The sequence below is a fragment of the Alteromonas gracilis genome, assembly GCF_002993325.1.
GTDB lineage: Bacteria > Pseudomonadota > Gammaproteobacteria > Enterobacterales > Alteromonadaceae > Alteromonas > Alteromonas gracilis.
Genome location: NZ_PVNO01000029.1, coordinates 57672 through 115342 on the forward strand (window position 1 = coordinate 57672; position 57671 = coordinate 115342).

Sequence of the window (57671 nt, forward strand, 5' to 3'; positions counted from 1 at the left end):
AGATCTTATTGCGATTGGCTCTGGTGGTAACTACGCGCAAGCTGCGGCTACGGCACTACTTGAAAACACTGAACTGAGCGCCAAAGAAATTGCTGAAAAGGCGCTGACCATTGCTGGCGATATTTGCGTATTCACCAATCATAGCCAAACAGTTGATGTACTGGATTACTAAGTAATAGCGTAACGCTGTTATCAGCTCGCTGCCACAGCTTTGAAACTGGTAAAGCGAGTACTTGTTAGATAAGGGTTTATTCATGTCTGAAATGACACCAAGAGAAATTGTTCACGAGTTAGACCGTCATATTATCGGTCAACAGGATGCTAAGCGCGCTGTGTCTATTGCACTTCGAAACCGCTGGCGTCGTATGCAGCTTGAACCAGAGCTGCGCCAAGAAGTTACGCCAAAGAATATTTTAATGATTGGCCCTACGGGGGTAGGTAAGACTGAGATTGCTCGCCGTTTAGCAAAGCTTGCTAACGCGCCTTTTATCAAAGTTGAAGCAACAAAGTTCACCGAAGTGGGCTATGTAGGTAAAGAAGTCGAGACCATCATTCGTGATCTCGCCGATATTGCGGTGAAGATGACGAAAGAAAACGAAATGAAAAAAGTGAAATTCCGCGCGGAAGAAGCTGCGGAAGAGCGCATTTTAGACGTATTACTTCCACCACCAGAAGATGCATGGGGAAATAAAGAAAACGTTGAAGATCGCGGTACACGTCAGGCATTTCGCAAGAAGCTTCGCCAGGGCGACCTAGACGACAAAGAAATTGAAATCGATGTGGCACTTCCGCAGGTGGGCGTGGAAATCATGGCGCCTCCAGGCATGGAAGAAATGACCAACCAGCTTCAAGGCATGTTCCAAAACTTGTCCGGTTCGCAGAAGAAAAAGAAGAAGCTGAAAATTAAAGAAGCTTTCAAGCTGCTTATTGAGGAAGAGGCGGCACGCCTTGTTAACCAAGAAGACTTGAAAGAAAAGGCCATTGAGTCGGTAGAGCAGCACGGCATTGTGTTTATCGACGAAATTGACAAAATCTGTAAGCGCGAAGGCAACTCGTCTGCAGACGTGTCTCGCGAAGGTGTTCAGCGTGACTTGCTACCGCTTGTGGAAGGTTCAACGGTATCAACCAAGCACGGTATGGTGAAAACTGACCATATCTTGTTTATTACCTCGGGTGCTTTCCAAATGAGTAAGCCGTCGGACCTTATTCCAGAGCTTCAGGGTCGTCTCCCTATTCGCGTTGAGCTATCGGCGCTTAAAGTCGGCGACTTCAAGCGCATTCTTACTGAACCAAATGCGTCGTTAACGCACCAGTACATCGCGCTAATGAAAACCGAAGGTGTTGATATTACTTTTGATGATTCGGGTATACAGCGCATTGCGGAAGCGGCATGGCAGGTGAATGAGCGCACCGAAAATATTGGTGCCCGCCGACTTCACACTGTTCTTGAGCGTTTAATGGAAGATATCTCGTTTGATGCTTCAGAGAAAAGCGGTGAGTCGTTCGTGATTGATGCAGACTACGTTAACAGCCACTTAGAAACCTTGGTGGATAACGAAGACCTGTCACGTTTTATTTTGTAATTTAACGCTAAGTAGAGATTTCTCCGATCGTTGGATTATGGGCTAACACTCTACATAAATAGATTATAAAAAGCCGAACTTATAAGTGAGTTCGGCTTTTTTGTTCAAATAATGTAGGCCCTAATTTTCAACTTTTCTCAATGGTTTTCGACCTCTTCAAGACGACATCTGTTGTCATTGAAGCGTTTAGCTTCTAACCACCATGCTATAACGACTAATTTTTTAACAGTAATGCCACTAGCTTTTCTGTTATATCCAAACCAGTATCGTTTTCTACTTTTAAAAAATAGGGGCTCGGATTAGCTTCTAAAAAAAAGTATTTTTCCTTAGCACTTCTACGCCAATCGATTGCGCACCAATGCATGCCTAACGCTTGGCAAATTTTAACGGCCAGACGCTGCACCTCGTTTGGAATTATTGCCACTGATATGCTCGCGTTATCGTCGTTCCGGTAGTCCAGTTCTTCTGAGTCAATCTGAACGCTAAGTACATCACAGCCTAACACGTAACTTCTGATATTTGTGCCTTCAATATATTTCTGAAAAGTCACCGGTCGCTCACTGAGTAAGGTATTAAGTAAGGGCCGCATGTTCGGTTGTTTATTAACGAACTGTGCGGTTCTTCCGCCGCGCACGGGCTTATAAACGACGTCTCGCATGTTGTTACAAAACTGAGTGGCGACTTCCGGCGCATTGCCTACAAACGAATAAGGAATGTGGGCGCCGAGTTTGCCAGCAATACGAGATTGATAAGGCTTACACTGATGGCTACGAACAGCGTCGATAGAGTTTACCCATTTGATGTTGGCATAGCTAAACCAGCACAGCAAAGTGCTTGCGCGCTCCTGTTCGGTCCAGCCGTAATTTTCATACGCGCTACTGGGTTTATCCGGCATATTACTGTCCATGTTCGTACATTGAGTATCGGCGTCTGGTAAAGCTCCCGGTAGATATTCATGCCAGTAGGCAGCTTGGGTATTTGAAAAGGTGACCCTGGGTTTATCGCATAACAACGACGAGTCAAAATGAATTAATCCGTCATCAAAATCGGGGTCGTAACTGATAGTCCAAGTGGCGCCAAAATAACGTGTATTGGCAATATAAAATGGGATGTCACCTTGTTGTAAAGCCCGTGCAATGTGCTGAATTTGAGGGTCTTGTTCACTTCCTAATAATGCGACGTGCATTTGCGCTCCTTGCTCGAGGAAAACTTAAAACTACGGGTGATAAAAACAACACATGCATGCACATACCGCTAAAGGCATACATATGTTGTTAAAGCATATAGAGTGAGGATTAAGACAATATATCCGGAAGTTCGCCGCCGCCCTCTCCAATAGCCAAGGTAATGTAGACGGGCTCTTTAGGTTCAGGAACTATAGCGGGGGGACTTTCAATCAATCGAGCCCGCAAGCCTCCGGATACCTCAAAAAGTTGGGCTTCTGCAAGTTGCACAGGGTAACCGGCTGTAGGTTGTTTATGACTTAGTTGATGTTGATGGTTTTTCATAGTGTACGCTCCTTGTAGTGGCGTGTTGAGTAACAAGACAATGTCACCTAAAGTGAAGTTGCCTCTTGGTAAAGCGTTCTAAAGCACCCTGCAATGAGCGCAGAACGATTTGATATATTGAGCTTTTTGTAAATATTGGCGCAGTGAAACTTTACGGTCCTTTCACTGATGAATAACTCTGAGGCGATTACTTTGTTAGAGCAGCCTTCCATAATTTTGTGTGCAACTTGTAACTCCCGTTTAGATAAGCAATCAATTGGGATCACGCTGCCATAAGCGGTAATACCACTTGCATCTATCTGCAAACGTTCAGCGGCTGTCATCAACACCGCAGGTTCTCTTATTTCATGGTCTTTCATTAGATTTCTCCGTGTTTACCTGATATTGCGCTCCAGATACTTCTGCGGGAGAGCATGGATGTAAGATGCCGTCTGCCAGACGATAAACTTTGTCTGCCATGGCGATAGACTGTGGACGATGAGCCACAATGATTCGTGTCATATTTAAAGATTTGAGGTGATGATTGATTTGCGCTTCGTTAGCCATGTCCAAATGGCTACTAGCTTCATCTAAAAACAGTATGTCTGGGTTTTGATAAAGGGCTCTGGCAAGAAGCAGTCGCTGCTTTTGGCCGCCGCTTAAACTGCTGCCCATATCGCCCACGAGTGAGTGGTATTGCATGGGCATTTTCATGATTTCTTCGTGTATGCAGGCAAGATGTGCGGCATGAACCATTTTCTTAAAATCGGCCGCTTGCTCAAAACAGCAGATGTTTTGTGCGATTGTACCGCTTAAGCAAGTGTCTTCTTGTAACACCGAAGCGATGACTGGGCGTTTGACGTTATCATAATTCACGCTACCTTCTGATAAAGGGTACAGCCCCATTAAACACTTTAACAGTGTACTTTTTCCGCAGCCGCTATCGCCAATAATGGCAACGATGTCGCCACATTCAACTAAAAGGTTGATATGCCTGAATACCCATTCATTCGACGCGCTATAGCGATACCCTAAAGAATTAGCGTGAAGCGCTGTGGTATTAGACGGTGTGCTTGATGAGAGCGCATGGGTATAACTAAACGAACTAATAGTATTTGCTAAGAGAGTATTTGGCTTTGCCTGAGCAGGTGTAAACAAGATATCGCTGAGACGAGTCAAGTGAACGCCGAGCATATTTAACTCAATCAGTTTATTGACTACGCCGTCCAGCGCATTCACGAAGCGGGTTTTGTAAGCTATAAACGCGAGCAACATCCCGATTGAAAGCGTATTTTCCATTACCAGGCTTGCACCAACATACACAACCACCAGGTTCTCAGCGCCAAATAAAAGCTGATTTGAGAGGGTGCTGCCGATATTAATTTTGCCAAGGGTAATATCTTTATTTAACGTCGCTACTAGCTTGTTCTGCCAGTGTCCGTGGCGCTGCACTTCTTGTCCGTAGACCCGAATAGGCAGTATAGCCCTAACGCTTTCCATAAAATGACTTTGCTCTGATGCGGCCAGGGCAATACGTTCCGTGGTAAGTCGCTTGATTAGCGGCAATAGCCCTAGCCGAATACATAAATACACCAACATGATAGCGACGACGACAAGGGTAAGTTTTATCGAGTACAGCATCATTACGGCCAACGTGACCAGGGCCATGAGCCCATCCAGCAATGCGGTAACTACGCCAGTCGTTAAGAATTCTCTGATATTTGCTAGCGAGCCAAAACGTGAGACTACATCACCGATATGGCGCTTATCGAAATAATCTAGGGGAAGTGAAAGTAGGTGCTTAAATACCGACGCCGACATTTGAAGCTGAAGGCGAGAAGACACCGATAAAATAACCAGTTTTCGAACGCCGCATGTAAAAGTTTCAATAATTAGAAGAAGAGCAAACCCAATAGCAAGGGCCTTTAACAGCGCTTCGTTGTTGTAAATCAGTACATCATCGACCACTGTTTGCATGTAATAAGGTGCTGCCAATGCAAATAGTTGCAACACAATGGATAGGGCGAATAAGGTGATCAGGTTGCGCTTGAACCCTGTGGTGCGCGTAAAAAATTGAGAAAGTCCTAGGCGCGGCGAAGACGTTTTAGGTGAAAACGTGTCTGTAGGTGATACTTCAAGCGCAATACCTGTTATGCATTTGGATGCTTTATCGAATGTGAGCTTTCTCTCCCCGAGTGCTGGGTCATGAATAGTAATCACATCACCTTTTACTTTGGTGAGTACAACGAAGTGATTCATATTCCAATGCAATATGGCGGGACAGGCTAGCTGCGCAAGGTGTTCCATTTCAATTTTAATGGCACGGCTTTGAAACCCAAAGTCGCTGGCAACTCGCATAACATCCTTTAACGTACTGCCTCTAAGTGACACAGACATGGTGTGTCGCAGTGCATTGAGATCTCGCTTATCGCCGTAATATTGGGTAATCATGGCCATACAAGCTAGTCCACACTCAGCCGCCTCGCTCTGCAAAATAACGGGAACGCGCCGCTTTGTGTGAAGCGTGGTTGAGACGAGATTCATGGTAACGCTGGTCATACTTAAAGCTTCCCTTTAATGCTATAAATCGGTTCCATCAACCACTCCATTAAGGTGCGTTGACTGAGATGCACATCAGCAGAGAAGGTCATACCGGCTTTAAGCGAAATGTTGTTACCGTAAGCTAATATTTCGTTAGCGCTTATCTTTGCGGTGACCAGATACGCAGGTTCGTTTATGGATATCGGTACGTCGATAAGTTCGCCTGGCAGGATCAGGGAGGGAGAGATATTAGTAATTTCACCCGTCTGCACGCCAAACTTTTGATAGGGAAAAGCGTCGTAGCGAATGTGTAGGGCTTGCCCTTCACGCAAAAAGCCCGCTGAACGAACCGGTACAGCGATACGCGCCTGGATATCGGAATTGACAGGAAGTAAAGTCAGCAAAGGGCGCGCGTTGTCAACGGTGTAACCTTTCTTTACACGCAGACCAGACACTTGCCCACTGCGAGGCGCATAAATAGTTTCTTCTGCACTGCTTTTATGACTCACAATCTGCTGCTGAAGATCGCTCAGCGCGTTTTCCAAATTCGCTATCTCATTGTCCTGGCGCTTAGGTAGCGTTGCGATTTCATGTTGTAGCGTTGCAATATTTGTCTGCTCTATACGTCTGTCTTTTTTAGCCAGCGTCAGCTGTTGCTCTGCGGTCAACCGCTGAAGCGTATGGTTTTCAAAATCGGCACGGCTGATATGCCCTTTATTTAAGAGAGATTGTGCTGTTTCCCATTGATGAAACGCCATGTTCCAATGGGTCTCAGAAAGTGCAACGATAGCGTCTAAGTCATCTAATGTGCGCTTTGCCTGTGCTAACTGGTCGCTCAAAGTTTTGGCTTGAGCAAGATGAAGTGCCCGCAGGCGAGAAATATTTTCTAACGTTCGCTCACGTTTAGCTTCAAGTTCTCTAAGCAGTTGGATGCTCACGGGATTACCTGATGCATCACTATTACTGTAATCAACCGTGATTAACGGTGTGCCTGCCTCTACTTGCTCACCATCTTGAACTAGTACATCAATCACTTTACCTCGACGAGTATCAGAATAGAGCTTAAATACACCGTGGATAGGCTCCAGCCATCCATTTACCGAGGTCTTTCGGGCATAACTACCCATGTTCAGGTAAATGATCACCGCAACTATCCAGACAATGAGTAGAAGGGCAATAGCCGAAAAGACAGGTTTGGGTGTCATTAAAAAACTGCCGTCGAGTGTGTTTGATTGTTCATCCACGGCTTCCTTTCTAAATAGTCCTGTTCTCATCGTCTATCCTTGTACTGAGGGTCTGGTTGATTGTTATTGATGGTTAATAAGTTCTTTTTGTGTCCCGCATAGAAAGGTATCTGGCTGCCGCTTCCTTACTGGCTATTCATCCGTGGCATCGCAATCCGTGATGCCTCCTTTGTTGTGCTACCAGATACCTAGTGGTCATCGTTACTGCGGTGACGGTGTTCACTTTAGATGGGCGGCTAAGTTAATGAATTTTATGAGAGGTCTATATTTTTAGAGCGCAAGTTTTATTGAGATTTGGCCCATTTTTAAATGTACTTGGCTCGATTTTAAAGGTTGATATGACGCAAAGAATTAGCAAGCGAATAAAAAGAAGTCATAGATCTGTATAAAGAATGTGCTATAAAAAACAAAGGAATATGAAAATAACACGGTAAGAATAAATAGAAGGAAGTCTCATGTTTGTGCCAAGCATACTTTTGAAACAACTCTACACACGCGCAAGTCTGACCAAGACGGATAAAGGCCTCTCTTTTTCTCTAAAAAACAGATTAAAAGACGCAACCATCAAAGAGGTGAAATGGATATCCCTCGATGGCGAAAAAATTCCCGAAGAAAAAATTTCACTTCAACTTACTCCCGATTCCTGCATTTCAGTAGACGCATTGAATAAATCAGGCGGAGAACCCTTTGGTTTGCGTCAAACTATAACCGTGCATTTAGACATCGACGAGGCACCTTGTCCGGAAAAGCGAAAGCTAGGCATTTGTTTTTCTGCATCCCCTTTCGGAAAGCTCAAATTTGAGGTGGAAGATAATATAACGGCACCAGGACAACGCAGTGCGTTTATTCCTCGAGACGACATGGATGACTATGGTGAGAGCATTATAAAAACACGCCAAGAGTATTTCGAAAGTGCGACGGGCAAAAAAATTGACCATGTAGGTAAGTATTCCATCGACCCACAGGCACTTAAAGGAAATATTGAGCATTTCATTGGTGTGGCTCAAGTTCCTATTGGTATTGCAGGGCCTTTGAAAATAAACGGCGAACATGCTCAGGGGGAGTTTGTCGTGCCGCTGGCAACTACCGAGGGTACATTGGTAGCATCGTACAATCGCGGTATGAAATTGCTCAATATGAGCGGCGGCGTAACGGCTACGGTAGTGGATGATGCTATGCAGCGGGCGCCAGTATTCATTTTTGAAAATGCCCGAGGCGCCAGAGACTTTGTTAAGTGGGTCAAAAAGAATTTCGAGAAAATAAAGGAAGAAGCTGAAGCAACATCAAGTATTGCAAATCTTACCTATATCGATCACTTCCTCTCTAATAAATTCGCCTTTTTGCGCTTTAACTTTAAGACGGGTGATGCAGCAGGTCAGAACATGGTAGGCCGGGCCACTTTCGCTGCCTGCGGGTGGATCTTGGACCACTACGAAGGGATAGAGAATTTTTATCTTGAATCCAATTTCGCCACTGATAAGAAAGCATCACAGATCAATATCATGCGCACTCGCGGTAAGCGCGTTACTGCCGAAGCAACAATTAAGCGTGAACATTTGTTAGAGGTGATGCGTGTAGAGCCTAAACAGATTGACTATCACGGTCGAGTTGCCGGTGTTGGTTCATTCTTGTCTGGTGTGAATAATACGGGTCTTCATTCGCCAAACGGCATTACAGCTATGTTCATTGCCACAGGGCAGGACGTGGCAAACGTGTCTGAATCGTCGGCAGCAATAATGTATTCCGAGTTAACTGAAGACGGAGACTTGTATGTCTCCATCACAATACCTTCTCTTATTGTGGCCACCTATGGCGGCGGTACAGGTATCGGTACGCAGCGCGAGTGTTTAGAGCTCCTCGATTGTTACGGTCGAGATCGCGTGTATAAATTTGCGGAAATTGTAGCCTCGGTTGTGCTAGCTGGGGAGATATCGTTGGCATCAGCAATAAGCTCATCAGACTGGGTATCGTCTCACGAACAGTACGGGCGAAATAGATAGATTGATAGAAATAAATTCGTAGTAAAAAGGGCTTCAAATCATGAAGCCCTTATGCTGAGAGCTAGCGTTAATTAATGCTCCCAATGATAGTGGTGCGCTTTCGCTTCAACTTCATCTGCGGTTTGCTGCGGCATAAAGGTGGCATTGTCTTGCTCAAAAAAGAACGGTTTGCGTTTTTCTTTGCTCCCCACTTCGTTCATGGTCGCTGACTCATAAACGCGGCCATTGAGTACGGTGTATTCTACGAATTCACTCTTTCTGATATCGCTAAGTACATCGCCATCAATCACGACCAGATCAGCAAGTTTACCTTTTTCGATACTGCCAAGGTCTTTGCCCATTCCTAGGTGTTTAGCGCCATCAATCGTGCCACCGCGTAGCGCTTCCCAAGGGGTAAAGCCGCCTTGCTCCATGATCCACAGTTCCCAGTGAGCAGCTAAGCCTTCGCGTTGCCCGTGCGCACCAATATGTACACTGACCCCATTATCTCGAAGTTCTTTGGCGTAGCTAGCTACGTTTTGATGGTTATACTGATTTTCTGGCGCAGTAGGTCTGCGAATCGCGCGGCTATCTAAAATAGTTGACGGGGTATAGCGAAGAAGGCGCGGGTTCTTCCACACTTCGGTTTTGTCGTACCAGTACTCTTCACCCATCATGCCGCCGTAAGAAACAACAAAGGTCGGCGTGTAGCCAAATTCCGTGGCTTTCCATAGCTGAGTGACATCGCTGTAGCCTTTCTCCACAGGAATGCTGTGCTCAAGACCCGTGTGACCGTCTACCAGCATAGTCAGGTTTTGTTGAAGCTTACCGCCTCCTTCAGGCACTACCATCATCTCTTGATTTTTTGCTGCCCACAGCACTTGCTGACGCTGATCACGACGGGGCTGGTTGTAGCTTTTCACCGAGATAGCCCCGGCTTCTTTCAAGCGCTCTACATGGAAGTATGCATCTTCATAATTGTTGATAATCGCTTTATAACCTAGTCCTTCTGCACCGTATAAAATAGTGCCGGTGGAGTAGATACGCGGCGCAACAATATCGCCTTTACGCTGTAATTCAGCCGCAGCGAAAATTTCCGTTGTATCGTTTGAAGGGTCATGAATGGTGGTTACACCGAACGACACATTCGAGTACTGACTCCAGTTTTGCTGAGGAATAATCTCATTGCGGCCCTGTGAACCGTGCGCGTGAGCATCAACAAGCCCTGGAATAATCGTTTTACCTGAGGTGTCTATTTGCATAGCATCTTCAGGAATAGCGATGTCGCCACGTTTACCCACCGCTTCAATACGATTGTCTTTAATGAGCACCACGCCATCTTCAATTACCTCTTGGGTATTGTCGGCGTCGCGCATGGTGACCACTTTACCGCCAACCAACGCTTTGTAGCCAGAGGGCTTGTCAGCTTTAGTGGTGAACGACAAATCCATACCTTCAGCTACCGGCTCAGGCAACGTTTCTGCTGCGCCGTCAACAAAGGCAAAGGCTTCATCGAGTGAACGGCTAAATAGCGTAGGGCCGTTAAACCAGCTAAGGGTTTTGTTGTCAGGCGACCACGTTAGGTATTCACCTGCGCGACTTGAGAGCTGAGTTACCGGCAGTGACGTCATATTCGGACCAATGGTAATGCGCTTACCATTTTCTACAAACGGCGCCACATAGGTTTTAAATTGGTATACGAACGCGACCCATTTTTTATCGTGAGAAAGTTTGTACTCACTTACCTTATCCGCACCGTAAAGGTGAGTTTGCTTGTCGTTGCCTTTAAGGTTAACGCTTGAAAGTTGCGTTTCATAGTACGCTTCGCCGCCCGCTGACTCGGTGAAGTAAACCCTGTCGTCGTTACCCGCGAAATGCGCGTTATAGCCGCCATCAGAGACTTTCTCTACCGTGTCTTCTTTAAGGTCCGCGACATAAATACCTGGTTCAACCGAGTATTTAGGGTCGAGTAAATAGCCGCCAGTAAATTTGCGGAAAACCACCTTTTCGCCATCGGCAGAGAACGAAGGCTCAATGTAGTGACCAGGCTGTTGGGTAATGACTTTTCCTTTACCACCACGGGCAGATACCACGCGAACAGTGCCTAATTCTTGGTCATTCCATGTGGTATAAACAATCGACTTTCCATCGTTAGAAAAACGCGGATAGTATTCGTCGTGATCGTTTTGTTTAGTTAAACGCTTAATTTTGCCTGACTTCACGTCGCGCACATAAAGTTTACCTAACGCTTGGAAGAGTACGGTTTTACCGTTCGGCGACATTTGCGACCAGCGAATCATACGAACGTCAAATTCATCAGGGGCTACATCAACGTTAAAGCGCAGGGCATCTGCATATTTCACGGTGCCTTCAACGGTTACGTCCATGGTGCTGGTGGTTTTGTCTTTCACGTTGATAGTGTGGAACTTACCACCTGTCCAATATACAATTTTGCTGCTGTCTGGCATCCAGTCGAAGTAAGCAAAATAGCCTTCCGAGCCAAAGCCTTCTTGCATATCTCGCTCAAGTTCCAACGTAAGCGGAGTTTCTACCCCTGTCTTTATGTCTTTAATGAAAAGCGCTGTTCTGTCTTTAACACGGCGCACGAAAGCAATGTATTTTCCGTCTGGTGAAGGTGTGGGTACAACGGCACCGCCTGTACCGCTAATATAGCGGCTCTCTTCGCCGGTTTCGCGATCGTAGCGAGTGATAGCAAAAATGCCTTCTAGCGGGTCGCGATTATATTCGAAACGGGCGCCCGGAACGGTGTTTTCGGTGAAATATATATACTTACCGTCATGAGAAAATACAGGGTCGGCAATGTTTTGCTGGTCGCGTTTTCCGCTGTTACGGGCTTTAATTTGAAGTCCGTCGCCACCTGATTTGTGATACATCCAAATCTCGCCTGCTGGAATACTGCGGCTAGACATAATGCCTTTGGTTACCACTAAATATTCGCCGTCGGGGCTCCATTTAGGTGAGTGTATGAGATTGCTTTTTTCTTTGGTTATTTGGCGAAGGTTGCTGCCGTCAATATCCATAACCCACACGTTACTTAACCCATCTTGATCCGAGATAAACGCAATTTGCTTACCGTCAGGAGAAATGGAAGGGTGAATATTCCACGCGAAGTCTTGAGTAAGTGGCGTCGCATCACCACCTTTTGTGCTCACTTTGTAAAGATCGCCGAGCATGTCGAAAACCATAAACTCGCCATTTGGCGCCACGTCTAAGCTAGACCACGTGGTTTCATTGGTTTTGATAGTAACTTCGTTTAATGCATAAGGCGGGTTGTTAACGTCCCACTTTTCAGATTCATTTTCTGTCTTTTCTTCACCGTCGTTTTGGGCATATGCAATAGGTGCTGCACTTAAGCCCAACGCGCTTACCAGCGCTATGGCTAGCAAATTTTTCTTTGTTGTTATCATAATAATGTTTCCAAGTGCTTGTTATTTATTTTCTGTCGGCATCAGAGTACATGAACTCACTTACTGGTTTGTACCCTTCATTTGTAAATTTGAAGTTAATCTTACTGCAAAGCGGGCGAGATTAATTTAGCTGATGCGATTGTAGGTATAATTTTAACGTTCAGTTATCCTTTCATCACTGTCAATGATGCTTGTCTATTACAGCAATAGCCGCTAATTTCGTAACAAGCTATTAACAACGAATTGTGTGGATATAACCGTGAGCGACGCTGAACAACAAATTCATTATTCTACTTGTACGCTTTGTGAAGCAATGTGTGGCATTGAAGTAGCGACAAAAGGCCGTCAAATACTGTCAATAAAAGGGGATAAAGATAACCCATTTAGCCAGGGGCACATTTGCCCGAAAGCCAGTGCGCTCAAAGACTTATATGATGATCCTGACCGTTTAAAGCGCCCTGTAAAAAGAGTAAAACTCGAAGGACAAGAAGGCAAATGGGAGGACTGCACCTGGGAAGACAGTACCTGGGAAGAGATCGGGTGGGATGAAGCCTTCGACCTAGTTGCTAATAACCTGCACCGCATTCAACAGACTCACGGTAACAATGCGGTAGGTGTATATCTAGGAAATCCCAATGCGCACAACATGGGCTCTATTCTTTTTGGCCCCTATTTTTATCGCGCGCTGAAGACCCATAATCGTTACTCTGCCACATCAGTTGATCAACTGCCGCATCATATTATCAGCCGCAGGCTTTTCGGCCATATGTCGCAAATTCCTATTCCTGATATCGACCACACGCAGCACTTTATGATTATTGGGGGTAACCCGCTGGCATCAAACGGCAGCATTATGACTGTGCCTAACGTTAAAAAGCGCTTAAAAGGTATTCAAAACCGGGGCGGAAAAATTGTGGTTATTGACCCGAAAAGAAGCGAGACTGCAGACTTAAGTTGCGAGCATCATTTTATCCGCCCTGGCAGTGACGTATTACTCTTACTCGCTATGCTTAACGTATTGTTTGAAAGGGAGTTGTATAACTTAGATGCCTTAAAGCCTTACGCTGAAGATATCAGCGAAGTAGAAAAATACGTTAGGCCTTATTCGCCACTAAAAGTGAGTGAGCACACGGGAATCTCAGCGAGTGTGATTACTCAGCTTGTTACCGACTTCTGCGAGGCAGAATCGGCCGCTTGTTATGGGAGAATGGGGGCGAGCGTGCAAGCGTTTGGTACGCTAACGCAATATCTAATTATGCTATTTAACATGCTCACCGGAAACTTAGATAAGCGCGGTGGCATGATGTTTACTCAGCCAGCGGCTGATACCCTGCCAGTGTCAGGCAAAGGCAGTATGGGTGATTTTACATCACGGGTGCGCGGACTTCCTGCCTTCGCTGGAGAGTATCCTGTAGCCTGTTTGGCTGAGGAAATCCTCACCCCAGGCGAGGGGCAAATTAAAGCCATGGTAATTGGCGCAGGTAATCCAGTAGTTACAACGCCAAATGCCGAGCAACTCGACCGCGCTTTTTCCACTCTCGAATTTACCGTAGCGGTTGATTTTTACATTACTGAAACCTCTCGCCATGCAGACATTATTCTTCCTCCGGTAACTGCCCTTGAACGGGATCATTACGATGTCGTTTTCCATAATTTCGCAGTACGAAATTTTGCTAAATACTCAGAAGCAGTAGTGGAAATAGACGAAGATCAGTTAACCGACTGGCAAATTTATCTGTCTTTGGCGCAGCGACTAGATGCACTAAACGGAAAGAGCACGGACCACTACCCATCGCTATGGGAAAAGCAGCCTAAAGGCGTGGTTGACGACCTCTTAAAAAGAGGAATGTACGGGAAAAATGGAGAGGGTGAAAATGCTGGGTATAAGCTTTCTTTAGAGACGTTGAAAGCGCATCCTCATGGTATCGATTTAGGGCCGCTGCAAAGCGCGCTACCGCACGCAATTTTTCACGAAGATAAAAAAATACATTTAGACTTTGAATATTTTATGGCGGACTTGGAAAGGGTTGATGCTCACTTTTTTAACGAGCAGAACGAGCCTAACTCGCTGGTACTCATTGGTCGACGTCATATAAAAACCAACAACTCATGGCTTCACAATAGCCCGAGAATGGTCAAAGGCAACAATCGCTGCACTTTGCAGATAAATCCAGAGGACGCGGATAAACACGATGTTAAAGATGGAGATGTAGTAACCGTGCGGTCTCGCGTGGGGCAGCTACAAATAGAGACTGAAATTACAGATGCGATTATGCCCGGCGTAATTTCTATTCCGCATGGGTGGGGGCATGATAAGAAAGGTATTAAGCTATCGGTCGCAAGCCAGCACCCCGGCGTTAATACGAATATTCTTACCGATGATCTGCTGGTAGATGAGCTTTCCGGAAATGCGGTGTTAAATGGCGTGCCGGTGGAACTTGAAAAAGTAAGTTAGGAAAAAGGGGCACCTTAAATAAAACCGGCTTTTGTTGTGAATCAAAAGCCGGTTTTGAAATCAGAGCAATGTCGTTTGCAAAAATAGCGCTAGCAAAAAGCGCGCGACATGAGTTGATAGGTTGTGATCAGCTACCACGCCATGCGAATAAGAAATATTACGTCATCGTAACAAACTCTTCGCCACTGGTAGGATGAATAGCCACGCATGCATCAAAGTCAGCTTTCGTTGCGCCCATCTTAATTGCAACAGCAAAACCTTGCAGAATTTCGTCCATGCCATGACCAATACCGTGTAGGCCCACTACTTTTTCATCTTTACCTGCGCACACCAACTTCATCTTGGTCATCTGACGATGGCGAGTCACTGCAGTATACATAGACGCAAAGCTTGACGTATACACTTTAATATCGTCCTCACCATACTGCTCAATGGCCTCAGGTTCTGTTAAACCAATCGTACCGATAGGCGGGTGGCTAAAGACAACCGTAGGAATGAGCGAGTAATCCATGTGTGCATCTTTTTGGCCGTTAAACAGGCGTTCACTGAGCAGACGACCTGCTTTAATGGCCACCGGAGTAAGCTCGGCTTCACCGGTAATATCACCTACTGCGTAAACGTTTTTCGCTGTGGTATTTTGATATTTATCCACTTTTACTGTGCCGTCATCACTAAGCTCAACGTCAGTGTTTTCAATATCAATGTTGTCGGTAGATGGCTTACGGCCAATGGCCCAGATGAGGCAATCGGCTTTTATCACTTCGCCATTGGTCAAATGCACTGAAAGCTCACCATCGTCAGCTTTTTCTACTTTTTCCACGCTGGCATGGTCATGTAATTTGCAGCCTTCAGCGTGGATCATATCTACCAAGGTTTCATGAATAATGGGGTCGAAATTTCTAAGTGGTGCGTGTTTGCGAACGACCAAGTGTGATTCAGTACCTAGCGCATGAAGGACACCCGCTAACTCAACCCCTATGTAACCTGCACCCACAACGACGGCTCGCTTTGGCTGCTCTTTTAGGGCAAAGAAACCATCGGAATCAATACCGTACTCAGCACCTTCGATATCTGGAATAATTGGGCGCCCGCCAACGGCAATAGTGATATGGTCAGCGGTATACTTTTCCCCGTTTACCTCTACCGTATTGTTATCGATAAACTTGGCAAAACCGCGAATTAGCGTCACGTCATTTGCAGTGAGTACACGGTCGTAAGATGCGTGTATACGCTCAATGTAGGCTTGGCGACTAGCAATAAGACTGTCCCAACTAAAGTGATTTACCGACAAGTCAAAACCGTATTCTGGCGCATAACGGTGAATGGCTTCTGCAATTTGGGCCCCGTACCACATGGCTTTTTTGGGGACGCAACCAACATTCACACAGGTTCCGCCGATGTCTTTTGCTTCAATGATGGCGGCTTTTTTACCGTGTTTAGCCGCGCGATTGGCAGAGGCAATACCGCCACTACCACCACCAATGCAAATATAATCAAAATGTGTCATACAAAAAGCCTTTTTTGTGGGTTAGACGAGTACAAACCTCTAAAAATTTTCTATGCCTTGATGAGGTTCGCTCGCGAAGCAACGTTGACGCCAGTGCGTATCATATAGAATAGTATTCTAGAGACCGGAACTTGCTTCAAGGAATTTCAGATAAATAATCAATGGGGATGCGTTTAACTGAATAAAAGACAAAACGAGATAAACTTTATGTAAGTTACTATCTCGCTTTGCCTAATAGCCTTTTATTTACTTTAGCTATTTATAGGTGCAGAAAGGTTTTCTGGTTCAATTTGAATACTGAACGCTTTACCGCGTTCCTCTTCAAACTGAATCAGTTTTTGTATTGTTGCATCGCTAAGTACGTGACCTTCAGGGAGTATCAGTATATGGCTATCGTTATAAAGGTTTTGCGCCAAAATCATTCCAGACTTTAACTGTGACGCTTTCAACGAGGTGGACAGCAATTTAGACGTCGTTACGTCTTCCGCCTCTAAAAGAAGGTCAAGAAACTCACCATCGTAGCGGGTATTTCGGTGCTTTTTCATTTCTAGCTTTGCGTCACGGGGGCTCATCTCAATACCGCTCATGCGGCCAGTCACAAGGCGCCAATAGTCACGCGCTATGGCGAGTATGCGAGCTCCAGCTGGAATTTCTTTGGCGACTTTATTGTAAAGCCCTGAACCATTGTAGTGCTCAAATTGAAACTCAATGATATCTGAAACTTGGTTAAGTTCGTGAGCTGGCGCTAAGATCAGCGCCGCTTGCTTAGTTTGCGACAAGTAATTTTGTTGCTGCTGATACTTAAGTTTCGAAAATGGCGCCTTAAAGTCTTCAGCTGCTAGCCCTAAAAGCCCCAATTCACAAATCAGGCCCGCGTAGCGAACGTTCTTTATTTCATCTTTTTCAAAACGCGCGATGCGCGCAATTTTTGAGGCAAGTTCGCTTACTTCAATAGCGAACTTGCCATCAATGTTCGGATTAATACTAATTACATTAAAAAGCACCTGTTCCATCGCAATATTGTGTTTTTCAATCTTGTTAAGGGCGGCCTTTATTTGACGCGTGCGCTTTTGAACAACTTGTTCTAGGGATGCATTAACATCCCTTAACTTTTTATTCTGTAGTCGAGTCAGTTTCTGAAGGCGTAAATTTTCGGTTTTTAATTTTACCCTTTCTAGCCCTTCTTCAACGACTGCGATTAGCTCTTGATTATCCCAAGGCTTTTGCAAATAGCGATGAATCTTGCCTTGGTTTACTGCTTTGATAGTTGATTCTATGTCTGCGTAGCCGGTGAGTACAACACGAAACGTTTCAGGGTAATTAATGGCTACTTGCTCTAATAGCTCAGCACCGGACATCTGTGGCATCTTCATGTCAGAAATAACCACGTGAACTTCGGTTTGACTCATTAGCTCCAAGGCTTTTGCACCGCTGTCTGCAAGAAGCAATGTAATATCCATGGTAAATAGCGCGCGTTTTATCGCACGGAGTATGTTGGGCTCGTCGTCAACAAATAGTACCGTGTAGGTTGTTGCTTTTGCGTTAGGCTCTGTCATAAATAATAATCCTTTTGCACGACACTATAATTGTTGTTTAAAGCAGAGCATAAAATCACTGATAACTCGCCCATTATTCGTGTTCTCCCTCACTATTGTTGTTTGACGCATCAGAGTCAATAGGAAGCATAAGAGTAAACGTACTGCTTTCACCTTCAATGCTAGTTGCAGAAAGCGACCCTCCATGCTCCTGTGCAATACCAAATGAAATAGAGAGGCCTAGCCCTGTACCTTGACCTTCAGGTTTGGTGGTAAAGAACGGGTTAAAAAGTTTATCTAGATGGCTAGCTGGAATCCCGCATCCTGAATCTTCTACGCGAAGTTCAACGAAGTTGTTCACCGTACAAGTGGTAATAACAATTCTTCCATTTTTACCCGTTGCTTCAATCGCTTGTCCCGCATTGATTAATAGGTTCGTAATCACCTGTGAAATTTTGCCCACGTTCATTGTTACATCTGGCACTCTGCCCAAATGGGTCTCCACAGTGCAAATATATTTAAGTTGATTGTTAACCATGGCTAACGTGGTACGAACACAGTCGTTAATATTATGCTGTTGCATTTGGTCGCTATCAACGCGCGAAAACAACTTAAGTCCTTTAACAATTTCGGCAACCCGGTGAAGCCCTTCTTGCGAGTCAGCCAATAGTTCTGATATGTCTTCATTAATAAACGCCATATCCTGATTGGCTAGCATTTTTTCAAGCTCGCTAAGCGCAGTGTTTCTGGTTTTTTCATCCTTTGCTTCAAGCGCTGCATTTATCTGTGAAAAAATCATTTGATACGTAGCAACATACTCACTCAACGTGGCTATGTTGCTACCAACAAAGCCAACAGGGTTATTTATTTCGTGCGCCACGCCAGCTGCCAACTGACCCACTGAAGCCATTTTTTCCGCTTGTAGCAACTGAACTTGGGTCTCTTTTAAGTCTTTATTTGCTTCCTGTAATTGGAAGTTTTTCTGGTTTAAAAGAGAAGTTCTATCTTGGACCTTCTCTTCAAGTAACGTGTTAAGTTCTTTCAACTCGTCTTGCGCACGTTGTCTTTGCTCATTTTCTTCTTTTAAGCGCTCAACCAATTGGTTAAATGCCTCGGCCAATTCACTTAATTCGTCTCTACCACGAACAGGTACAAACACTTCTTTGTAATTATTGCTTTTGACCGCATCGCCTAAGTGTCTCGCCCCCTCGTGTAATTGACGAAGCTGCAACATGAGGAATGAGCCAAGTAAGTATGAACAGAGCCCAACTAAGATAAATTCAAGTAGCGCTAGCGTAACAGTCCAGCTCTTAACTCGCGACACTGACTCAGTAACTGAAGCTATGTTCAACCCAATTTCTACATACCCGTAAAGCGTGTTGCCTACCATAATTGGAGCGCGAGTATCATAAATACCATCGTCAGCTTCTGACACTGAATTATCGGCAATAAAATCACGGCTTAATGCTTCTTGATTGCCTTTTTCTACAAATACATTGCCATCCTTATCTTTAACTTTTACATAGGCGATATTGGGGTTGGTCAGTATTTCTGAGACATCGGCATCAAGCGATGCTAAGTCATAACTTAAAAATGCGTTCTTGGTTGTCGAAACAAAGAGTGACACTGTGGTGTCGGCAGATTTTTTTACATTGTTATCGACGAGGTCGTTTAACAGTTGAAACACAGTAACGAGTAGTACTAAAAGCAATAAGGCTGCTATAAATGCTACCCCTGCTATAGTTTTTGTACGTAATGAAAACTTCATGCTCAGTCTACTCATAGGTGAGGTCTAGATAACGATGCAATCCCGAGTGCCCTTACATCATCCCAGTCCTTATCGTCAGACGCGGTAAAACCACTTAAGCCAATATTCTTCAAGAGCAATGATTTACTTGTGTCGTTAGATACTGCTATTAACGCATTAAGAATAGCTTGTCTGTCGGCTTCTGCCATATTTGGGTGGGTCACAATGGGGTGGGGTGTATACCCCTCACTTGTCCAGAGAACTCGCAAATCCTTTCTTACATTCTCTGGCAACGTATTAAGAGTGCGTATAATGCCGCCCCCTGCACTGAAAAAGTTACGTTGTACAGCAAGGTAAACGGAGTCATGTGAATTAACATACCGTGGGATAAACGGGATATCGTTGTTGCGAAGGTGCGCGCTTGTAATGATAGTAGCAGCGAACGCTGCGGGCGCAGGGAAAGCGATTTCAGCTCCTGCTAGATCATCAATCTTTTTGATCGGGCTGTCTTTGCGTACGACAATTAAGCCACGTATTTTTTTGTCTTTCTGATGGACTAGCGAGCGATAACCCGGTGATTCATTGAAGACCACAAAATGATAGGGGTTGATGTAAGCTAAATCATATTTGCCTTGTGCTAAATCAGACTCAAACGTAGGGATGTCTTTAGCCGTCTTAAACTCAATATCAAGGCCGGTGAAATTGCTAATGTAATCAATTAACGGCTGCCATTTCTCCGCCATTTTTTTCGCCGACTGTTGCGGTACCACGCCGAAGGTTATAGGGTCTGCACTCAAAGAAAAACTGCTCAACAAAAAGAAAACAGTCAAAGATACACATCGTAGATATAGACCCATACTTATTCCCTGTAGGTGAAATTACATAGACATAAACTGTTCTAATACAACAGTTAAATCATGGTTAGAAAACGGCTTTTGAAGCGTTGCATCTGCACCGATATCAAGCGCACGCTCTAAACTCGAATCATCAAGTGCTGAAATAACTACTATCTTTAGATCTCTGAATTTCGACTGATCTCTTGTGAACTCGATGACGCTATAACCATCCATTCCAGGCATACTCAAATCAAGCGTCATAACTTTGGGTTCGTACTGACTTAGCATTATTCCCGCCTGAAACCCACCCGTTGCAATGTGAGAGTCAAAACCTGCACGTCTGGCAACGCGCTGAATAGATTTAGCAACTGGCATCTCGTCGTCAACAATAAGGATTGAAGATGATGCTACACCCTTCAAGGCATCTGGTATGGGCATCTCATGACGCTCTAAAAACTCTACAAAGTCTTCAACTAATACGCGATTATTGCCGCGTCCGGGAAGCTTAAAACCCTTGAGCTTGCCACTTTCTATCCATCGAATCACGGTGCGGAGATTTACATCGCAGTAAGATGCTATCTCACCTGACGTCAAAGTTTTCATATCATGGCCTTGTTGGTTTATTAGCCAAAATTATAGTACGAGAAGCATGGTGAGACAAAGTAGACAAAAGGATGATATGTGACATTTGCGACAGAGTCTTGGTTTGCTCGCATAGTGCAAATTGAGTATCGCTAACGCCTGATCCTAACTCTAATACCAATCCGCATAGATAATTACCCACTCAGCGAGAGTTAAAATGTTCGTAATCGCGGCGTGTTACCGCAGGTATAGTGGCTCTACATCAAGGTGACACAACAAAGAGTACGGACATTTTAAACTCGCCCTTCGGGAAGGTCTGGCAAGCTTCCTAGCTTCATTCTGGGAATTTGAAAGGGAGCAGCCATTCCTGCATTCCCACGCTTCGCTAGGAAACTTGCCAGCGCCTTCTGAGTGGGCACTTATCTATGCGGATTGGTATAACATTAGAAGTAGAATCGAATTAGATCAATAAGAGGCTAAACAATGGCTTGCTTTTACCCCGTGAAGCCCCATCATTATTTTATCAAAGCGTAAAGAGTGAAAAGATTATGACAACCCCTGCAATTGAAATGGTCGACGGCCTACCTATTTTTTCTGCTATTGAACCTGAATCAATCAAGCCTGCAATCGAAAAAGCAATTGAAGCATGTAAAAGTGAGATAGAAGAAGTTGTAGCATCGAAAAATTATTCTTATGAAAATCTTGTGCTGCGATTAGAAGAAGTAGACGACCGTTTAAGCAAAATATTCTCACCTGTGTCGCATATGAACAGTGTGGTGAGTAGCGACGCGCTTCGCGAAGCTCACGATGCCTGCTTGCCCTTGTTATCTGAATATGGCACTTGGGTTGGTCAACATGAGGGGCTGTACAATGCTTATGCCGAGCTCAAAGCATCGGAAGAGTTCGACACACTGAGCGAAGAGCAGCAGAAAGTGATTGAGAATGCTGTTCGTGATTTCACACTGTCTGGTGTCGCGCTTCCCGAAGATCAGAAGAAACGCTTTGCTGATATTCAGGCAAAACTTAGTGAGCTATCGTCGACATTTTCTAATAACGTGATGGACGCTACCATGGGGTGGACTAAGCATGTTACAGATGAAGCCGAGCTTGCCGGTATGCCAGAATCAGCTTTAGAAGCCGCAGCGCAAGCGGCGCATCAAAAAGATTTGCAGGGATGGTTGTTTACATTAGATATCCCTTCTTATCTGCCAGTTATGCTTTATGCGGATAATCGAGACCTGCGCGAAGAAATGTATCGCGCTTATTCTACCAAAGCGTCAGAGCAGGGCCCGAATGCAGGCAAATGGGATAACACTGACATCATAAAAGAAACCCTTGTGCTTCGCACCGAACTTGCTGAGCTACTCGGTTTTAGTAGCTACGCGGAACGTTCCCTTGCGACAAAAATGGCTGACTCTACTGACCAGGTTATCGGTTTCTTGCGCGATTTGGCTGCAAAGTCTAAACCTCAAGCCGAACGTGAGCTAGAAGACGTAAGAACGTACGCTAGTGAGAAACATGGAGTGACAGACTTAGCTGCTTGGGACTTACCTTACTACAGCGAAAAACTGAAGCAGGAAAAGTACACCATTTCTGATGAGATGTTGCGCCCTTACTTTCCTGAAGACAAAGTACTTTCAGGTTTGTTTGAAGTGGTGCACCGTCTTTACGGCCTCAAAATCATTGAGCAGCCGGGTATTGATACTTGGCATAAAGACGTTCGCTACTTCACCATTACAGACGATGCCGATGTAATGCGCGGTAGTTTTTATCTAGACTTATATGCTCGCGCGAAAAAGCGCGGCGGTGCCTGGATGGACGAGTGTCGCGTTCGTCGTGAAAAGGTAGATGGTGAAATACAGCTTCCTGTTGCGTACCTTACTTGTAACTTCAATGCACCAGTGGGAGATAAGCCTGCGCTTTTCACTCACGATGAAGTGGTGACCTTGTTCCATGAATTTGGCCACGGTATCCATCACATGCTTACTAAAATGCGTGTTGCGGGTGTTTCTGGTATCAACGGCGTTCCATGGGATGCGGTAGAATTACCTAGCCAGTTTTTGGAAAACTGGTGCTGGGAAGAGGATGCTCTCAACTTTATCTCAGGGCATTACGAAACCGGTGAGCCGTTACCGGCTGACTTGTTAGAGCGGATGCTGGCCGCAAGAGACTATCAATCTGCAATGCAGATGGTGCGACAACTTGAATTTAGTTTATTTGATTTCCTATTACACAGCGAAAAAGGCAGTGAAGTAGACGTTCAAGCTACACTAGACAAAGTTCGTGAAGAAGTAGCGGTTGTTATCCCACCTTCATTTAACCGCTTCCAGAATAGTTTTGGGCATATTTTCGCGGGTGGTTACGCTGCGGGTTACTACAGCTACAAATGGGCTGAGGTACTTTCTGCTGACGCTTACAGCAAGTTTGAGGAAGACGGTATTTTTAACCGCGAAACAGGCAAGGCGTTCTTAGAAAATATACTAGAGATGGGCGGTAGTAAGCCTCCGATGGATTTGTTTGTTGCCTTTAGAGGACGTGAACCTAAGGTCGATGCACTTCTTCGCCACAGCGGTATAAAGGGCTAAGCGGCTATGGCTGAGTCTTTTCAAACTATTTACCGCCGAGCGTGCGAGCGCAAAGGCGGCGAGAGGGTGCTTGAAGCAATGCTTCGAGCGCCTCTTACTAAGGCAAACGTTGAAAAAATCTCAGATGATCGTTTTTTGGCAGCTATGACCAAGCAGGTCTTCAAGTCTGGATTTGTGTGGCGTGTAATTGAACAAAAGTGGCCTGACTTCGAAACGGTATTTTTCGGTTTTGACGTGGACAAAGTGTTGTTGATGCCTGATGAAATGTTAGAGCAAAAAGCATCTGACAAACGCATTGTAAGGAACTATAAAAAAGTCACAACCGTTCGCGATAATGCCATGATGATTAAAGATGTTGCCCTCGAATACGGCAGTTTTGGGAAGTTTGTCGCGAGCTTCGAAAAAGATAACATCACAAGCTTGTGGGAGTTTATGAAAAAGCGCGGCGCGCGGCTTGGTGGAAATACCGGCCCCTACATGCTTCGGGCGTTGGGTATTGATACTTTTTTATTTTCTCGCGATGTCGAGGATTACCTGAGAAAGCACGATATTGTTGACGGCGGTTTAACATCTAAAAAATCATTATCCTCAGCGAACGCAGCCTTCGCGCAATGGCATCGTGAAAGCGGGCGTTCTCTTCAAGAAATAAGCGCTATCGTGGCGTTCAGTTGGGGAACCAACAATAGGCCAGTCTAGAGAAAAAGGGGCGCATTAAGCTTAATGCGCAACTCGGGCATAAAGCTTTTGCTTGGCAACACAATCCTATACACTTCAGCATTAAGAAAAATATTTAAACTACAGGACTGTCATGAACGACAATCAAACTCCCGCTACGCAAGTAGACACTGCAACCGAGCAAACAACCCACTTCGGTTTTAAACAGGTTGATAAAGGCCAAAAAGCGTCCTTAGTTGCTAATGTTTTTGATTCAGTAGCGGCGAAGTACGACGTCATGAACGACCTTATGTCGATGGGTGTTCACCGCTTGTGGAAACGCTTCACTATTGATTGTAGTGGAGTGCGTGCGGGCAATAAGGTATTGGACATTGCAGGTGGCACTGGCGACCTTACGGCAAAATTCTCTCGCCTGGTAGGTCCAACGGGGCGAGTTACCCTTGCCGATATCAATTTGTCTATGTTGAAAGTAGGACGCGACAAATTGCGCGACCGCGGCTTGGTTAGCAATATTGATTATGTTCAGGCAGATGCTGAGGCGCTGCCGTTTCCGGACAATCACTTCGACGTTGTAACAATGGCATTTGGCTTGCGCAACGTTACAGAAAAGCAAAACGCGCTTAATTCAATTTATCGTGTACTTAAGCCCGGCGGTCGGTTGTTAGTTCTTGAGTTTTCAAAGCCAACTACTGAGCAGTTGAGCAAACTTTATGACATGTATTCATTTCATATTCTGCCAAAGATGGGACAGCTTGTTGCTAACGATGCCGAAAGTTATCAGTACTTGGCGGAAAGTATCCGTATGCACCCTGATCAAGAGACATTAAAAGGGATGTTCGAGGAAGCCGGTTTCGAGCAATGTGATTACCAAAATCTCACAGGGGGCATTGTTGCGCTGCATAGAGGGTATAAGTTTTAATGCCTACATCCGCGCTTGTGGCCGCTGCTGCTGAATCGGTAATCAATAAGATTTTGTCTTTGGATGAAGATAGTGAGACGAGGTTGAAGCCTCTTCGAGGTGCAAGACTTACCGCATTTGTATCGCCGCTTCCCTACGGTATAACGCTGTCATTTTCTGACCGTATCGATGTGCTCACTGAGCAGGGAACCTTCGAGGAAGCAGTGGCGTCTATAGGGCCAAAAGATTGTTGTATTAAAACGTCACTTCAAACACTGCCCGAACTCAAAGAAACCAGTCAGCTTACTCGACTTATCCAGCAAAAAGCGTTGGTACTAGAGGGGGAGCTAAATGTAGCTCAACAAGTAAGCGCGCTTTTTCAACAGCTTGATATTGATGTTGAAGAGATACTGGCACAGAAAACCAATGACGTGGTTGCTCATCAAACTGTGAAAACAGTAAACGCAGTGCATGAAAAAACAATGAAAGCACTGGCTTCCATGGGGCGGGTGCTAGGCAACGCCATGGTAGAGGAAAAGCAGCTAGCTGCTCACAAGCTTGCGGTTATGCATTTCAGCGATGAAGTGAACGAGCTTCGTGATAGAGCAGAAAATGCAGATGCGCGGCTACGCCAATTAGAAGCAAAGATAAAGCAAGACTAATAGAAACAGGCTCATAGATGCGTATTGTTAGGTTTTACCGAATTAACAAGGTACTGTTGGAACACGGTTTAGACGAGTTGATTCCAGCGAAGTGGTTACCCTGGTACGCGCGAGCAATGCGCCATACTATTTTTTGGGTGAGAAATAAGCATAAAGGAAAATCTGCCGGAGAGCGTATCACTCTTGCTCTTCAAAACCTTGGCCCAGTATTTATAAAGTTCGGTCAAATGATGTCTACCCGCCGTGACCTGCTTCCTCCGGCCATTGCAAATGAACTGGCACGTTTACAAGACAAAGTGCCGCCGTTTTCATCAGATGCTGCACAAGAGATTATTAAGCAGGCATTGGGGCTTTCTGATTTAAGCGAGCTATTTAGCGAGTTTGAAACAAAACCGTTAGCGTCCGCCTCTATCGCTCAAGTTCATGCGGCTAAGCTCAAGCACAACAACGAAGACGTTGTGGTTAAAGTGCTACGACCAGATATACGCGATACCATAGTAGCCGATATGGAGCTATTGTTTAGCTTGGCTAGTGTATTGCAGCGCTGGCTCCCCGATGGTAAACGGTTACGCCCGGTAGAAGTGGTTGTGGAATACCGCAAAACGATAGTTGATGAACTCGATTTGCTGCGAGAATCAGCAAATGGTATTCAGCTAGGGCGCAATTTCGAAGGTTCTGATGCGCTATATGTACCGAAAATTTACAGCGACTATTGCCGTAGTAACGTGCTTGTCATGGAGCGTATTTACGGCCTGCCTATTTCAAATATCGAAGCCCTGCTCACGCAAAATACCAACATGAAAAAATTGGCAGAGCGAGGTGTAGAAGTATTCTTTACCCAAGTTTTTCGCGACAGTTTTTTCCATGCTGACATGCATCCGGGCAACATATTCGTGTCTACGGAACACCCTGAAAACCCAAAATACATTGCTATTGATTTTGGCATTGTGGGAACTCTTAATCGCGAAGATAAACGTTACCTAGCCGAAAACTTCATAGCGTTCTTCAATCGCGACTACCGCAAAGTCGCGCAGCTTCATGCTGATTCAGGCTGGGTGCCGCAAGATACCAACATCGATGAGTTTGAAATGGCCATTCGCACAGTGTGCGAACCTATCTTTCAAAAGCCCCTTGCTGAAATATCTTTCGGCAACGTACTGTTACAGCTATTTAATACAGCACGCCGTTTCAATATGGTTGTGCAACCCCAGCTTGTGCTGCTGCAAAAAACCTTGCTCTATATCGAAGGGTTGGGCAGACAACTTTACCCTCAGCTCGATTTATGGAAAACCGCGAAACCGTTCCTCGAAAACTGGATGAAAGAGCAAATTGGCTTCACAGCGATGATGGGTAAAGTAAAAGATAACTTGCCGTTTTGGTCAGAAAAACTGCCTGAAATGCCTGACCTGCTTTATGACAGTTTGCAGCAGCTGAAGCGCCTGCCTTTACAGCAACAAAGAGCGCATTTGGCACTGCTTCAAGAGCAGAAAAAGACAACTCAGACCACTCATTTAAGTGTGGTGGGTGCCACCTTTGTGCTCACATCCGTTATTCTGCCTACTTACGGTTTATCATGGTATTTCCCTGCATTTACTGGCCTTATAGGCGCAGTTTGCTGGTTCTTAGCTTGGCGTAAAGGGCTCTAGTTATTGTTACGTTGGGGTGAAATATTTATGAAATCCGTTGTTTAGTGATTAATTTGTATAGTAATCGTCCCGAAGAGTGTTATAGTGTTCTTGGCTCTTAGCCAATGTCTTTAAATAGACGCGATTTTGTATTATTTGCTATATGTTAAAACCGCTCGAGTTACCCTGTAATTTGTTGTAAGTTGTTTGTCCATTCGTAAGTAAGACCCAATACTCCGCCAATTTAAAGACTTTAAAGAAACTAAGTTACACGCGCTTATGCGCAATTTAATATGATATTTGAGGTCTATACGACATGTCTAAAGTTACAGGCACAGTTAAGTGGTTCAACGCTGATAAAGGTTACGGTTTTCTAACACAAGATAATGGCGGCAAGGACGTATTCGTTCATTTCCGTGCAATTATCTCTGACGGTTACAAAACGCTTCCAGAAGGTCAGCGAGTAGAATTTGAAGTTGAAGAAGGTCAAAAAGGTCTTCAAGCTGCTAACGTGCAAGCTATCTAAGAATTCAAAAACGGCGGTCATTAGACCGCCGTTTTTCTTTCAGCACTACTCAAAATTTTTCTGCTCCCCACTTTTGATATTCTCAAATCAACGCTTACGCGTTTTACAACCAGCCACCTCTTAATCCTTAAATACGGCCCACAAATATTGCGTCTCGATAGGCTTTAATGCTTTACTCACCGTATTAGCTAACTTCTTCAAAGTTACTCTTTTACGGAGAGCACCATGCGAATTATCGTTTTCTTGCGAGTTTCACTGTTAATTTCACTTTTCGTCTTTACCGCGCAGTCTGCTAACGCGGAACCACAGTCCCAACCTGAGCCTGTGCAGCACAGTGATGGGAATATACTAGCTGTCGTTTTAGGTCAAAACGTTACCCGCGCCGATGCGATGCCTAATGAAAAAGAGCAAAAAGAAATAGAAGAGCAGGCTAAAGAAGATTATAACGACATGCTTGACTATGTTGTTCGTGTAAATGCTTCGACAAAAATTTATGAATTGATTTTAGAAGACTACGCGGCAAAAAAGGGAATTGAGCTTGACCAAGCTCTCGTTACTAAATTTGTGGAAAAGTTTGCCAATCAGGTGTCTGAGAAAAATAACAGTAAGCCAATTAAAGAGATTGCAGAAAAACAGGTGATGCAGTTTCAAACTGAAAAGGCCCTGTTCGACGAGTTTGGTGGCAAGGTGATATTTCGTCAGTCTAACCCGCAAATGCCGATTGATGCATATAAGGCCTTGCTCAACCGCTATCGTGAAAATAATCAATTACAGATAATAGATAGTGCGCTTAGAGAAGCATTTTGGGATGTTTTTACTCCGCCATTTCAATATGAAATTGCACCAGAAAATGTGAACTTTACTCAGCCATGGTGGCTGTAGTGCGCTGGATGAGAGAAATATATGAAGCCAGTTAACGTTGAAGCCTTATCAATCCTTCTTATAAGAGCAGCATATCTTCATGCGTAATGATAAAAGTAAAAGCATCGACGGGATTGATAAAGCCATTTTAAGGTTACTTCAAAACAATACAGAAACGCCTGTTGCAGAAATCGCAGATCAAGTAGGGTTAACAGTAACGCCCTGCTGGCGTCGCATTCAAAAGCTTGAAGAGAAGGGAATTATTTCAAAGCGCGTCGCTCTGTTACAAGCTAGGCAGCTCGGCCTTACCATGACCGTCTTTGTGCAAGTGAAAGCAGGTCGGCACGATGGAAAGTGGCTTGCTTCGTTTGCTAAGCATGCCGCATCTTTTGATGAAGTTGTAGAATGTTATCGCATGTCAGGAGAGTATGACTACTTACTTAAGGTACTTGTTACTGACATGGATTGCTTCGACCATTTTTACAAGCGCCTTGTGAACGGTATAGAGTTCTCCGATGTCACATCGAGCTTCGCTATGGAGCAGATAAAATACACGACGGCAGTGCCGCTGAGCCATCTTTAATCGTCAGAACACCAGTGACAAACAAAAGAAGAAAAGAAAAAAACGCATGTTAAAAAAATAATGGCTTAAATTACCATTAGAAAGGCAAAAAAAATGGGGCCGGTTTGACGGGCCCCATATGAATTAATTATTTTGGTCTTCAACGTGCTGTTCGGCGAATATCTTGGATTTCTTTTTGATTTTACATCCTAAGATACGCTGCGCATTCTTTCTGCCGATATAGTGAGCTACCGGATAGGGGTGCGCGCGCTTGAAGAACCGTGAGATTGAATGGAAAACATTTTCCATAATTTGGCTCCTTCTAGTAAAAATTGCCCCATGTAAAATATAGTAATGTTACAGTTTGATGTCAACATTTATCTTCGTTAACGAATAACTACGCCATGCAGAACGAGCTCTTTAAACAGATTTCGTTAAATCAAACAGTTACCATTTATTTTTATACTTTAGTTTAAGAAAAGGATCAGTTTTTACGCTTTTAGCTAAAATATATGAGGAAAATAAATGAAAATACGTGAAGAGAGGCTAAAAACTATTTAATCGATAATACAGTTGGAAAGAAAGTGAACACCACTGTTTTCCAATGATGTCCACTATTACTTTAATTTATTAAACTAACAAGGAGGTGTGTCACTAAGACATACACGGGCCTCAATAATAAGAAAGCTTTTCTGATTTACCAGAAAAGATCTTATACACCATGGCCGTGTAGGCCAGAATAATAGGCACAACAATAACCACGCCAACAAGTAAAAAACGTAGAGAGTTTGCGTCACTGAGCGCATCCATCACCGTCATCTGTCCAGGAATGATAAACGGATAGTAGCTTATGCCGAATGCGGCGAAGCAAAGCAAAAATACGAGTAGAGCAATAAAGAACGGAAGCCATTCGCCTTTACCTTGCGCGTCAGGTAGTTTCTTAAGCAACACACCACAAAGTGCTAAAAGCGCGAAACACGTTACCGGGATGGCGAAAAGTACATATCCCCAAGGTGCAGACAACCATAAGCCTCTCACGTCATCGTGTAAGGTTAGGTTAGCGATACTTACTGCGACAATTCCAACAGCCAGTATTCCCAAACCTCTTCTCGCCCAGTAATAGGCTTTCTGCTGAAGTTCACCTTCCGTTTTAAGTATGAGCCAGCACGAACCAATAAACGCATAGGCTGCTGTAACACCAAATGCTGCAAGTAAGGCGAAGGCTTGTGCCCAGATATCTGTGCGAAGCCCCGTTACGTAAATGCCTAACATATAACCTTGCGCTAATGTAGTAAGCAACGAGCCGTACTTAAACACCAAGTCCCATTTTCGCTTTTTCACCTGCACAACCTTGGCGCGAAAATCGAACGCTACGCCGCGAAGAATAAGCCCCAACAGCATAAAGGTTGCAGGCAAGTACAAGGTTTGTAAAAACTCACTGTGGGCTTCAGGAAAAGCAATGAGTAACAGACCTATTGCAAGTACAAGCCAGGTCTCATTTGCATCCCAGTAGGGTCCTATGGACGCAATCATATCGTCTCTGAACGCTTCTGTTCTTGGTGGGATCAATACACCTACGCCTAAGTCGTAGCCATCAAGAATGGCATAAAGTAAAACCGATAACCCAAGTAGCCCCACGTAGATATTCCCGAGCATTTCTGCTGATACATTTTCAAACATATTTGCTCTCCTTAAACCGTGCTAGGATCGGGATCGCTTGGCTGCATTTTTGCTTTTGCAACTTCCCGTTCCTCTGTTGTAATCTCTTCTATTTCAACAGCTCTTCTGCACATCAACATCAATGTGCCCATGTAGGCTATAAGTAGTACCGTATAAATAACCAAGTACAGGGTAAACGAGAGTGCTATATTCCCGGGCGGCAGCTGCGTAACGGCGTCAGCGGTTTTCAGTACGCCGCTCACCAAATAAGGCTGTCTGCCGATTTCGGTTACATACCAGCCTGCAAGCGTGGCTATCCAACCGCTAAACGCCATACCAGTAAAGGTACGTTTAAGCCATAACGGGAAATCTTTTTTGCGTAGTAAGTACAGGCTGCCTATCCATGAAACCGCAAGCATTAGCATACCCATCCCTACCATTACCCTGAATCCGTAAAATACCGGCGCAACGGGAGGATGTTCGCCTTCGAATTCATTTAGCCCTTTGATTTCGCCCTTGAGCTCATGAGTAAGAATAAGGCTTGCACCGTAGGGAATAGGAATTTCAAAGTGATTTTCCTTACTTTCCTCATCGGGAATGGCAAAAAGTAACAAAGGCGCACCTTCGGTGGTCTCCCACAGCCCTTCCATCGCCGCCACTTTTTGTGGTTGGTGTTCAAGGGTATTTAAACCGTGCATGTCGCCGGCAAATATCTGAAGTGGTATTAACACTGCTGCCGTATAGGTAGCGGTTTTAAGTGCGAGTTTAGGCGCAAGCTTATCGTCGCCCTTAAGCATGCGATAGGCTGAAAGCCCAGCTATAAGAAAACTGGCCGTAAGCCCTGAGGCTAACATCATGTGAACAAAGCGGTAGGGGAAAGAAGGGTTAAAAATAATTTCCTTCCAGTTTGTTGCATACACCACACCGTCGACCACTTCAAAACCCTGCGGCGTTTGCATCCAGCTATTTAATGCCAATATCCAGAAGGCAGACGTAGTGGTGCCCAGCGCGACGATGAGGGTAGACGCAGTATGCAGCCAGTTAGGAACCCGGCGTATGCCAAATAGCATGATACCTAAGAAAGTGGCTTCTAAGAAAAAGGCAGTAAGCACCTCGTAACCTAAAAGCGGCCCAGCGACATTGCCCACCTTTTCCATAAACCCAGGCCAATTGGTGCCGAACTGAAATGACATTGTCACACCGCTTACCACGCCAAGCGCAAAGCTAAGTGCAAATACACGAACCCAAAAACGATACATGCGCATCCATACAGGATGGCCTGAAGTGTTTGAGCGTAGTTTGAAATAAAATAAAAACCATCCCATTGCCATCGTGATGGTTGGAAACAAGATATGAAAGCTAATATTTAGCGCAAATTGTAAACGAGACAGCAAGAATGCATCCACAGAAGGCCCCCTTAGTTAACGCTGTTTTTTCCCGGAAGTAGCTTATCCTTAAGCTCAAGCATACGACCTACGCCAGAACCCAACTTCATCAAAGTGTTAAGCTTTTCAGGTCCAAGATTTTGAAGTTCTTGTGACCATGCCGTAATTGATTCGAGTAAATCGTGAATTTCGTTCAGTTTGTGTTGAGCGTTCGCCTCTTTTTCATTGGCTGGTGCGTCGAGCAGGAGATCCCGCAGCAAGCTCATAGTTGGGTCTATTTCCCGCTTCCTACGCTCTTCAAATACCCGATTAGCAAGCGTCCAGATATCGCCAGCGGGAATAAAGAACTCTTTTCTCTCCCCTGGTACTAAGTGCTGTTTCACTAAGCGCCAAGACTGAAGCTCTTTTAAACCCATACTGGTGTTGCCTCTGGAGATATTCAGGGCGTCGGAGATTTCTTGCGCTGAAATGGGTTCTTCATTCAACACAATAAGCGCAAGGATTTGCCCTACGGTTCTATTGAACCCCCAGCGACTTCCCATTTCGCCAAAATGCATAACGGCAGAAGTAATTAACGGCGTCATTTTCATTTTTATATTCCAGAAGTTTCAGAAATTACTGAAAGTTTATTGCGATAAATCAATAAACACAAGAGAAATTTAGTTTGTGAGCTATTTTTAATTGAAAATTTAATGATCATTAACTAAGGAGCTTTAAGAGATATAGCATGATCTTTGATAAGTAACTTGTTATCGTTGCTTAAATTTAATATTTAAAATGAAACCTAGCTTTCCCTAATTTCTCGGCCAAGGCAATGCAACACAATACAGATAGAAAAAACACACAGCTTCAGAACTGTGAAGATGAGCCTATACATTTAATCGAAAGTGTTCAGAGCTTTGGATATGTCATAGCAATAGACCCTGAGTCAAAAAAAGTTCAGGTGGTAAGTGAAAATATCAACGACCTTTTTAAGGTTGATATTGTACCCAACCAAACCCTTATTACCGAACTCATAGATGTCCCTTCTGCTGAAGCGCCAACTTTCCAAACCATATATGAAACGGTAAAAGGCGGTAACACTCGCCGCGCATATCAGTGGAAATTTGCCAAAAATGCGCTTTGGCTTGATAGTTGGGAAAAAGAAGGTAGTGGGGTAGCGTTTGACTCAAACGGCTTACTTGTCATCGAATTAGAGCCTACACCGCAGCTTAGTTACGAAGCTGCTCAACAGTGGGTGCCGATGGACGTAGATATACGTACCTTGTTACCTGACGTGGATGACTGTGAGTCAACTAACGATGTTGCTGATGCTATCGCTCAAGTGTTCAAGAGATACATTGGTTTTAGCTCTGTCATGGTTTATCAATTTGATAAAGACTATTGCGGAGAAGTTATAGGAGAAGCAAAAGCCGCTTCTTCGCGGTCTTTCAAAGGATTAAAGTTCCCTGCATCTGATATACCGAGCCAAGCACGTGACTTGTATTTAAAAAATAGAGTACGCTGTGTATTTGATGTAGAAGAGGCGCCAATTGGCTTACAACCACCAATAGCAGAATCGGGTCGTCCTCCCGTCAATTTGTCCATGTCGATGGTCCGCTCGGTGTCTCCGCTTCATATTACCTATTTAAAAAATATGGGGGTTCGCTCTTCGTTTTCCGTTTCCCTTGTATTTGAAGGTAGGTTATGGGGTCTGCTGGCTTGCCACAACAACGAGCCTAAGTACATTGATCAGAAAAAGCGATTAGTATGCGAATCACTCGGTCATTTGTATGCTTGGCAACTGCATACAAAAGCGCTACACGAAAAGAAAGAGCAGTTTCAAATTCGTCAGCGTAAGCTAAATAATATTATTCATCAGCTAACAACTTATCCAAACCCATTAGAGGCCATTACTCAAAAAGAAGCAGGCCTTTTGGACGTGGCCAATGCATCAGGAATGGCGGTCATAACGCCAATCGATAAATACTTAGTGGGCAGAACACCGTCTGAAAAAACCTTAACCAGGCTACTTAACAAGTTGGTTGTTACCAATTCGGAAGAGTCGATAGCTATTAATAAGCTGGGAAATGAAGTCACTGAAGAATGCGACCTAAACGGCATTCGGGGTATGTACATATCTTGTGTGTCGGCAAAGTTGGGGTATTACACCGTATGGTTCAGAGAGCCTAAAGACAAAACCATACGCTGGGCAGGTAAAGACGCTGCGAAAAAAGATATTGGCAAATCACTCACTCCTCGTAACTCGTTTGATATGTACTTACAGAGCGTTGCTGACGAGTCAGTAGAGTGGACAGAAGACGACCAGCTAATTATCGAAGGCTTTGACCACTTATTTATTCCCTATGCACTTAGCCTAAAGGCATCTTTAGATAAGCAAATTAGTAAGCTGGAAGAACTAGATAAGGCCAAAGATCAATTCTTGGCAAGTATATCCCATGAGCTTCGTTCACCGCTCAATTCTATTGTTGGCTGGACCGATTTGGCATTAATGGATGTTAAAAACGTTGAAAGAATGACTGATGCTTTAGGTGTTATAAAGCGTGCGGCGTCTACGCAGGCGGCGTTAATTAATGACATTTTAGACTTGTCACGCATCATTTCAGGCACAATGAAGCTAAGTATTCATTCATTGAACATAGCTTCATCAATATCAGAAGTAGCGAAGTCGTTTGAGGCTGGGTTTGCGAGTAAAAATATTAAACTCTCTATAAATTGTGAAGACGATCACACCCAAATATTGGGAGATAATTTGCGAATAAAGCAGGTTATCAATAATTTGCTAAGTAATGCCCTCAAGTTCACGTCTAAAGGCGGCACGGTACATGTTCGCGGAAAACGAGAACATTCTAACTACTTGTTTCGTGTTAAAGACAACGGCAAGGGAATGACACAGGAACAAGTAGCCAGAGTATTTGAACGCTTTTATCAAGGTAAAAACGAGCATAATAAACACGGTCTTGGATTAGGGCTGTCTATTGTGAAAAGCCTTGTGGAAATGCATGGTGGCGAGATATACGCTGAAAGTGACGGGCTAAATTCGGGCACCACATTTTTTGTTTCCATGCCCATTGCGCCGCTTAGCCTGCACGATGATATTATCGAGACCAAAAACACGGAAATTAGTGATTTGACCGAGTCTCTGCGACTCGACGGCTTGCGCATATTAGTGGCGGAAGACGAACAAGACGCAAGAGACTTCATTAAACTCTTCTTGGAATCAAATGGTGCTCGCGTCAACGTGGCGAAAAATGGTTTACTGGCATGGAAAGAGTTAAACGATATGCCAGAAGCATTCGACCTGTTGCTGTCAGATATTGGCATGCCTGAGATGGATGGGTTAGGTTTAGTTACTAAAATTCGTGCCAGCGAAGTTCCAGAAATAGCCAAGCTCAATGCAGTTGCGTTAACGGCTTACGCTTATACATCAGACAGAGTAAAAGCCCTTAAAGCAGGCTTTAATAACTATGTTTCTAAACCGGTCGATGGTGAAGAGTTACTGACTATTTTGGAAATGTATTTGCCAGAATCTGCTCACTAGCAAATTGAAGCGTAGACGCTGCGCTAACAGAGTTCTTGTTAGCGCAGTACATTAAGTACGGTAACTAACGCATGAACGCACGTGAGCAAGAATGACGCGCAAAGATTAGCGCCAAACAGGGCGTCTTAGACATCGCTCATGGTTACCGCGAGTAGACACCGCTACCAGCGTTGAAGCAAACGTTGATAAGTCGTCTTGTCTAACAAAGACGCTCTGGTCGAAGGTGTTTCGTCTTTTACCAGTGATACCTGTGCTTGTTCCAACGATTCGTGAGCCTTGCCATCAATGAAGAACTTACTGTTTTTCGATGTAGGCTTCCCGTCGAGCGAATACGCAGTAGCCAGGCTATCAGACGACCGTGTTATATCACTATGACCTATAAAGTCAGCAATGCCATCGCCGTCAACATCTTTCGTTAACCAAGGCAATGAGAGAGGAGCGTTGAACTCCCCATTACTCTGCATAGAAGACACCGTTTCATTAAATCGTTCGATCATGCTTTTTGCGTCAGCAAGCTCTTTCCTAACTGCGAGCTGAAAACCCGTTTGTGCCAGCGGTTTTGCCGAATAATGCAATGTTTCTTCGTTATCATTTGCCAACAGAATATTAAGTTCTCGAGCGAGCAGTTCTGTGGTTAGCAGGAATGGCGCTCGATCATCTGCAAGCTGACGAAATGCATCAAACGTACTTGGGTTTCGCGACCATTTTATCTCTTTGAGTGTTCTGAACATGGGGGTATTGGCAAAGCGATTTTCAATGGCAACGCGATTATCTTTGAGGTGGGGAAATAGCCTTACGCTCTCTACCTCGGCGTTTTTACTTACGGCATATAAGTAGGCGGGCAGGTAGACATCAGACAAAAGTAAGTTGCTACTATCTTCCCCTAAGTTAACGTAAGCAAATTCGCCATCTAATTTCCCCGTTAAAACAGAACTTCCCAAAAAAGCATCGCGCATCACGCGAAGCTCTACGTCTAACTCAGCTTTTTCAAACACTTTTTTCAGTAAGTTATTAATACGAGCGGGCTCGCCGTCATCGCTGATGTAAGTCTCGAAGGATGAGGCGCCAAGAGTTGTGGGTGCAGCGTGAAGTTGCGAAATATTGCAACAGTAAAGAATAAGGCTTACGCTCAAGAATAAAGCGCGACGAGTGAAAAAGGAAAGCGGGAAAGCGTTACATCTTGCCAAAAGTGGACTCCGTACTGCAACCATGCATTTACTACACTCTAATGCAGTTAGCGGTTTAATTCCAATAAACTCACCATTCGCAAAATTAACAAAATGTAAGCGACATCAATATATTGCATATTATGTCGCTAACTTGATAAGTGAAATTATAAACTCAATGGGGAGCGTTTACTGTTTTAAACGTCGCCCAACCCCTAACTTATTAAGTAAGGGGTTGAGACTATTAGGTTTACTCGCCGAAGCTACCTGCGGGACCTGGGTAGACCACTACGCTTTCCACGCCATCTTTATTAACGCTTGCAACACCGAAGAAATAGTTGTCGATAACCACGTTCTCAAGTACCGCTTCAGTAACGTTACCCACATACTTACTGTATTCCCATTGCGGAGCATCAGTATGACGCCAATATACTTTGTATCCTTTGAGCTGAGGGTTCTCTTCAGCGTCTAGTGCATCCCACTTCAAAAAGGTTGAGGGCTGAACGGCGCCTGCAATCTCTACATTAGCTGGTGGGTTAGGGGCCCACGCCATTGCTGCAAGAGAAACCGCATTTAAGCCGGTAAGCTTCGCTGTGTAATCAAAATCAACGCCATCTAAGGTGTCACCATAGGCAATCCCGTCTTCTACGCGAAGGTCTTGGTGCTGGCGGGTATAGTTTTCGTTAGTTTCCATAATACGAATACCCGGATAGCCCAAGTCATTAAATGGGCGATGATGACCACCACGACCAAAGCGGTCTAAGCGATAAATCACCATGGTATCTAGATTCTCAATGTACTTGTCAGCAATGTTATCAATATAGCGGGCAAGGTTGCGACTTGGCGAGTCAACTTCACCCCCTGTGAAACGACGCATACGAGCTTCTTTTTCCGTCTCAGTTACTCGCGTCCCTTCAGCAAACAAGCGCGCGGTGGTGTTGTTGATTACACCGTTAACCCCTTCAATGTTGCCAATCATATCGTTATTTAAGACCGCTTTAATTCGCCACCCGTCTTTTTTGGCTTGGTTTGCCATAATACGCCCGCCGAAAAGCCCTTGCTCTTCGCCAGATAGTGCTGCATATACAATGCTGCCGTTGAACTTATATTTTGATAAAACCCGCGCAGCTTCAAGTGTTCCAGCTACACCCGAAGCATTATCGTTAGCGCCTGGTGAGTCCGAGATGAAATCCATCACGTCAGACACCCGTGAGTCGATATCGCCAGACATGATCACGTATCGATTAGGATCTGTGGTGCCACGTTGAATGGCGATTACGCTAACAACCTCTACGGGTTCCGGAATACGCTTTTCTCCGCTAATCACTTCAGACTGATAGTACACCTCTAAGCAGCCACCACATTCAGCCGAAATCTTGTCAAACTCAGACTTTATCCAACGCCGTGCCGCGCCTATGCCACGAGTATCAGATTCGGTTTCAGAAAGGGTGTGACGAGTGCCAAAGTTGACCAGAGTAGTAATGTCTTTCTCAATGTTTTCGACAGAAACGTTTTTGGCTATATCGTAAAGTGCTTGTTGCTGTTCGGTTTGTGCGTAAGTCGTGAAAGAGGCTGTACTACCCAGTAATACGGCAGATGCCAGTAGGCTGTTTTTTCTTATTTTTGCGCTGATGTTAGCAATTGTGGATAGGTTTTTTATCATTGTTTTCTCCAGTGTTTATCTTTTCACCATAACGAATACGGTGGAAACGTACAATTAGAGTAAACGTGTGTAATGGTTGGTTATCGCAAGTAATAAAAGATGAACGTTAAGTTCGAATAACTCGGTGATTAAACCGGGTTCAAATAGACAATAAAAAGCCGGCGTCTGCCGGCTTGTTGGATATGAGCACTGCGTTAGTGTTTAGATAAACGCGAACGCGTCACCAAACAGATTCTCTACTTTCAAACCGCGCTGAGTAAAATCATCGCGTACAACTTTTGCCATTTCAAATCGACCGGCAACGTATACCTGAACGTTCGAGAAGTCAGCGTGGTCAGCCATCACTGCATGATGCACCCAACCCGTTCTGCCTTTCCACTCGTCGCAAGCAAATTCAACAACGGGAACAAAAGTGAAGTGGTCGTTCGCATCGGCTAATGCATTAAGCTCTTCAGCTAAATATAAATCTGCCGCATGCTTCCCGCCCCAGTAAAGCGTAACCGGGGTCTTGTCGCCATTTTTCAGGTGCTCTTGTAAAATTGAGTAGGTATACGAGAAACCGGTACCTCCTGCAATTAACACCATTGGCAAGCCGTTGCTTTGCAAAAAGGCATTACCGTTGCCCACATTTATAACAATTTCACCCTCTGCGCGCATGCGTTCAAGCACTTCACCTGCATAGCTGTTGCCCGGCTCAGCACCAATGTGTAGCTCGATACGGCTATTGTCAAATGCGGCATTAGCAATAGAGAAGGGGCGCATATCTTTCTCGCCCATTACTACCATAGCGTATTGGCCTGCTTTGAATTCAACTGCACTTTCAGGCGTTAACTCAACTTTTTGTACCACTTCTGTTAAAGGCGTGATGCTTGCAACCTTGCATTTAATCTCTGACATGTATTCTCTTCTAACCTTTCTGCTTAGCGTAACGCCTTAATATGGGATATTAAAAAACCGCTCGTTTGCATTTTAATGAATTGGCTTAAACGTAGTGGCTACATAATACCAAGACTATCCCAAATATCATCTACGCGTTTTTTAACGTCTTCATCCATCACGATGGGTACGCCCCATTCCCGATCGGTTTCGCCAGGCATTTTATTGGTAGCATCCATTCCCATTTTTGAGCCGAGCCCTGAAACGGGCGATGCAAAATCTAAATAATCAATGGGCGTATTTTCTATCATTACCGTATCGCGGGCTGGGTCCATGCGGGTAGTAATTGCCCAAATAACGTCGTTCCAGTCACGCGCATTTACGTCATCGTCGCACACTATCACAAATTTAGTGTACATAAACTGTCTTAAAAACGACCATACCCCCATCATCACTCGTTTCGCATGTCCAGGGTACTGTTTCTTCATCGTTACCACCGCCATGCGATAAGAGCAGCCTTCAGGTGGTAAGTAGAAGTCTACTATCTCCGGGAACTGCTTTTGTAAGATGGGCACGAATACTTCATTTAACGCGACACCTAAAATGGCGGGCTCATCGGGCGGACGACCAGTATAGGTTGAGTGATAGATAGGATTTTTACGGTGCGTAATGTGGGTAACAGTAAACACCGGAAAGTCATCCACTTCATTGTAATAACCGGTGTGGTCGCCGTAAGGGCCCTCAGGCGCAGTCTCACCCTGTGCTATGTAGCCTTCAAGCACAATTTCTGCGCTGGCAGGTACTTGCAAATCGTTACTGATAGACTTAACCACTTCGGTTTTATCACCGCGAAGCAAGCCCGCAAAGGCGTATTCAGAAAGTGTATCTGGAACGGGGGTAACTGCCCCTAATATGGTAGCTGGATCTGCCCCGAGCGCTACGGATACAGGGTAGGGCTCCCCAGGGTGTGTTTGGCACCATTCACGAAAATCAAGTGCGCCACCACGGTGTGACAACCAGCGCATAATAAGTTTGTTTTTACCGATAACCTGCTGACGATAAATACCCAAGTTCTGACGCTTTTTATGGGGGCCTTTAGTTACACTTAAACCCCAAGTAACAAGAGGCGCGGCGTCACCTGGCCAACAGCGCTGTACAGGAATTTTAGATAGATCTACGTCATCGCCCGTTAATACCACCTCCTGACAAGGCGCTTTTTTAAGTACCTTGGCAGGCATGTTCAGCACCTGCTTAAATACCGGAAGCTTTTCCCATAGGTCTTTAAGCCCTTTCGGCGGCTCAGGCTCTTTCAAGTAAGCGAGTAGTTTGCCTACTTCGCGCAATGCTTCTACAGAGTCTTGCCCCATGCCCATCGCCACGCGCTCTGGTGTACCAAAAAGATTGGCAAGAACCGGCATATCGTGGTTTTTAGGGTTTTCAAATAACAGAGCAGGGCCGCCAGCGCGCAAGGTGCGGTCTGCAATTTCCGTCATTTCTAAGTCGGTGTCTATGGGCTGGGTAATGCGTACTAGTTCGCCCTTGGCCTCTAATTGGCGAATAAAGTCTCGTAAATCTTTGTATTTCATTAGTGCAGGTGTATCCACGAATGTAATTTATGGCAAGAATATACTATTTAGCGATAAAGTCCGATCAGTAAGCGCTGCTAATCTGTGATTAAACCTTTTACAGACAAATTAACCTTTACAGAGGCTATATTTCTATGTGATATAAGAAAACGTTAAAAATTTTAACAAATCTAGGTTCTGTCAATCTAACGTGTATGAAACGACTACATTTAAGATAAGCAGGCCTACCTTTTGCCTAAGGTGGTTACATGAGCTCATTCGATCAGGATATGCTAGACGAATTAAACTTATTGCTTAAGTTCCCTGCAGACAGTTTACTTCAAGGCCTTAAAATTCATCACGACGCTAGTCAAACAATGGTAAACGCAGCGTCTAGGCTTTACTCAAAAGGGTTGATTACTCAGCCCGACGGCGGTTATCTCACCGATTTAGGTATCGATCTTGTCGATCACGCCCGTCACATCCAATCAGCATTATGTCCGAGAAAAAGTAGTCACTAGGTTTTTTTAGACTCCCAATTAACCTGCCTTACAATAGCCTTCACGGGAGTGTAAGCCTTATTATCTAGTCATTTGTACGAGATTGTGTAAAGAAAGGCATGTCTTAGTTAAGATAATCTATAATAAGTCGATAACTTAACTAAGACACTGCAATCATCAGATACACTTTTGCTATGAAACGTTTTTTATCGACCGCTTTATTTATTTGCGCCTCAGCGACAGGCTTTTCCGCTTGCGCGCTCGAAGGTGAAACGATTGAAGAGCTGCGCGCTGTTCAGCTCTATAGCCAAGACGCGTTAATCGATATGATCAATGCAAATACGCATTTAGATAAAGTTGTAGAAGATAGGTGCCAGTTAGTACAAGACATTGAAGCGCGCGCCGACGTGCTTAAAATCCCCGCCTACCAGTTTTTATGGGGGGATATGTTAGCGTGGGGCGTGTGCGTTGATGCAGCGCCGTCGCGAGGCATTGGTTACATGGAAGATGCTGCTAACCAAGGTTTGCCCGCCGCGCTCGAGCAGCTTGGACGTTATTACGCAAAAGGCACATTGGTTCAGCAAGATAAGTCCCGTGCCGTCGTGTATTTACGTGAAGCCGCTGCGCTCAAAAACTTAAAAGCGCAGATTAGGTTAGTTGAATTGTTTTTGGAAGGCTTCGGTAGCCCTTACGACTATGAAGATGCCTACCACTGGCTTTATAACTCGGTGACGAATGATAAAAAACAGCATCAACAAATCGCGACTTACTTGGCTCGATTAGAAAAGCTGATGCACCCAAAAGCTGTGCGCCAAGCTAAGCGTCCGATGGACAGTTAAACAACCTGTGGGGGCTTCATTCCCGGTGGTTTGAAGGGGTACTTTTTCTGTTAAGGCCTTGCGTTGGCCATCTCGTTACGTGGGTGTGGATAGTAAGTTGCAACAGAATTTGGGCAATCCAATAACCTAACGCTTTCGCCATCCAGTAAGCATAGGGCGAATGAGCTGAACATTGCCTATGTATTGCACTAAAAATACTGCCGCAATGTGAACTAGTACACAAACGTAAAGCACATCGGCCATAATACTGTGTACCCATTCCAGCGTACTGTTGCCGAACATGGCATCAATCTCTTCCATCATAAACCCAGTAATACCCAATCCAAGCATAAGAGCTATGACAGCAAATACCATAAGCCAGCCGAAAGGGTTGTGACCATGGCTAGTCGGAATTTGCTTTTGTCTTAAGTGTCCAACATGCTCTAGGAAGGTTTGCTTATCTAGCGATATATTCGAAAAACTAGCGTATGACGCGTTTTCATTTTTAAACGAACTAAATTTGGTTGAGTAAACCCCCCACGCAACACGCGACAATATGAGTGCTAAGGCAACATAACCCGCTATTTCATGATAAAGCCAGCCCGGCTCTACAATAAAGTAATTGGTGATAAACGCAGCAACAAGGCCCCAGTGGCATACGCGCACAATCTTATCCCAAACATAAATATCTGAAGGCGTGTCTTTAGCTTTACTCATCACGTGCTCTTCTTAAGTTAAAACAAAAACGCTGCAATAGTTTGCAGCGCTTTTATCAAGTTTTAAAGCAAGCGACCTCATGTGCCGTTTGCTAACACGAACTTAGTGCATTTCTTTTTTAACAATGCTGCCATCAACAGGGTTGAAGTAAATTTCAACTTTATTCTCTTCTTTATCGAAGCCATAGATTTCGTAGCAGCTGCCGTCAGTCACTTTAAACTCATTGATTTTGTAGCCTTGTGCTAGCAACTGAGTCTGAAATGCATCTTGATTTTGCCATTCAGATTCAGGGGCAGTAGTACATTGCGTAGTGCCGTGCTCAGCACTACATGCGCTTAATAAGGTTGCAGCGCCAATCGCAGTAGCCATCATTAGTTTTTTCATTGCAGTCTCCATTTCGCTTTTTAGTTAAAATTTGTTTCTGTCCTACAAGGGAAGAGTGTACTTATTTTGTTCTTTTATGGATAGGGCTCTTGTTATTCACTGTACGTGCTTATTCTTGTTTATTTTTGGTTCAGGTTATTAATGTATGCAAATAAAGAGCATCAGCAACTAAAAATTAGCGAATAGTGTGTTGCTCTTTTTTATAGTGAATAAGTGAAAGCTCAAAGCCGCAGGCATCTGCATATTTACGTAAGGTTGTCCAACTAGGGTTACTATTTCCTTTTTCTAAGCGGCTAATATTACTCTTGTGCGTTCGCAATTTTTCTGCAAGCTCTTCTTGAGTGAGCCCCGCTTCTTTTCTCATGGTTAACAAATGCTCGATAAGCGAGAACTCACTTTCTAAGCGCTCGTACTCTTTTTTTACTTCTGGATTTTTAAATGCTTCTTGTTTTAGATTTTGTAAAGTCATAGCGAGGTCACCTCTTTCATCCTCAGTTTAGCTATTCGCAGTATTTCTTTTGCTTTCGCTCTCAATTCGAATAATCCGTGACTTAAAGACTGAGTATGCGGAGCACCTAAATTCGGGCCATGTTTTTCCATAAGTTCGAGTAATCTTATGAAGCGCGCCAGTATTCCTGGTGGCATAGCCAATATTTGCTTGTTTACGTCCTTATAAAACTTGACTTTCCAATCCATTATAATTCCAATTGAGTTGTCATAAATGATAACTTTTGTTGCGCATTAATTCAACAAAAGTTATATAGCCCGCTACTGTGTAACAACTGAATTTTGGTATAGAACGAGACAAGAGGTAGCTGTCATAAAATTGACTTAGATTTGTCATTGATACTTCATCGAAACGTCTCAAACGGGCTCTAGATTCTTGTGCTTCTGTATTCACAAATAATAAGTAGTGTCGTCAATTTGTTGGCGAAATTCTTACAAACATACAAAACACTTAATAAGCACATTAAAGGAATGATTTGATGCACCCCCTGTACCTACGAACGTTTTTTTCTCGCTCTTTGCTAGCCACAACAATTGCTCTTGCGCTATCTACAGCTGCAACTGCTCAGGAAAATACGCCAGACAGCGCCAACGAAAAAGACTACATAGAAGAAATTACCGTTACTGCGCAAATGCGTGAGCAATCTGTTATGGATGTTCCAGTAACTATGGATGTCATTGGTAGCGAATTCTTAGAGCGTACCAATATTATGGAGCTTGATGAGCTTTCTCGTATTTTGCCGAATGTCCAGATTCAAGAACAAGCAGTAAGCTTACCGTCGTTCAACATTCGCGGAGTGACCGACGATGTATCTTCAGTATCGGCAACCCCTCGTATTTCCGTATATCAAGACGGCTTTGATATCAGTAAGAAAACGGTAGCGAGTGTTGCACTTTACGATATTGCTCGCGTTGAAGTACTCAAAGGTCCTCAGCCAACACTTTTTGGTGTAGCAGCAGCAAACGGTGCGGTGAGCATCCACTCTAATCTTCCAACCTTTGAGCAAGAAGGCAAAGTACAGGTTGGTTACAACTCAGAGCAAGGCCAAGAACTCGATTTTATGTATAACCAGCCGATTAACGGCAACCACAGTTTTCGTATAGCGGGGCTTTATCGAGAGATGGACGGCATTGTAGAAAACAATGCATGTAGCGCGGACTCTTATTACGGTAATGCCAACATGTACAATCATCTTGGTGAAGAAGTGCCGTGCAACAGCGAAGATTTACAGGGTGTATCAGTCCAGGCGTTGCGCGCAACGTGGCGTGCGAACTATGAGCAGCTAGAAATTATCGCTCGTGCGGCAATGGAATATAACGACCAGCCGGGTATTGCATTTAAATCCGGGTCTATTGCGCCGAATGGCGGTGACACAAGTCCGTTTAGTTCGGCAGAATTTAGTTTAGGCGGTGAACTGGGAATTGAACGCACGCTTCAAGCTTACGATCTGACTTTAAACTACGACTTTAACCAAATGCTTAGCTTGCATGCCGACGCCTACTATAAAGATGTAGAAGTAAGCGAAGGTTTCGACGCTGATGGTTCAGCTTTGCGTATTCAAGACGCCTACTTTGATAACGACGCTACGCTTCAAGGTGCGTCATTGCGCGTAGTGTATGATTCTGGTGATAAACTTGCAGCATTCGTTGGCGCGTCTATCACCCAAGACGATTCGATTTTGCCATACTATGTAATGGTAGACCCGTTTGTTCGTGGTACGTTTGATGCCGTAAAAGCACAGCTTGAGGCCAGTTCAAACATTCCACTTAATCAAAATATTGCCACCGACGCGTCGCTAGAAGACATTGAAGCACTGCGCGCTCTGTTAGTGTCACAGCTATTTAATGCCGATGGTTCTCCTATTTCCAACCCTGCGCTGCCGCCTATTTTCATTCAAGGGCCCTTCATATTTGAAGCCGAGTTAGATATTGCGTCTTACGTTGCTGAAGTGTCGTACTTTGTTACAGACAGCATTAATGTGACAGCGGGCGTGCGCTATATCGATGAAACCCGCTATACACGCAACACCTTTACTACTGCAGATGGTGCTTTTACTTTTGACGCGGAGCGTGACTTCGACGATACCCTACCGCGCTTTGCCGTAAGCTATGACGTTAATAACAACTGGAACGTATATGCGAACTACGCCAAAGGTCGTCGTTCGCCGGTTGTCGATGCTAACGCAGGTGGTGTTAACGTTACCAAAGCAGAAATAGTTGATAGCTACGACATAGGTGTTAAATATCAAAGCGCTAACTTCTTGTTCTCGGGCGCCATTTTTACCTACGAATATAGCGATTATCAGCAAAGCTTCACCGATGCAGAAACCCTTCAATCTATCACCGTGACGGTTGGTGACTCGACCATGTCGGGTATTGAAGGTATGGCTACTTACAATTACAGCGAAACGCTGACATTAACTGCAAGCCTTGGTTTTCTAGATGCAGAGTTTGCCAATGACACTGCCGATGGCTCGCCATTTCAGTACGGCGGCAACAAGTTCCGCTTAGCACCAGAAGTTAGCGGCGCTATAAATATCAATAAAGTGTTCAACATGAACAATTTTGATATTGATGTTAACTGGCTAACCAGCTTCCAGTCTGAAGTATTTTTTGAAAGCAGCAATTACCCAGGTCTTTCTCAAGATACCTACTCACTTACTGATGTGTCGGTGAAACTGCTTCAAGACAACAGCAAGTTTGCTTACGAGTTTTACGTGAATAATCTGTTTGATAAAGAGTTCTTGATTGATGCGGGCAACACAGGTGGTGGTTTAGGCATTCCTACTTTTGTTCGTGGTATGCCGCGCATTGCAGGTGTGCGTCTTTACTACGAGTTTTAGAAGCCGATAATCAGAAAAGACTATTCTCGTCAAAACGTCGTTCATTTTGACGGGAATAGAACTTAGCTTTTAATGAATGTTTAAAAAAGTCGTACTTAAACTTTTAATTGTCATTTAGGTGCTCCTCCCATTCATACTTCCTTTTTGTCTTGCTATACTTGAGATTCTCAAAGAACCTCGGAGAATCTTTATGCCCTTAAAAGCTACCTCAGTAAGATTAGATGATGAAACGCTTGCACGTGTAGGCGAAATGGCTAAAGCGATGGATAGGCCTAGGGCGTGGTTGATGGCCGAAGCTGTCAAGCAGTATGTTGCTCGCGAAGAGTGGTTTATTCAAGAGGTGGAAAAAGGTATGAAGTCCGCTGATGAGGGGCGCTTGACCGACCAAACTGATGTTAAAGCTAAATGGGAGGCTAAGCGTGCAGCTCAAATGGACTGATCTCGCTGTTACCGACTTAGAGAAAATTGAAGTTCATATTGCTCAAGAAAATAGCCCCACTGTCGCTATCGATGTTGTTATAAACATCATTGATAGTTCGCACCTAATCTTATCAAAACACCCTAGGGCGGGTCGCCAAGGTCGATTGAAAAATACGCGAGAGCTTGTGATTAATGGCCTGCCGTTTATCGTTGTATATCGAGAGAACATCATTACAAATTGCATCGAAATACTACGTGTTCTTCATGACGCTCAGCAATGGCCGAACGCTGACTAAAAACAACTTGTTTTTGGAAAGAATTAAGTTTGTTGTGCGACTCGCAACATAGCGTTCATAGCCTCTAGTTGTACAAATAACGTGTATAGACTCAAGCCTATACACGCTAACAAAATTGTAGAATGCTATGCCTTCATCTCATAGCTATGCGTATTAACCACTTTTCCAGTTTTGGTTAGAATAGCATCCACATAGTGCCATGTGGCTTTTGCAGTATTCTCTGTAACGGTCAATGTCATGAACCCGCGCTGGTGAAGATTACAGTACTGCAAGTCTTCAATGAGTAGCGGAAGATCATCGGCAAGGGTTTCTGCCATTTCATCATCCATGTTGAGATAATGTTCCATACCCGGCGATGTCACACCTGGGGTGGCAAGCTCAACACCAACTTGTGTTCCATCCTTTAGCGTTAGTTTATTGTGCCATGCATTATGCGTATCGCCAGCAAGCGCTATTACTGGTTTGCCGATAGATTTTAGCTGCATCAATACTTGTTCGCGCTCAACAGGGTAGCCATCCCATGCATCTAAATTATAGGGCATTACGGTATTGATAAGTGCCAACTCTTGTTCGCTTAGCGTCGCCCCCTGCATTTGCTTGCGCTTAATATTCGCAAGTTGGTGTACGTGTGCAGGGATCTCCTCTCGCTTAACACCGTTAAAAATAGAGACAGGAAATAGCATGCGGCCAATCAATAGCTGTTGACCGAGAACTTGCCATTTTGCCTGGCTTTGCTGCATAGAGGTATGTAGCCAATTGCGCTGGGTTTCCCCTAGAAGTCCCCGTTTAGGGTTGCTGATATCTTTCATAAAGCCCGCTTGGTCAAAGGCTTTAGTTTCCGCGTCGCGATAGTTGGCGTATTCAAGCTGCTTGTCACGGGCAAGTACACGGGTATCTAGCATGTATAAATCAAGCAGGTTGCCAAAGGTAAACTGCCGATAAATTTCTAAGCGCTCAGTGCCAAACGGCGGGCGAATAGGGAGCCATTCATAATACGCTTGAACTGCTGCTGCGCGACGTTCATAAAAATCACCTTCATCTGCTTGATGATTTTCAGCCCCATCTTTATAGGTGTCGTTTGTAATTTCATGGTCATCCCACACAACAATAAAAGGCTTATTCTGATGCAGCGCAAGTAGGCCCTCATCCGTGCGGTATAGCGCGTAACGGTTGCGATAGTCAGTGAGCGTATAAAGTTCTGTATCGTTATCGGGCGCGAAGGTTCGACCAATCTCTTTTGCATGTTCCGTGGCGTAACCCTTTCCATCGTACTCATAAATATAGTCACCAAGGTGCAATACATAGTCGATGTTGTTGTCTTTCGCAGCTTCCATATACGGGGTGAAAAAGCCAGCAGGGTAGTTAGAGCAAGAAAATATACCAAATGTGACGTTAGACACATCGGCTTCAGGTAACGTGCGGGTTTCACCTACAGGGCTTATATTGTTAGCGCTTTTGAAGCGATAAAAATAACGACGGGCGGGGCTGAGGCCTTTTACATCTACTTTTACGGTAAAGTCATGGGTTGCTTTGGCTTCAACCATGCCGCTGCTTATCACATCACTAAAATCAGCATCACTTGCCATTTCCCACAAAATATCGGCTTTAACTAGTCCAGTGCCTGGTGCTGGCAAGGCGCGCGTCCAGATAATAACGGCATCTTTTAGTGGGTCGCCACTAGCTACTCCATGGGTAAACTGTGCGTCAGTTTTGGGGGAGTTATTTGCAGAATTGCTAACAGTACAGCCCGCTAGCCCAGTAGACACTGCCACGCTCGCTCCGGCGAATGACGACAGTTTAATAAATGATCTTCTATCCATATCCATGCTCTTTTAAGGGTTTGTAAGGTAACTAGTGATGTAATTGTTTTGTTGAACGTGCGTGCAACAAAAATGAAGACCCATTTTTATACTCATTGTTTGTGACATCGAGATGTCAGGCTGAAGTGAATCGATAACTGAACATTAGATCGAAGTTTACACATTTATGCTCGATTAAAATATGAACATATTTTTGAGGCGGAATTACCTCTGTGGTAATCTTGTATAGGTCGTTATATGGCAATTGTAAGCTTCCTACATCATGAGCTACTTGAAATGTGGCTCTCAGATTACGATGAATGGCTTCCGTTAGCATATCGTCATGAGGTCTGGAATGCTTTGTTCGATTTGGACGCTGCATCACAAATATCTGATTTGCTAGATATCGGCGCACTAAGATCCGAAGAAAGCGCTCTTTGGTATGTGACTATCACGGTGAATAGCGTAGAGCCTTGTGGAGCGGTAACTTGTTATTTTAATGATGGTGACTGTTTCAGTCTTGATTTCAGAGAATACAATCCATGAAACAAAGTATGCACATAGGTATTGAATACAAAGGTAACCAGGGCAATGCAATAATTGATGCCGGAGAACGAGCGTCAAGACCTGAACATCTCAAGAGGCCTCATCCCGGTGAAGTGTTTAAACGTCGGTGTATGTCTAAATCACCGTTGAAACAAACCGAGATTGCGCAATGTCTAGAAATTTCGACTAAACATTTATCGCGATTTGTTAACGGGCATTCAAATCTAACTATTGAATTTGCTCGCAAGCTAGAAGCCGTGAGCGGAATAAGTGCTCAGGCCTGGATGCATTACCAAGTTGCCTACGATTTGTACAGAACAGCAAATAATAAACCCAGTTTAAAATCAATTTACTAAACCAAAACTCAGCTAACTGGCTTATCGCCATGACGGCAAGAGGGGGACTAAAAAAATTTCAGTGTCGCGTAAATTGAAGCAGTTCGCTTAGCACGGCAACAACATTTGCGTTTCCAGCGAAGTAATTTGTTAAATCCAATATGCCCAAACAACACGCAATCTTTTACTTTAAATACTGTTATACTGTGCATCAATTAACCACCTGAACCAAATTCGGTTCGAGTGTCTAAAAATTCATATTCCAACGTTTTCTCTGGCGCTTCATAAATAAAAGCCGCAAATAAAAACGTTTTGAGCGAAATACAAAAGGTAAATTTAAAATACATGAGTGACGATCCGCATTATCAGCGCGAGAAAGAGAAGTACGACAATCCGGTAGCTAGCCGGGAATATTTAATGAGCTTATTAAAAGAGCACGACAACCCGTTGTCGTTTCTTGATATCTGTAATTTGGTGAATGCGTTCGACGAAGAAGCGCGTATTGGTATTCAGCGTCGCTTACGTGCTATGGAGCGCGAGGGGCAGGTACAGTTCACCAAACAGAAGAAATACATACTTCAAAACCGTGATGAAATAATTAAAGGTCGTATTATCGGCCACAGAGATGGTTTTGGCTTTCTACGTCCGGAAGATAAAAGCGGTGACTTATTTATAAGTGCAGGGCAAATGAATTTGTTCCTTCACGATGATGTTGTAGAAGCGCGAGTGAGCGGTACTGATCGCCGCGGTAGAAAAGAAGCCTTTATTACTCAAGTCATAGAGCCTCGTAGCGAACCTATTGTGGGTCGTTACTTTGTAGAGCAAGGTTTTGGCATGGTTGTGCCAGATGACAGCCGCTTGCAGCACGAAATTGTCATCCCGCCCGAAAGTACACATGGTGCCCGCATGGGGCAGGTGGTTGTGGTAGAACTTACTCAGCGCCCCCGTCGCAAAATGAACCCAGTGGGAAAAATTGTTGAAGTACTTGGCGAGCACATGGCGCCAGGTATGGAAATCGAAATGGCCCTTCGCACGTTTGATATCCCGCATCAGTGGCCAAACGGCGTTACTAAGCAAGTGGAAAAGCTTACCGATCAAGTGCCTGATGAAGCCAAAGAAGGGCGTATGGATTTGCGCCAGCTTCCGCTGGTGACTATTGACGGTGAAGACGCCCGAGATTTTGATGACGCTGTTTATTGCGAACCTCTCGATGATGGAGGCTGGCAGCTTTGGGTAGCCATTGCTGATGTGAGCCACTACGTGCGCACCGGCACAGCCCTTGATGATGAAGCGCAGCAGCGCGGTAACTCAGTGTATTTCCCTGATCAAGTCATCCCCATGTTACCTGAGGTGCTGTCGAACGGACTGTGTTCACTGAACCCTGAAGTTGACCGCCTGTGTATGGTGTGTGAAATGACCATCAGCGCCCAAGGGAAACTAGAAGAGTTTCAGTTCTATGAAGCAGTGATGAACTCTCATGCCCGTCTTACCTATAACAAGGTATGGGGTATTCTACAAGGTGACAAAGAGCTGCATCAGCGCTACGAGCCACACGTGCCTCACCTTCGTAACCTACACGACCTTTATCGCGCTCTCAAAAAGGCCCGCGCCAAACGTGGTGCCATTGAATTTGAAACCCAAGAAGTGAAATTCGTCTTCAATGCCCAGCGCAAAATTGAAAATATCGTGCCGCTAGTACGTAACGATGCGCACAAGCTTATTGAAGAGTGCATGATCATGGCGAACGTAAGTGCGGCCTTGATGCTAGAAAAGCATGAAGCGCCAGCGCTATACCGAGTGCACGATAAGCCCGATGCTGACAGGCTAACTGCATTTACCAGCTACTTAAGTGAAATAGGCATTCCGCATCGCATTGTTGAAGATGCAGAGCCTGCAGCGTTTACCGATGTGGTGCTTAAAACCCGTGGCCGCGTAGACGAAGAACTTATTCAAACCATGTTGCTGCGTTCAATGAAGCAGGCGGTATACGATGGTGACAACGTGGGTCACTTTGGTTTGGCCCTTGAGGCTTATGCGCACTTTACGTCACCAATACGTCGCTACCCTGATTTAGTGGTACACCGAGCGCTTAAAGGAATTATCGCTAAACAGAAGGGCAAAAACGCAGTAAGTGGTGCGAAAAACTATACCGTTGAGGAAATAGAGCAGCTAGGCGAGCAGTGTTCAATGACCGAGCGACGCGCCGATGATGCAACCCGCGATGTTGCCGACTGGCTGAAATGTGAGTTTATGCTCGATCACGTTGGCGATACCTTTGAAGGTGTAGTGAGCTCAGTGACAAACTTTGGTTTATTCGTTCGCTTAACGGAATACCATATCGACGGCTTGGTGCACATTACATCGCTAGATGATGACTACTATCATTACGACGATGTAAAACAAGCGCTCGTTGGCGAGTCAGGCCACGGCCAGTTTAGGCTAGGTGATACGGTAGAAGTCACGGTTGCTGCGGTTAATCTTGATGAAAGAAAGATTGATTTATTGCTCGATAAGTCTATGCTGCGCTCCGCCAAAGGCAAGAAGGTTAAAGTGAAATCAGCGAAAAAAGCTGCTGATAAACCTACTCGCTTTGATAATAAGCCTCGCTCTGACAAAGGCTCGCGCTCTGACAAGAAAGGCAGCAAGGGTAAAGGCGGGTCAAACTCGTCCAGTCGTAGCGGTGGAAAGTCGTCAAGTCGCGGTGGCGCAAAAGGCGGTAGCAGCGGCAAAACATTGTCATTGAATAAAAGAGGTAAGCGTTAAATGGCGCAGCAAGAATGGTTATACGGGTTACATGCTATGCAGTCGGTACTTGAAAAAGAGCCAGAGCGTGTAATGGAAGTGTGGGTGCTAAAAGGGCGTAACGATGAACGCTTAACCAACATTGTTAACCAAGCACGACGTTTTGGCATTTCAGTTCAATTTAGTCAGCGCAAAGCGCTAGACGATAAAGTGAATGGCGAACAGCACCAAGGTGTCGTGGCAAAAGCAAAGCCAGCCCGTGTACTAGATGAAGCCGACTTAGATAAGATTCTGGCAAACGAGGCGCAGCCGCTTATTTTAGTGTTAGATGGTATCACTGACCCACATAACCTGGGCGCTTGCTTGCGTACCGCCGATGGTGCAGGTGTTCACGCAGTCGTCGTACCTAAAGATAATTCAGCAAGCCTGAATGGTACGGTGAGAAAAGTGGCCTGTGGTGCAGCGGAAGTCGTGCCCCTCATCCAAATCACAAACTTAGCTAGAACGTTAAAACATCTTCAAGATAAGGGACTGTGGATTATAGGTACAGCAGGTGAGACCGACAAAACCCTTTATGACGTTGATCTAAAAGGCCCGACCGCGCTGGTAATGGGCGCTGAAGGTAAGGGAATGCGTCGATTGACCAAGGAAACTTGTGATGAACTGGTTAAATTGCCAATGGCAGGCAGCGTAACCAGTCTTAACGTATCGGTGGCTACTGGTGTTTGTCTATACGAGATAGTCAGGCAGCGCAGTTTGTAGGGCTATATGAATGCTGTTGCGTCGATAGTTAAGCGCAAGAGCACATAAAAAATTTAGAAGGCGCGCAGAACGAGTTTTTGTGCGCCTTTTTCGTTTCTGGTTTTCTCAATAAAAAAATCACCCTCCTAACGCGAAAGGTATAGTTTTTAGGCTTCACTGAATAGCATTTAATATTTTGTTACACTTCTAATTGTAAAATAAATGTTAATTATGGAATTTCATTCCTAATATGAATTCGCTCATAGCGTTTGATTAGAGTGGCTTGCGTACATTAAGGGGGTTTTCTGCCCACATTTAAAGGTATGAAAAATACTCACCAAGGTTGAGGTATTATACTCAACGTATTGATTAACCAACTAATATGAGCTCTGCGAATAAGCTGGCGCACATGCTTATTTGCATACCTGACAAACGGGTAGGTCGTTGCAACGCTGTTGCGTCGGTTGTCATGGATGAGCTTTTCGTATGAGGTAATGGTTATACCTGTATGTCATTTAATAACAAATAGCTTCAAAAGCACGGACAAAAACAGTGCTGAAGTTAATAAGACAGATAAAACAGGAAATAAATTTTGAACTCAAAATTAAATAAGAAACACACATGTCTAACTGCAGCTGCTTTAGCTGTATCACTTGGTTTAACAGGTAACTCTGCAATGGCTGCCGGCGAAGGCCTGGTAAAAGTCAAAGAGAAACCACAAACCGTAGAACAAGCATTAGGTAAACGCCTAACCGTCGATCGTTTAGTTACCGCAGGGCCACAGCGCTACATCGTTAAGTTTAAAGATGAGATGCAAAGCGAGTCGATTGAGGTTATTTCTTCAAGCGACAAACTGAACGGCAATAAACTTAAAAGCGCGAAGACTAAAGGTAAAAAACCTTTCGACATTGCTGCGGCAAAATCTGAAGTCAGAAAAGCAGGTGGCGCTATCAAGAAAGAGCTGAAAAAGCAAAAAATGGTAGCGGCTACCATGAGCAAATCAGCGCTGAACAAGCTTCGCAATAACCCTAACGTAGAAAGTATTGAGGTGGACGTACTTCGTAAGCCAATGGCGCAAACAACCCCTTACGGGTATACCATGGTTCAGGCCAACCAGTTCGGCCAGTCAGACACCGCTGCCCGCAAAGTCTGTATCATCGACACAGGTTACAATTTGGGTCACCCAGATTTGCCAGGTACTAACGATGGTGTAACAGGCCAGGCAAACAACAGTGCAGTAGGTAATTGGTATAACGATGGCAACGGTCACGGTACTCACGTAGCGGGAACGATAGCGGCATACGACAACAATGAAGGTGTGGTTGGTGTATATCCAGGTGTTAACATGCATATCGTTAAAATTTTTAACGATAATGGCCAATGGACGTATGCGTCAGATCTTATCGATGCCATCTCTCAGTGTCAGGATGCCGGCTCTAATGTTGTGAACATGAGCTTAGGTGGGGGCAGCGCTTCTACTACCGAGCGCAACGCTATGCAAAGCTTCACCGATGCTGGCATGCTGTTAGTTGCAGCCGCAGGTAACGATGGTAATAGCGCCAAATCTTATCCAGCATCTTACGATGCCGTTATGTCAGTAGCAGCGGTTGACTCAAATGAAAACCGTGCAAGCTACAGCCAGTATAACGACCAAGTAGAAATCGCAGCGCCAGGTAGTGCGGTTCAATCGACCTACCCAACAAATACGTACGCAGCACTTAGCGGTACTTCAATGGCAACGCCGCACGTCGCTGGTGGTGCAGCTCTGGTATGGAGTTATTTCCCGCAGTGTACAAACAATGAAATCAGAAGTGCGCTTAATGCGACAGCAGAAGATAAAGGTAGTGCAGGTCGAGATAACTTCTATGGTCACGGTTTAATGCAGCTCGCCGACGCTTACAACTATCTTAATACTAACGGTTGTGCCGGTGGTAGCGGTGGCGGTGATAACGGAACTGACCCTGGTGTAGAGCCGGTATCGGGTCAGTTAACTAACCTGTCTGGAACGCGCAGAAACTGGGACCGCTACACATGGACAATTCCTGAAGGTGTGACGCGAATGACAATTCAAACTTCTGGTGGTTCTGGCGATGCAGACCTTTACGTGAAGTTTGGCTCTCAACCAGAGACAAGTGACTTTGATTGTCGCCCCTACCAAAATGGTAACAACGAAGTGTGCACCTTTGATGCGCCAGCATCCGGAACCTGGCATATTGGAATCCGTGCCTATTCTTCGTATAGCGGTGTAACGCTTTCTTACTCTTACGAGTAGTTACTTCGGTCTTCCCAACGACAACTTTTAAGCCTGCGTTTGCAGGCTTTTTTATTTTTTATAAAAGGTTATTGCACCTAATTTTCTGCATAAAACGGCCAACGTTTTATAAAGATATGTCAGCTTTGCAAAGATAGCGTAAAGCCAAGAACTAATCCCATCTAAGACAGCCATATCGCTGTATTGTGCGTGCCCATAAAGCACTTCAACTGTGCCTATTCCGTTGGACACTAGCACTCATCCAACAAAAGAAAAATTTTAAAGGACATTCAATTTATGCAATTGACCTCTCATTCTTTGCTTACTGGAACCTGGTTCCGCACACTGGCAATGGGATTTACTGCCCTCGTGGGGCTTACTGCGTGTGGTGGCTCAGACAGCACCAGTTCAGATTACTCTTATGCTTATCTTCAGTTTTACAATGCGTCTCCTAATGGCGCGAATGTGGAAATGCGGGAAGTAGATGGAGACAGCTTTGGCTCAGCGCAATTTGGTGACACAACGTCAATGTATTCAATGGATGATGGTGAGCTAGAGCTCGAATTCATACGCACAGATGCAAACGATCAGGAAGTCTTTATAGACACCGTAGCGGTAGATCTTAAAGAAGGATATAAAACTATCGTGGTGATGAGTGGCGACTTTAGCTCACCAATGTTTACGACCTATTCATATGAACGTGAGACAATGGAAGACCACTTTCGTTTATTCGGCTTATCAGTAGCAGTGGATGGTGCATCTTATGACTTTTATATGAGTGAGTCTGGCGATCCATTCGAGGCTGCAAACTATCTTGGTACGGTAACAACATCAGATATGCTTGAGTTTGAATACTGGGATAAAGATGACGACAGCGACTATTTCGATGAAGGTGAATACACCATTTATCTTACCGAGCCTGGCAGTGATGAGGTTTTGTTCGAGTCGCAAACCCTTGATTTCGTTTACGAGACAGAATACGTAATGACGCTTCGTGATGTAAGCGGGGCGATCCAGGACGGGCTTGTTGTTGACACCATACTAAATTCTTCAACAGTGACGGCGCTTACCGATGTTGAAGCCGACTCTCAGTATCGTATCTACAACTCAACCAACCTTGATACCCCGCTTCAAGTGACCTTTGGCGGTAATACCGACGAAGAGGACGTAAGCTTCACATTGGCCGCTGGTGAATTATCAGAGTTTAGTGCAATTCGCTACGGCGACTACCGCGTAACAGTTACCGACCCTTCTGGCACAGTATCGGGACTTAGCAACAAACTTATTACACTTAATCAAGGTGAAAGTAAGGCGGTATTGATTTACAACACCAACGAAATTCTTGGCGCAGCAACATTTGTAGAAAGCGGTTTGCCTCAGGCATACGATAAAACCGTAAACTTTATTAACCTTGTTAGTGATTTTGACGATGTTGATTTTTACTTAGTTCGAAATGATGAAACCATCGACACTGCCGAATATGATGTACAGAATCTAGAATTTGCAGAGAGCACCAGCGAAGTTTTGCCCTCTGATTATTACGAAGTGATCGCCGTCTATGAGGATGGGAATGAAGAGCAAGTGCTGCTTGATAGAACA

General features: G+C 44.6%; 49 protein-coding genes (2 of these 49 cut by a window edge). 24 read left to right on the forward strand and 25 right to left on the reverse strand.

Annotation, left to right across the window (positions count from 1 at the left end; genetic code table 11):
* Both hslV and hslU read left to right on the forward strand, forming a co-directional pair.
* A protein-coding gene (hslV, locus tag C6Y39_RS15760) for an ATP-dependent protease subunit HslV (RefSeq protein ID WP_014950969.1) crosses the window boundary here: on the forward strand, positions 1-172 show its final stretch. Its footprint begins 353 nt before the window's first position; only the last 172 of its 525 coding nucleotides appear in the window; the start codon falls outside the window, past its left edge; its stop codon occupies positions 170-172.
* 82 nt (positions 173-254) lie between these two features.
* Positions 255-1583, forward strand: coding sequence for an HslU--HslV peptidase ATPase subunit (gene hslU, locus C6Y39_RS15765; RefSeq protein WP_105932201.1), 1329 nt, complete (start codon positions 255-257; stop codon positions 1581-1583).
* A gap of 214 nt (positions 1584-1797) precedes the next feature.
* Here the strand turns inward: hslU and C6Y39_RS15770 are convergent, their stop codons facing one another.
* The 5 genes from C6Y39_RS15770 to C6Y39_RS15790 form a co-directional block, all read right to left on the reverse strand.
* Positions 1798-2769 carry an ATP-grasp domain-containing protein gene (locus tag C6Y39_RS15770; protein WP_105932202.1) on the reverse strand — a complete coding sequence of 324 codons (972 nt, stop codon included), beginning with the start codon at positions 2767-2769 and terminating at the stop codon, positions 1798-1800.
* A 109-nt stretch (positions 2770-2878) separates the two neighbouring features.
* Positions 2879-3091 (reverse strand): hypothetical protein, encoded by a 213-nt coding sequence (locus tag C6Y39_RS15775; RefSeq protein ID WP_105932203.1) that lies wholly within the window; start codon positions 3089-3091, stop codon positions 2879-2881.
* Between the two features lie 47 nt (positions 3092-3138).
* Positions 3139-3450 carry a helix-turn-helix domain-containing protein gene (locus C6Y39_RS15780; RefSeq protein WP_105932204.1) on the reverse strand — a complete coding sequence of 104 codons (312 nt, stop codon included), beginning with the start codon at positions 3448-3450 and terminating at the stop codon, positions 3139-3141.
* A complete protein-coding gene (locus C6Y39_RS15785; RefSeq protein WP_240618918.1) occupies positions 3437-5629 on the reverse strand; it encodes a peptidase domain-containing ABC transporter in 2193 nt (730 codons plus the stop codon). Before C6Y39_RS15785 ends, C6Y39_RS15780 begins: the two co-directional genes overlap by 14 nt.
* Before the next feature lie 2 nt (positions 5630-5631).
* Entirely contained in the window at positions 5632-6885 is a 1254-nt protein-coding gene (locus C6Y39_RS15790) for an HlyD family secretion protein (RefSeq protein WP_105932205.1), read from the reverse strand.
* 425 nt (positions 6886-7310) lie between these two features.
* Here C6Y39_RS15790 and C6Y39_RS15795 point away from each other — a divergent pair, with 425 nt between their 5' ends.
* The gene (locus C6Y39_RS15795) at positions 7311-8855 is read left to right on the forward strand and encodes a hydroxymethylglutaryl-CoA reductase (protein ID WP_105932206.1); all 1545 of its coding nucleotides are present in this window, start codon (positions 7311-7313) and stop codon (positions 8853-8855) included.
* A 71-nt stretch (positions 8856-8926) separates the two neighbouring features.
* On the opposite strand, the gene C6Y39_RS15800 is transcribed toward C6Y39_RS15795, so the two are convergent.
* Entirely contained in the window at positions 8927-12262 is a 3336-nt protein-coding gene (locus tag C6Y39_RS15800) for an amidohydrolase family protein (RefSeq protein ID WP_105932207.1), read from the reverse strand.
* 259 nt (positions 12263-12521) lie between these two features.
* On the opposite strand from C6Y39_RS15800, the gene C6Y39_RS15805 reads away from it, so the two are divergent.
* Positions 12522-14717, forward strand: a complete 2196-nt coding sequence (locus tag C6Y39_RS15805; RefSeq protein WP_105932257.1) for a molybdopterin oxidoreductase family protein — start codon at positions 12522-12524, stop codon at positions 14715-14717.
* A 157-nt stretch (positions 14718-14874) separates the two neighbouring features.
* Here C6Y39_RS15805 and gorA read toward each other — a convergent pair whose 3' ends face one another.
* The 6 genes from gorA to C6Y39_RS18990 form a co-directional block, all read right to left on the reverse strand.
* Positions 14875-16224, reverse strand: a complete 1350-nt coding sequence (gorA, locus tag C6Y39_RS15810; RefSeq protein WP_105932208.1) for a glutathione-disulfide reductase — start codon at positions 16222-16224, stop codon at positions 14875-14877.
* 251 nt (positions 16225-16475) lie between these two features.
* Positions 16476-17780 (reverse strand): response regulator c-di-GMP phosphodiesterase, NosR family, encoded by a 1305-nt coding sequence (nosR, locus tag C6Y39_RS15815; protein ID WP_105932209.1) that lies wholly within the window; start codon positions 17778-17780, stop codon positions 16476-16478.
* 73 nt (positions 17781-17853) lie between these two features.
* Entirely contained in the window at positions 17854-19527 is a 1674-nt protein-coding gene (locus C6Y39_RS15820; RefSeq protein WP_105932258.1) for a sensor histidine kinase, read from the reverse strand.
* Positions 19528-19538: 11 nt separating this feature from the next.
* Positions 19539-20363 carry a phosphate/phosphite/phosphonate ABC transporter substrate-binding protein gene (locus C6Y39_RS15825; protein ID WP_105932210.1) on the reverse strand — a complete coding sequence of 275 codons (825 nt, stop codon included), beginning with the start codon at positions 20361-20363 and terminating at the stop codon, positions 19539-19541.
* Between the two features lie 21 nt (positions 20364-20384).
* Positions 20385-20945 (reverse strand): response regulator, encoded by a 561-nt coding sequence (locus C6Y39_RS15830; RefSeq protein WP_105932211.1) that lies wholly within the window; start codon positions 20943-20945, stop codon positions 20385-20387.
* Positions 20946-21217: 272 nt separating this feature from the next.
* A complete protein-coding gene (locus tag C6Y39_RS18990) occupies positions 21218-21343 on the reverse strand; it encodes a hypothetical protein (protein ID WP_276309306.1) in 126 nt (41 codons plus the stop codon).
* A 129-nt stretch (positions 21344-21472) separates the two neighbouring features.
* Here C6Y39_RS18990 and prlC point away from each other — a divergent pair, with 129 nt between their 5' ends.
* From prlC to C6Y39_RS15870, 8 genes are all read left to right on the forward strand, one after another.
* Positions 21473-23509 (forward strand): oligopeptidase A, encoded by a 2037-nt coding sequence (gene prlC, locus C6Y39_RS15835; RefSeq protein ID WP_105932212.1) that lies wholly within the window; start codon positions 21473-21475, stop codon positions 23507-23509.
* A 6-nt stretch (positions 23510-23515) separates the two neighbouring features.
* Positions 23516-24205 (forward strand): DNA-3-methyladenine glycosylase I, encoded by a 690-nt coding sequence (locus tag C6Y39_RS15840; protein WP_105932213.1) that lies wholly within the window; start codon positions 23516-23518, stop codon positions 24203-24205.
* A gap of 112 nt (positions 24206-24317) precedes the next feature.
* Positions 24318-25103, forward strand: a complete 786-nt coding sequence (gene ubiE, locus C6Y39_RS15845) for a bifunctional demethylmenaquinone methyltransferase/2-methoxy-6-polyprenyl-1,4-benzoquinol methylase UbiE (RefSeq protein ID WP_105932214.1) — start codon at positions 24318-24320, stop codon at positions 25101-25103.
* Complete coding sequence (locus C6Y39_RS15850) at positions 25103-25744, forward strand: ubiquinone biosynthesis accessory factor UbiJ (protein WP_105932215.1); 642 nt, start codon at positions 25103-25105, stop codon at positions 25742-25744. The genes ubiE and C6Y39_RS15850 overlap by 1 nt, the downstream gene beginning before the upstream one ends.
* Before the next feature lie 17 nt (positions 25745-25761).
* The gene (gene ubiB, locus C6Y39_RS15855; RefSeq protein WP_105932216.1) at positions 25762-27390 is read left to right on the forward strand and encodes a ubiquinone biosynthesis regulatory protein kinase UbiB; all 1629 of its coding nucleotides are present in this window, start codon (positions 25762-25764) and stop codon (positions 27388-27390) included.
* Positions 27391-27685: 295 nt separating this feature from the next.
* A complete protein-coding gene (cspE, locus tag C6Y39_RS15860; protein WP_012519905.1) occupies positions 27686-27895 on the forward strand; it encodes a transcription antiterminator/RNA stability regulator CspE in 210 nt (69 codons plus the stop codon).
* Between the two features lie 225 nt (positions 27896-28120).
* Entirely contained in the window at positions 28121-28777 is a 657-nt protein-coding gene (locus C6Y39_RS15865; protein ID WP_105932217.1) for a hypothetical protein, read from the forward strand.
* Positions 28778-28856: 79 nt separating this feature from the next.
* Entirely contained in the window at positions 28857-29339 is a 483-nt protein-coding gene (locus tag C6Y39_RS15870) for an Lrp/AsnC family transcriptional regulator (protein WP_105932218.1), read from the forward strand.
* 123 nt (positions 29340-29462) lie between these two features.
* Here C6Y39_RS15870 and C6Y39_RS18810 read toward each other — a convergent pair whose 3' ends face one another.
* From C6Y39_RS18810 to C6Y39_RS15885, 4 genes are all read right to left on the reverse strand, one after another.
* Positions 29463-29627: a hypothetical protein gene (locus C6Y39_RS18810; protein WP_167390675.1), complete on the reverse strand. Its 165-nt coding sequence runs from the start codon at positions 29625-29627 to the stop codon at positions 29463-29465.
* Positions 29628-29990: 363 nt separating this feature from the next.
* On the reverse strand, positions 29991-30998 hold the full coding sequence (locus C6Y39_RS15875; RefSeq protein ID WP_105932219.1) for a cytochrome d ubiquinol oxidase subunit II: 1008 nt from the start codon (positions 30996-30998) through the stop codon (positions 29991-29993).
* Between the two features lie 11 nt (positions 30999-31009).
* Positions 31010-32383, reverse strand: coding sequence for a cytochrome ubiquinol oxidase subunit I (locus C6Y39_RS15880; RefSeq protein ID WP_105932220.1), 1374 nt, complete (start codon positions 32381-32383; stop codon positions 31010-31012).
* Positions 32384-32394: 11 nt separating this feature from the next.
* Positions 32395-32952, reverse strand: a complete 558-nt coding sequence (locus C6Y39_RS15885; protein ID WP_105932221.1) for a GbsR/MarR family transcriptional regulator — start codon at positions 32950-32952, stop codon at positions 32395-32397.
* A gap of 224 nt (positions 32953-33176) precedes the next feature.
* Between C6Y39_RS15885 and C6Y39_RS15890 the strand changes: the two genes are divergently transcribed.
* Positions 33177-35903: an ATP-binding protein gene (locus C6Y39_RS15890; protein ID WP_105932222.1), complete on the forward strand. Its 2727-nt coding sequence runs from the start codon at positions 33177-33179 to the stop codon at positions 35901-35903.
* Positions 35904-36064: 161 nt separating this feature from the next.
* Here C6Y39_RS15890 and C6Y39_RS15895 read toward each other — a convergent pair whose 3' ends face one another.
* From C6Y39_RS15895 to ubiD, 4 genes are all read right to left on the reverse strand, one after another.
* Positions 36065-37090, reverse strand: coding sequence for a substrate-binding periplasmic protein (locus C6Y39_RS15895; RefSeq protein WP_105932223.1), 1026 nt, complete (start codon positions 37088-37090; stop codon positions 36065-36067).
* A gap of 229 nt (positions 37091-37319) precedes the next feature.
* Entirely contained in the window at positions 37320-38732 is a 1413-nt protein-coding gene (locus tag C6Y39_RS15900) for a M28 family metallopeptidase (protein ID WP_105932224.1), read from the reverse strand.
* Between the two features lie 201 nt (positions 38733-38933).
* Positions 38934-39629 (reverse strand): NAD(P)H-flavin reductase, encoded by a 696-nt coding sequence (fre, locus tag C6Y39_RS15905; RefSeq protein ID WP_105932225.1) that lies wholly within the window; start codon positions 39627-39629, stop codon positions 38934-38936.
* A gap of 98 nt (positions 39630-39727) precedes the next feature.
* Entirely contained in the window at positions 39728-41194 is a 1467-nt protein-coding gene (gene ubiD / locus C6Y39_RS15910; protein WP_105932226.1) for a 4-hydroxy-3-polyprenylbenzoate decarboxylase, read from the reverse strand.
* 248 nt (positions 41195-41442) lie between these two features.
* Between ubiD and C6Y39_RS15915 the strand changes: the two genes are divergently transcribed.
* The gene (locus C6Y39_RS15915) at positions 41443-41694 is read left to right on the forward strand and encodes a TIGR02647 family protein (protein WP_105932227.1); all 252 of its coding nucleotides are present in this window, start codon (positions 41443-41445) and stop codon (positions 41692-41694) included.
* Positions 41695-41867: 173 nt separating this feature from the next.
* Complete coding sequence (locus C6Y39_RS15920; protein ID WP_105932228.1) at positions 41868-42512, forward strand: tetratricopeptide repeat protein; 645 nt, start codon at positions 41868-41870, stop codon at positions 42510-42512.
* A gap of 126 nt (positions 42513-42638) precedes the next feature.
* Here the strand turns inward: C6Y39_RS15920 and C6Y39_RS15925 are convergent, their stop codons facing one another.
* The 4 genes from C6Y39_RS15925 to C6Y39_RS15940 form a co-directional block, all read right to left on the reverse strand.
* Positions 42639-43208 carry a cytochrome b/b6 domain-containing protein gene (locus C6Y39_RS15925; protein ID WP_105932229.1) on the reverse strand — a complete coding sequence of 190 codons (570 nt, stop codon included), beginning with the start codon at positions 43206-43208 and terminating at the stop codon, positions 42639-42641.
* A 102-nt stretch (positions 43209-43310) separates the two neighbouring features.
* A complete protein-coding gene (locus tag C6Y39_RS15930; protein ID WP_105932259.1) occupies positions 43311-43592 on the reverse strand; it encodes a PepSY domain-containing protein in 282 nt (93 codons plus the stop codon).
* Positions 43593-43767: 175 nt separating this feature from the next.
* Entirely contained in the window at positions 43768-44061 is a 294-nt protein-coding gene (locus tag C6Y39_RS15935) for a helix-turn-helix domain-containing protein (RefSeq protein WP_105932230.1), read from the reverse strand.
* Positions 44058-44288 carry a type II toxin-antitoxin system RelE/ParE family toxin gene (locus tag C6Y39_RS15940; protein WP_105932231.1) on the reverse strand — a complete coding sequence of 77 codons (231 nt, stop codon included), beginning with the start codon at positions 44286-44288 and terminating at the stop codon, positions 44058-44060. The genes C6Y39_RS15935 and C6Y39_RS15940 overlap by 4 nt, the downstream gene beginning before the upstream one ends.
* A 290-nt stretch (positions 44289-44578) precedes the next feature.
* Between C6Y39_RS15940 and C6Y39_RS15945 the strand changes: the two genes are divergently transcribed.
* From C6Y39_RS15945 to C6Y39_RS15955, 3 genes are all read left to right on the forward strand, one after another.
* The gene (locus C6Y39_RS15945) at positions 44579-46942 is read left to right on the forward strand and encodes a TonB-dependent receptor (protein WP_105932232.1); all 2364 of its coding nucleotides are present in this window, start codon (positions 44579-44581) and stop codon (positions 46940-46942) included.
* Between the two features lie 190 nt (positions 46943-47132).
* Positions 47133-47381: a CopG family ribbon-helix-helix protein gene (locus C6Y39_RS15950; RefSeq protein WP_105932233.1), complete on the forward strand. Its 249-nt coding sequence runs from the start codon at positions 47133-47135 to the stop codon at positions 47379-47381.
* Positions 47362-47658: a type II toxin-antitoxin system RelE/ParE family toxin gene (locus C6Y39_RS15955; protein WP_105932234.1), complete on the forward strand. Its 297-nt coding sequence runs from the start codon at positions 47362-47364 to the stop codon at positions 47656-47658. Before C6Y39_RS15950 ends, C6Y39_RS15955 begins: the two co-directional genes overlap by 20 nt.
* A gap of 125 nt (positions 47659-47783) precedes the next feature.
* Here C6Y39_RS15955 and C6Y39_RS15960 read toward each other — a convergent pair whose 3' ends face one another.
* The gene (locus C6Y39_RS15960) at positions 47784-49478 is read right to left on the reverse strand and encodes an alkaline phosphatase D family protein (protein ID WP_105932235.1); all 1695 of its coding nucleotides are present in this window, start codon (positions 49476-49478) and stop codon (positions 47784-47786) included.
* A gap of 237 nt (positions 49479-49715) precedes the next feature.
* Between C6Y39_RS15960 and C6Y39_RS15965 the strand changes: the two genes are divergently transcribed.
* The 6 genes from C6Y39_RS15965 to C6Y39_RS15990 all read left to right on the forward strand — a co-directional run.
* Positions 49716-50003 carry a hypothetical protein gene (locus tag C6Y39_RS15965; protein ID WP_105932236.1) on the forward strand — a complete coding sequence of 96 codons (288 nt, stop codon included), beginning with the start codon at positions 49716-49718 and terminating at the stop codon, positions 50001-50003.
* Positions 50000-50359 (forward strand): HigA family addiction module antitoxin, encoded by a 360-nt coding sequence (locus C6Y39_RS15970; RefSeq protein ID WP_105932237.1) that lies wholly within the window; start codon positions 50000-50002, stop codon positions 50357-50359. Before C6Y39_RS15965 ends, C6Y39_RS15970 begins: the two co-directional genes overlap by 4 nt.
* A gap of 324 nt (positions 50360-50683) precedes the next feature.
* On the forward strand, positions 50684-53101 hold the full coding sequence (rnr, locus tag C6Y39_RS15975; RefSeq protein WP_105932238.1) for a ribonuclease R: 2418 nt from the start codon (positions 50684-50686) through the stop codon (positions 53099-53101).
* Complete coding sequence (rlmB, locus tag C6Y39_RS15980) at positions 53102-53842, forward strand: 23S rRNA (guanosine(2251)-2'-O)-methyltransferase RlmB (protein ID WP_105932239.1); 741 nt, start codon at positions 53102-53104, stop codon at positions 53840-53842.
* Positions 53843-54413: 571 nt separating this feature from the next.
* Positions 54414-56093 (forward strand): S8 family serine peptidase, encoded by a 1680-nt coding sequence (locus tag C6Y39_RS15985; RefSeq protein WP_105932240.1) that lies wholly within the window; start codon positions 54414-54416, stop codon positions 56091-56093.
* 276 nt (positions 56094-56369) lie between these two features.
* Positions 56370-57671, forward strand: the 5' portion of a protein-coding gene (locus tag C6Y39_RS15990) for a DUF4397 domain-containing protein (RefSeq protein WP_105932241.1). The gene runs 93 nt beyond the window's last position; only the first 1302 of its 1395 coding nucleotides appear in the window; its start codon is at positions 56370-56372; its stop codon lies beyond the right edge, outside the window.

What these genes read in the sequence shown, in the direction of transcription:
- C6Y39_RS15930 (WP_105932259.1), bottom strand. Translation starts at nt 43,592, where the DNA reads ATGAAAAAACTAATGATGGCTACTGCGATTGGCGCTGCAACCTTATTA.
- C6Y39_RS15820 (WP_105932258.1), bottom strand. Translation starts at nt 19,527, where the DNA reads ATGAAGTTTTCATTACGTACAAAAACTATAGCAGGGGTAGCATTTATA.
- C6Y39_RS15800 (WP_105932207.1), bottom strand. Translation starts at nt 12,262, where the DNA reads ATGATAACAACAAAGAAAAATTTGCTAGCCATAGCGCTGGTAAGCGCG.
- rlmB (WP_105932239.1), top strand. Translation starts at nt 53,102, where the DNA reads ATGGCGCAGCAAGAATGGTTATACGGGTTACATGCTATGCAGTCGGTA.
- gorA (WP_105932208.1), bottom strand. Translation starts at nt 16,224, where the DNA reads ATGACACATTTTGATTATATTTGCATTGGTGGTGGTAGTGGCGGTATT.
- C6Y39_RS15795 (WP_105932206.1), top strand. Translation starts at nt 7,311, where the DNA reads ATGTTTGTGCCAAGCATACTTTTGAAACAACTCTACACACGCGCAAGT.
- ubiE (WP_105932214.1), top strand. Translation starts at nt 24,318, where the DNA reads ATGAACGACAATCAAACTCCCGCTACGCAAGTAGACACTGCAACCGAG.
- C6Y39_RS15950 (WP_105932233.1), top strand. Translation starts at nt 47,133, where the DNA reads ATGCCCTTAAAAGCTACCTCAGTAAGATTAGATGATGAAACGCTTGCA.
- C6Y39_RS15850 (WP_105932215.1), top strand. Translation starts at nt 25,103, where the DNA reads ATGCCTACATCCGCGCTTGTGGCCGCTGCTGCTGAATCGGTAATCAAT.
- C6Y39_RS15960 (WP_105932235.1), bottom strand. Translation starts at nt 49,478, where the DNA reads ATGGATAGAAGATCATTTATTAAACTGTCGTCATTCGCCGGAGCGAGC.
- C6Y39_RS15890 (WP_105932222.1), top strand. Translation starts at nt 33,177, where the DNA reads ATGCAACACAATACAGATAGAAAAAACACACAGCTTCAGAACTGTGAA.
- ubiB (WP_105932216.1), top strand. Translation starts at nt 25,762, where the DNA reads ATGCGTATTGTTAGGTTTTACCGAATTAACAAGGTACTGTTGGAACAC.
- C6Y39_RS15900 (WP_105932224.1), bottom strand. Translation starts at nt 38,732, where the DNA reads ATGATAAAAAACCTATCCACAATTGCTAACATCAGCGCAAAAATAAGA.
- C6Y39_RS15825 (WP_105932210.1), bottom strand. Translation starts at nt 20,363, where the DNA reads ATGGGTCTATATCTACGATGTGTATCTTTGACTGTTTTCTTTTTGTTG.
- cspE (WP_012519905.1), top strand. Translation starts at nt 27,686, where the DNA reads ATGTCTAAAGTTACAGGCACAGTTAAGTGGTTCAACGCTGATAAAGGT.
- C6Y39_RS15875 (WP_105932219.1), bottom strand. Translation starts at nt 30,998, where the DNA reads ATGTTTGAAAATGTATCAGCAGAAATGCTCGGGAATATCTACGTGGGG.
- C6Y39_RS15840 (WP_105932213.1), top strand. Translation starts at nt 23,516, where the DNA reads ATGGCTGAGTCTTTTCAAACTATTTACCGCCGAGCGTGCGAGCGCAAA.
- C6Y39_RS15830 (WP_105932211.1), bottom strand. Translation starts at nt 20,945, where the DNA reads ATGAAAACTTTGACGTCAGGTGAGATAGCATCTTACTGCGATGTAAAT.
- C6Y39_RS15970 (WP_105932237.1), top strand. Translation starts at nt 50,000, where the DNA reads ATGAAACAAAGTATGCACATAGGTATTGAATACAAAGGTAACCAGGGC.
- C6Y39_RS15965 (WP_105932236.1), top strand. Translation starts at nt 49,716, where the DNA reads ATGGCAATTGTAAGCTTCCTACATCATGAGCTACTTGAAATGTGGCTC.
- C6Y39_RS15935 (WP_105932230.1), bottom strand. Translation starts at nt 44,061, where the DNA reads ATGACTTTACAAAATCTAAAACAAGAAGCATTTAAAAATCCAGAAGTA.
- C6Y39_RS15920 (WP_105932228.1), top strand. Translation starts at nt 41,868, where the DNA reads ATGAAACGTTTTTTATCGACCGCTTTATTTATTTGCGCCTCAGCGACA.
- hslU (WP_105932201.1), top strand. Translation starts at nt 255, where the DNA reads ATGTCTGAAATGACACCAAGAGAAATTGTTCACGAGTTAGACCGTCAT.
- C6Y39_RS15775 (WP_105932203.1), bottom strand. Translation starts at nt 3,091, where the DNA reads ATGAAAAACCATCAACATCAACTAAGTCATAAACAACCTACAGCCGGT.
- nosR (WP_105932209.1), bottom strand. Translation starts at nt 17,780, where the DNA reads ATGACAGAGCCTAACGCAAAAGCAACAACCTACACGGTACTATTTGTT.
- C6Y39_RS15915 (WP_105932227.1), top strand. Translation starts at nt 41,443, where the DNA reads ATGAGCTCATTCGATCAGGATATGCTAGACGAATTAAACTTATTGCTT.
- C6Y39_RS15770 (WP_105932202.1), bottom strand. Translation starts at nt 2,769, where the DNA reads ATGCACGTCGCATTATTAGGAAGTGAACAAGACCCTCAAATTCAGCAC.
- C6Y39_RS15925 (WP_105932229.1), bottom strand. Translation starts at nt 43,208, where the DNA reads ATGAGTAAAGCTAAAGACACGCCTTCAGATATTTATGTTTGGGATAAG.
- C6Y39_RS15785 (WP_240618918.1), bottom strand. Translation starts at nt 5,629, where the DNA reads ATGACCAGCGTTACCATGAATCTCGTCTCAACCACGCTTCACACAAAG.
- prlC (WP_105932212.1), top strand. Translation starts at nt 21,473, where the DNA reads ATGACAACCCCTGCAATTGAAATGGTCGACGGCCTACCTATTTTTTCT.
- ubiD (WP_105932226.1), bottom strand. Translation starts at nt 41,194, where the DNA reads ATGAAATACAAAGATTTACGAGACTTTATTCGCCAATTAGAGGCCAAG.
- C6Y39_RS15885 (WP_105932221.1), bottom strand. Translation starts at nt 32,952, where the DNA reads ATGAAAATGACGCCGTTAATTACTTCTGCCGTTATGCATTTTGGCGAA.
- rnr (WP_105932238.1), top strand. Translation starts at nt 50,684, where the DNA reads ATGAGTGACGATCCGCATTATCAGCGCGAGAAAGAGAAGTACGACAAT.
- C6Y39_RS15780 (WP_105932204.1), bottom strand. Translation starts at nt 3,450, where the DNA reads ATGAAAGACCATGAAATAAGAGAACCTGCGGTGTTGATGACAGCCGCT.
- C6Y39_RS15945 (WP_105932232.1), top strand. Translation starts at nt 44,579, where the DNA reads ATGCACCCCCTGTACCTACGAACGTTTTTTTCTCGCTCTTTGCTAGCC.
- C6Y39_RS18810 (WP_167390675.1), bottom strand. Translation starts at nt 29,627, where the DNA reads ATGGAAAATGTTTTCCATTCAATCTCACGGTTCTTCAAGCGCGCGCAC.
- C6Y39_RS15870 (WP_105932218.1), top strand. Translation starts at nt 28,857, where the DNA reads ATGCGTAATGATAAAAGTAAAAGCATCGACGGGATTGATAAAGCCATT.
- C6Y39_RS15790 (WP_105932205.1), bottom strand. Translation starts at nt 6,885, where the DNA reads ATGAGAACAGGACTATTTAGAAAGGAAGCCGTGGATGAACAATCAAAC.
- C6Y39_RS15865 (WP_105932217.1), top strand. Translation starts at nt 28,121, where the DNA reads ATGCGAATTATCGTTTTCTTGCGAGTTTCACTGTTAATTTCACTTTTC.
- fre (WP_105932225.1), bottom strand. Translation starts at nt 39,629, where the DNA reads ATGTCAGAGATTAAATGCAAGGTTGCAAGCATCACGCCTTTAACAGAA.
- C6Y39_RS15940 (WP_105932231.1), bottom strand. Translation starts at nt 44,288, where the DNA reads ATGGATTGGAAAGTCAAGTTTTATAAGGACGTAAACAAGCAAATATTG.